This window comes from Roseofilum sp., from assembly GCF_982964205.1.
The window spans coordinates 29,068-69,638 of record NZ_CEZBFX010000004.1 but is presented as its reverse complement, the minus strand read 5'-3'; the positions used below and the strand labels follow the sequence as shown (position 1 = coordinate 69,638).

Below are 40,571 nucleotides of genomic sequence, written 5' to 3'. Positions count from 1 at the left end.
CTATTACCCATTACCTATTACCCATTACCTATTACCCATTACCTATTACCCATTACCTATTACCCATTATTAACGCCGTCTTCTGCGACCACTGCTAAATCCAGAAGAGCGACGGGACGTTCCGCTGCCAAAACTGGATGTACGCTGTTTGGACTGGGAATTGCCAGAAGAGCGCAAGTTAGAGCTACCATACCCGGAACCTGTCGAGCGATTGGCATTAGTCGAATTAGGTTTACTGTTGGTGGTGGTACTGGGAGAACGTAGATTGCCAGTTGTGCGGAGGGTTTGACGATTTTTAACTGCTGCTGGCGGTTGATTATAGCGACTTTGGTAGCTGTTTACCGCTTGGCTATAGGTGTTGCCATAGCCACCATAACCGGTCATTACTGTTCCGGGTTGATAAACAGGGGGTACATAATAGGTTGGACTAAAGAGCATATTGGCAACTGCCTGTCCTGCTAATGCTCCTGCAAACGGTGTCCAGAAATTAGATTCTCGGCGCACAATAAGCGTTTCTGTTTGTCCCGTTTGCGGGTTAGTGCGATCTTCGGTCACATTATGAACATATTGGATTTGAAAATCTGGAGTCATATAGAGAAGGGCGCGATCGCCTTCAATTTCGGCATAAGTGCTTTTTCCTGCTTGAATCTGTTCATCCGTGAGTCGTGCCATCTGTACATCACTCGTGCGAAATAGGGGGCCAGTTCCTGCCGGAGTATTCAGTAACATTAAGTTATATGCGCCCGTGCCATCATCATAGGTGGCTTGTTGTACGGGATATTCTCCACTAGAGACAGGATTACGCACAGGAGCGCTCACTGTTTGGGTTGAACTGACCGTTTGCTTCGATGAGCCACCACAAGCAGTTGTGGTCAGGAGTAGGGTAAAACACAGAAAGACAGTCAATAATTTACGCCACATAGAATTCAATCAGGTGATGTTATCGGGTTTCATTAAAGCTATTGTGCCATGAGCTAGAGAGGGATCAATTCAGAAAAATTGAGTAACAGTTGATCCTCTGTGAGGCGATCGCCCAATCGAGCGGGAGAAAAATGGACTTGCACTGCTCGCAGTCGGTCTTGATAATGGAGATTAATCATTGTTTTTAATCCCTTCTGTAGGGCACTGAAGCTGGCTAAATCCGTTTCTAGATCGGGCGATTCTCCTTCAAAGGCGATCGTCATCATCACCACAATATTCTCCGTAATTGGCAGGGAAAGCAAATCGTCATCATTATTATCACTTAAATCGGGCTGGCTCAAATAGCGCTGGGCTGAATCTGTAAACAACTCTTGCACATAATCGGCTGCTTCCGTTTCTTTCCATATCACATCCCCTTCATTCGCCGCCGATCGCCAATAGGATTCAGATTGCAGTAAAGATTCAGCAATATCGACCAACCCCTCACCCAAAACGCTGATATCCCCTTCTGCCTCAATCGCTGCTTGTGCCTTTTCATTCAATACCCCCAGCAAAGGTGCAATCCGATCTCCTGCTAAATGGAGCATCAGCCGACAAACGACAAATCGAGTTCTAGCCATAGCATATCAATCCGTTAACAATGGAGAAAATAGACCATTAGGATACTCTTATCATTATTCGCCATTACCCGGAAATAGTCCCATAAAGAGTATCTCGCTGTTGCGGATCTCGGCCGATGGAGCGAATCGCAGCTTGTAGGCTTCCCACTTCCATACAAGTCCCTCCCTGGGCCCCAGCCATGGTGCTAATATGTTCTTCCATCAGAGTTCCACCGATATCATTACATCCCCAATTTAAGGCTTCGGTTGCCCCGTCTAAGCCTAATTTTACCCAACTGGGTTGATGGTTAATAATCCACTTACCCAGAAAAATTCGAGCAACTGCGGTGAGCAATAAAGCATCAGATAATAGGGGTTGATCTCGCCCAACTCGATGACGAATAATGGGCGGTGCGTCTTGACCAACGAAGGGCAATAAAATGAATTCTGTAATGGCTGATGGATAGGATTCTAGGGACTTTTGCTGTAGAGTTCGCAGTTGACTTAAGTGGGTGATTTGCTGTTGGGGGGTTTCAATATGTCCAGATAATAGAGTGCTAGTAGTAGGCATTCCTAAACGGTGGGCGGCGCTGATAATTTCTACCCAGGTTTGGGTGTTGATTTTTTCGGGGCAAAGGATGGCTCTAACGCAATCGTCGAGAACTTCGGCGGCAGTTCCTGGCATAGATCCTAGCCCTGCTTCTTGTAGGCTAGAGATGACGCTTTCATAACTAATTTGATCTTCTCTGGCGATAAACTGGATTTCTTGAGGAGAGAAGGCATGAAGATGGAGTTGGGGATAGTGGCTTTTGATCTCTTGTACAAGTTTTCGATAATAGGTTAAGGTCCTTCCTTCGATTTTTGCTGCTGGATTTAAGCCCCCTTGCATACAAATCTCGGTAGCTCCTCGCTCTACTGCATTCGTCGTTTTCTGGAGCATCGTTTCTATGGTTAACCAATAGGATTCTGGAGCGTTGGCATCTCGACGAAAAGCACAAAAACTGCAATGCTGTTCGCAAATGTTGGTAAAATTAATGTTGCGATTGATGACATAGGTGACAGTGTTGCCGACTTGTTGTTTTCGCAGGCGATCGCTAGTTTCTCGAATCGCTTCAATTACTTCACGATCCCTTTGCTGCAATAAGAGAATGGCTTCATCCGTTGAGATATCTTGACCCGATAAGGCCCGATCTAGAATGGTGTCTATTAGATTAATGGTAATCACCTGATTTGCTCCTTAAGTGTCTATAGCATGAAGCGCTGGTCATGGGGAATTAGGTCATTAGCTATCTTCCCCATCTTCCCTCATTTCTCCTGTTCGCTAATTAACTGTCCCAAGGTTTCCATGGCTTGTTCGATTTGTGGTGACCACGGTAAACCGGAATTGAGCCGGAAACAATTGCCATAGCTTCCAGATGGTGAAAACATAATTCCTGGGGAAATACTGATCTTATGTTGACCCGCTCTGTAGAAGAGGTCCATGGCATCGAAGTGGGGAGGAAGTTCAATCCAAAGTACATGACCGCCTGTAGGACGCGTAACTTTTGTGTCTTCAGGGAAGTGATGACAAATGGCTTGAATCATTTGTAGCATTTGCTGTTCATAAGCGCGGCGCAGGTTTCGCACATGGCGATCGTATCCTCCATTGGCTAAAAAGGCACTGATCGCCAGTTGACTGGCCGGAGAAGTACTCATATTTACTGTTAGCTTAAGTCGTTCCACTGTAGATTGATAGCGTCCGGGAATGGCCCAACCGACACGCAATCCTGGAGATAAAACCTTACTATAGGAAGCACAGTATAAAACAAATCCATCTTTATCAAAGGCTTTGATGGCTTTAGGGCGATCGCCATCAAAGGACAAGTCACCATAAACATCATCTTCAATCAGGGGAATTTGATACCGGGCGAGTAATTCCACTAGGTCTTGTTTTTTCTCATTGCTCATGCAAGTTCCCAGGGGATTACTAAAATTAGAGACGAGGGCACAGGCGCTAATTTGTTTCCGTTTGAGAGCCGTTTCTAGGGCAGTGAGACAAATTCCTTCCCTGGGATGGGTGGGGAGTTCTAACGCTCGCAAATGAAGTATAGATAGGGTTTCGAGTAATCCATAATAGCACGGGGAGGCGATCGCCACGGTATCTCCGGGTTGGGTGGTTGCTCGTAAGGATAAATACACTGCTTCCGTGGCTCCATGGGTGGCCACAATTTGATCTGGGGTTACTGCACAGTCCGCATCCAATAACCGTCTGGCGATCGCCCGGCGAAATTCAAGACATCCTGGAGGCGGAGTATAACTATGGACTAAGGTTGGATCTTGGCGCATCACTTGACCCATGAGACGGTTTAAGGTGGACAGAGGAAATAAGTCCATTCCGGGTACAGCAGCTCCAAGTTGAATGATTTCTGGATCGCGGAGCATAGAATTCACTTGAAAGACGAGGGACGTATCCACTCGACAGGATTTTTGGGTTGGGGAAGAGCGATCCGGTTCCGGAGGCGATTTAAGCGAGCGTACAAAATAGCCAGATTGGGGTTTAGCCCCAATGAGTCCCCGGTCTTCTAAGAGACGATAGGCTTCTAAGGCAGTAGAAATACTCACTGACATTTGTTGATGGACTTTTCGCACCGAAGGCAGGCGATCGCCCGGTTGCAGGGTTCCTTCAGCAATTAAGGCCTGAATACGATTGGCCACCTGTTCATATAAGTTAGCGCCTTGGGTTTGCTCAATCGGTCGTAAGTGCATAACGCTCCAGTACAGTTATTGATCTTATCAACCATAACAGTTTCTAGAAGGAAAACTGTTATGGTTACAATTTAGCTCAATTGCATCTGTTTTTTTTTCTGGCTTTTGTCCAAACTAGAGATATAGCAAGTAGGGGCAACGAATTTTTCGATTATTGACAGATTTCTATCCCCTGTCTACCACCATTGATCAGCATTGAGGGCACGATCCATGAAAAACACCACTACTGTTCCAGAAATCACGAAAGGATCGCAGTTACATTTAACCGATCTAAAAAGCGTACCTCAGCTTCCCCATTCTATTTTTCCAGGAGATCGCCTCCAGAAGCTTTGGAACTATTTTGTTGCCATTTGGTGGTACAGCGATGAACCTCGCATTACCGAGAAAAAAGACCGAGATGGAAATTGGATTTATCACGTTTACGATCCCCTCAGCCACCAACACTTGATGTTTGACTCTGAGCAAGAGGTACGGGTTTGGCTAGAAGAGCGCTATTACGAGTAAGGAAACAATAGGGTTTTTCCCTTCCTTATTCTGAATTCCCTCCCCTCAGCGCTCTATTACATCAAAACTAAATCATCTCGATGAACCACCGTATCCGAACCTTCGTATCCTAAAAGGTCAGGAATGTCATCCGAACGATAGCCCTTAATTAAATCTAATTCATCACTGCCATAGTTGACGATTCCGCGAGCTACTTCCTTACCCTCAAGATCGCAAAGCGTCACGGCTTCTGAGACCTGAAATTGGCCGATTACCTCAGAGATTCCGACGGCTAATAGGGATTTTCCGCGATCGCAAATGGCCTTGACTGCACCTGGATCGAGAACCACAGTACCAGAGGGAACCAACCCATTGGCAATCCACCGTTTACGAGCATTTAGTGTTCGGGGAGCGGGATGAAATTGAGTGCCAATTTCATCCCCATCTAAAATCCGTGGAATTTGGTTGGGATAGCGTCCTTGCATAATCACCATCCGCACTCCTGCATTGGTGGCAATACGAGCAGCCGCGATTTTGGTACTCATGCCTCCGGTACCCCAGGTAGAAGCCTCTCCCGCTTCCACCTCGGTTAACTCCTCCAGGTTATGAACGTGGGCAATAGGTTGCGCATCGGGAACCAAGTGGGGATCGGCAGAATAGAGTTTATCCACATCTGTGAGTAAAAATAGCCAATCTGCTTCCACTAGACTGGCAACTAGGGCAGCTAGGGTATCGTTATCTCCAAATTTCCGTCTCAGTTCGTCTGTAGCAACGGTATCGTTTTCATTGACGATGGGGATCGCACCTAAATCGAGTAGTTCTTGAAAGGCATCGTAGGCGTTGACATAGGAGACTCTTGATTCTAGATCTCTGCGAGTCAGTAGTACTTGCGCGATCGCCTGATCGAGAGTGGTGAATAGGTCATCGTAAATCCGCATTAAGCGACCTTGGCCGACAGCGGCGATCGCCTGTTTGAGGGCAATATCACGGGGGCGCTTTTTCAAGCCTAACCGCGAACACCCGACTCCGATGGCTCCCGAAGAGACTAAAATCACGCGATGTCCTTGGTGGCGCAGTTGGCTTAAGACTTCAACTAATAGGGCTAAGGTGGATAGGGCCAAATTTCCGGTTTCCGGATCGGTCAGGCTGGACGTACCAATTTTAATGACAAGGGTTAGGGACATAGAATATGCAACCCAAAATACAGCAGTTTACTCTGTTATAGAGTACAGGGTTGAATTCTCAAAACCTAAGTAGGGGCGAAACATGTTTCGCTCCTACTTCTTTTTAGCGATAGCAGAGAAGGGAGAGTTAGCCGATTCTCTATTGCCTATTGCCTCTTCCCTAGCATGAAGTGCTATATCTCGGCGATCGCAGAAGCGATCCCCAGCCTTACAGCAGCTTCCTTTACGATGTGGAAAGCGCCGGCTTCTCTATAGTGAGGGCCAGCGCTTTACCAGGGTAAAATATTTACAGGGATTTATCTTTAGGGTCTTTATATTGGCTGACCCCATTTGAATTAATTCTAATAATTGCATCAATTTGTTGATGATCCCCGATTCGTAATCTTTTCTTTATATTTCGTTTTTTCAGGTTTTATCAAGATTTGTAAAGTTTTGTGCGGAAGGACTCAAGCGAGCGCCCAACATCTGAGATAACCACACTTCAAAGGATCGAACATCAAAAGGTCGATGACCGTGGTGGGGATCGACCATGGGTTCAACTAGAATTGTAAACATTCCCAAACGATTCCCAGCTAAGACATCTGTGAACAGGCGATCGCCAACCATTGCGATCTGCTCAATCGGTAAACCCATATTTTCGGCAGCCTGACGCAATTTTCGCCGGGAAGGTTTAGCCGCTCCCATCATAAACGGTAAGTCTAAACACTCAGCGATCGCCCGAATTCTAATCCAATTTAGGTTATTACTCACAAGCCAAATGGGAACCAAGGGTTTGATCTGTGCAATCCAATTTTTTAAGTCATCAGAAGCACCTGGTGAATTTATGGGTACAAGAGTATCATCAACATCTAGGATCAGACCTTTGAGATCGTGCAAGCGCAACAAATCTGGCGTTAAATCCAAAATTGGGCCACCAAGAACGAGATCCGGTTGCAGGAGAAGATTAGAAGACATAGGACAAAAAATGAGACCCATTTAGGGTTAACGTTGTTGGGCAACTTGGTTAATCGCTTGGTTATGTTCATTGAGAGTGCGACTAAAAATATGTGTGCCATCATAGCGAGCCACAAAATAAAGATACTCCGTTGTTTCCGGATAGAGGGTTGCTTCTAAGCTCGCTGTTCCGGGAGCAGCAATCGGCGTGGGCGGTAATCCTGGATTCAAATAGGTATTATAAGGATTTGGAGTATTCACATCCTTTAAGGTCAACGGTTGATCCGGCGTTTGCTTAATTCCCAAACCATACTCCACCGTGGGATCAGCGCCTAGAGTCATTCCTGTTTGCAGTCGATTATGAAATACCCCAGAAATCACCCCTCGTTCTTGAGCAACAACCGACTCTTTTTCTACAATACTCGCCAACGTTACCCACTCCAAAAGACTCAAATCCGTTTGCGCTTGAGCTTTTTGATACAGAGGCAGGGCCACCCGTTCAAATTGAGTTAACATCTGTTGAACAATGCGATCGGCTGTCAAATTATCCCCAGAAATCTGATAAGTATCTGGAAATAAAAACCCCTCCAATTTTGGCACAGAAGGTAACCAAGGATAATCTTGGGCAGAAACTCGATTAACTGCTTCTAAAAACTCTTGGGATGTAAAAAATCCTTGGTCTTCAAAATAATCCCCCATTTGGGTCAACGTCCAGCCTTCTGGAATGGTATAGGTGGTTTGTATTACGGTTCCCAATCGGATTTGAGCCGCAATTTCCGGTAAGGACTGGGTGGGAGACAACTGATACGTTCCCGCTTGGAAATAGCCTTCTAACTCCGGTTGAAGTTTGGCTTGTAATCTAAGCCATTTTGCCCAAATATTCCAAGCCTGTTCTGAGCGAATGAGATCGAGATCGGCTAAATCCGTACCAATTTGTTGTCCCGATGTTCCAAGGCCAATTTCAACTAACACTTGATGATCCCTGGCCTCAGCACTTGCAGACATAACCGGACTAATAGCCCAACTCCACCACCGCCATCCTTGCCATCCAGAGAAGGCAACAACGATGGGTAAAAGCATTAAATAAAAGAACCACTTCGTGATTCGTGAATTACGGGTTGTCATAACCAAGCAAGTTTTATCTGATTTTACGGATGCACCCTAAATATTTTGGCAATTTATGCCATGACTAAGGATTTTGTTCTCAGGCGTTAAGCCAAGAGTTCTTCTTCTAACGTCTGTTCAATCTCTGGTAGTAAATGTTCAATTTTCTTGAGTTCACTTTCAGACAGCTCGGTGGCTTTACCATGGTCTGCCATTTTCCCGAGCAAGAAAAGTGGGTCTAAAGGTGTAGAAATTTCATACTCATCTTCACCAAAATAGAAGCTGGCTAATAACTGGAATGATTCGAGATCGCCATCAATATCTTCATCATCCTCTTCTTCTAAATCAGGAATATCTCCTTCTACAGTGAGTGTAATTCCGGTACGTTTGAGTTGCAGATTTTGTTCGGATAAAACCGCTTTAGCTAAGTTAAACAGTTCATCAATCATAGAGGGATCTTCCACCGGAACTAGATCTTCTTCCTCTCCAGAAGTTTGCCAGACAAAAATTTCGACAGGGGTATCTTTGGGCAATAAAACGAAATAGTTTTCGTTTTCATGGGTAAAGGAATATTCAATTGTGCATTCTAATTCCTGTCCCCCAGAATCGGTTAAGAATACAGTCAGGGGATCGTTCTCCATTGCTTCTTGAGCCATGAGGGTTACTTCCTATTGACCGCAGCGATCGCGGATTCACTTCGACCTTTCATCATATCTTATATGCGCTTCGCACGGCACAAGGGTAATCGGTAATGGGTAAAAGGATTTGATCGGGTTTGCCTCTTTTAGTTTAATGGAGAGGTGAATGTCCTAGAGTATTGTTCAAGTTATGCGCGATCGTCGAGCCAACGTTGCAAAATTAAGGCGGCAGCTTGGGCATCAATTAATCCTTTATTGTGAGATGGGGAGCGTTTTCGGGAGACGAGGATTTCTTTGGCCTCTAGGGACGTGCAGCGCTCATCTACATACTCGACGGGTAATTGAAGAGCCTGTTGCAGGCGATCGCTATATTTTTGCACTTGTTGAGCTTGAGTGCCTAATTGTCCATCCATCAGATAGGGCAAACCGATGATTAGAATACTGACTTCCCGTTCAATAATGATCGGCTTGAGGAGCGCCACATCTGTCTCAAAAGATTCACGATAGATGGTGGTGAGGGGGGTTGCAAGTAATCCGAGGAGATCGCATCCTGCCACCCCAATTCGTTTCTGACCAATATCCAAACCCAAAGCTGAAATCATGCAATCTCCTGTAACTTCGATCTCGCTTATCTTAACTGAAACCTAGCGAGCATAATCTATTCCGTATTCCCTAGCAGGGAATGGGGAATAGGTTATAGTAGCTGGGTTTTCAGTGGCGATCGCACTGGCAACCAGAAGCCCGGTTTCTTCGACTAAAATCATTGCTCCACCGATGAACCGTTCTCCCCAGTGCCATCCCCTTCAACTCCACCATTACCCTCTTTGTCACCAGGGGAAAGGTCTTCCGCATTCTCCTCCAGACTCAAAGAATGGAGAATTGACATCCGTCCCGGAATGGGTTTTCCGGCTGGTTGTAAGCCTTGCAGCATATCCGAGAGTTGTAGACCTTCCAGAGAAACTAACTTCGACTCCCGCAATTTATGCCAAACCGATCGCGACATCATCAACGTATGACCGATCCGACTTGCACCAATTTGCTGCAAATGTTCCTCCCGTTCCGGTTGATAATCTGCCGAAGCTAAATATAAAGGTTGGGGGGAAAACTCTTGGGTAATGCGAGCCATTTGCGCCATTAATTCTGGGTAGAGCCAAGTATAAGCCGGATGAACTGTCAACTCCGCTTGATGGTAGCCCTCACCTTGACGCTGCAAGTGTAACTGAAAATAGCCGATCGCCGCTTGCCGTTGCGTTTCAAACACATAGCCACTCACCACCTCAGTTTTCGTCCACCATTGCTTAATCCCGTCAATCACCGATTGCAACAAGGGAGTCTTAAAATCCTCCACATGGCGGTCAAAGACCTGGCGTACAAAGGGCGGCATGGCGACGGTATCCAATTGATACAGCGGCCCCGCATCGGCATTACTGACAGGTAAGAGATTGGGCAGATCCGGCTCCCGTTGGGCTAACTTCGCGAGCTGTTCCGGGGCGATCGCCCAATAGGTCATGTGAGCTAAAGGCTGAAACCCATTTTGCCGATACAGGGCAATTTCATCCGCCTCATTCACATCCACTTCCAACAACCAAGTTCTGGCTTCTCGCACCGCTTGCATACAATAGCGCAGGAGTAGGGAACCAATCCCCGATCGCGAGACTCCTGGTTTCACTCCCACGCGATCGACCCGCCAGGTACTGCGAGTGCGGTTAAAAGGCGAAATTTCGATCACCCCCACCACTTGTTCATCCGTACTTTCGGAGCGCTGACGCTGCTCTGCCACATGGATCGACAGCTTATAGCGCCAGAGATTAGGAAATAAACTTAACAGTTTTAAGACTCCAAACCACTGGCGAATATCCTGTCCCGAATAGGGTTTATCCTTACCCAGCATCGGAGAAGAAGCCCCCGTATCGAGTAAAGCTTCCACCACATCGAGGTCTCGATGTTGCAAACTCCGGATTTCCGTCTGTTTTTCTAAATTTTGGGGAGACGCTGGTATCATAGGGTATTCTCTCAATCGACAGGGGGAACGGGGGATCGGTGAGGATAATTAACCCTGGGGTCGAATCAGAACAATGGGGGTTTGTTCATCAGCATTACCCGCTGGGTTACTTCTGAGGGCTTTAGTGAGCAACTCCGTTGATAAATCTGGGGTCGCTGCTAATATTTTAACGGCTTTCAAGTCATTGACATCCACGATCGCCGCTGATAATCCCGTTTTTTCTTTAATTTTAGCTACCACCTCTTCCGGTTTTTCTGGCCCCAGGACAATAAATTGATCGAAGGGGGGCAAGGTTCCCGTCACATCATCAATTAACCGCGCTTGCTCTCCAGCGAGTTGATAAAAGACACCCGGTTTACGCAACAGAGCTTTGGCTAAAGCCCCGACCACAAAGGCAAACGCCACCCGCACTGGCCCGACGATATCCACCAACGTCTGCATTCCGCAAGCGGTAGCCAAACTCGATGTTGGGAGAAAATAATAACAAATCCGTTTGGCAACCCATCCGGGTTTTACCGTAGTGGGATGGCGCAGCCGACCTTGCATGAGGGCGATCGGGGTTTCTCCAATAGTCACGATATCTCCGGGTTGAGCATGAGGCAAAACATACCTCTCTACTACCGCTGCTGGATCGTCCCGATCGGTTAAAATATGGGTCGGAATCGGAAACACCTGCGCCCCTTCTGCCTCTCGTCCTGAAGCCAATTGGGAGGTATCGGGATACTGGAGCGCATAGACCGAATGACCCGTTTTTGGAATCCGTCCTTCTGGACCATAGGTAACATAATCAACCTGAATCCAAGCCGTTTGCACCCGTTCCAAATTCGGCCCCGTAATATCAATGCTAACTTTGAACCGTGTCTGTTTACCTACCTTGACAATATAGGCAAACCAATAATCATCATCTCGACTCGGAACATCCGAGTGCAGGGGAATCACACGAGTTTTCCAGCTTACTCCCTCCAACGATCCCTTACTGAGCAGTTCCACCTCTACGGAAACCTCTGGAACCATAATTTCCAAGGTTGAGGTTTCATTGACTAAAACGGCTTCTCCCATCAACTGATAATGGTCAGCCGCCAAAAATTCTCCTTGCCACTGTTCAAACTTCAGGGCCAGTTCATTCCCAGGACGACCTCGATATTGATTCTCAATCGCCCATAGAAGCAGGAGAGCTGAACTTCCTAGACCAATTCCAATACTTTCTGCAATCACAACCGAACCTAACCCAACGCTGATCATTTGTCTCGATTCACTATACCTGAATGGCTTGCAATTGCCATCTCCTGTTAATCTATATTGGGAATCTCAGTGTCCGTAGTCCATCGGGTGGGCAGTGCCAGCCCATTGACTTTTTTAATCTCATTATTGAGGATGACAGGAGAGATTAAACCGAAGCAAACAGATCGGAAAAGCTTTTTTCTGCTGCTTGTTCCTGAGTGACGATTTCTACAATTTTATTCCGAGACTCGGGACAGAATAGGGCTTCTACACAGACTTGAGCGACTTTCTGACGAGGAATACTGCCTTCAAATAAGGTATCCGCTTTAGACATGACAATCGCCTGGCTATTCTCTTCATTTTTTAATCCTCCAGGCCGGACAATGGTGTAGGGTAAGCCACTTTTGATTAAATAGTCTTCACCCTGCTTTTTCCACCACAATACCAACCAAAATAGATTGAGAGGATGGAAAAATTGGGAAACACACAGAGAAGATACAAGGACTAACTGTTGAATCTGTTTTTCTTGGCACACGTTTACCAAGTTTTTGATCCCTTCATAGTCTACTTGATAGGGGCCAGTGGGGTCAAAGCTCGGTCTTGCTCCCAGAGCGCTTAAAACGACGGTACTATCACCCAATGCTTGTTTGAGACTGTCGCGATTGAGTAGATCGCCCGTGACTAATTCTACTTCATCTGGGAGAATTGATCGGGCTGGTTGGCGATCGCGCACAAAGGCGATCGTGGGAATCTCTCGCTTTACTAATTCGTGAACAATCCGTTTTCCAGTTTCTCCAGTTGCTCCGGCTACAAATGCTTTCATGGTTTTTCGGGGGATTACAATTTCTCTACAAATATTAACATTACAACCTCAACCTTGGTTTTCTAAGGGTTTTCAGACCTCTGCCGATCCAGATCTCTGCCTAGGTGTGATCTGGATTATAAAAAAATAAGGATAGATTTGTACACTAAGCATTAGGTCAAATGGATTGACCCAATTGAGCCAGAAATTGGGGATCAAATCATTTGCTCGATTGAGTAAATGTGCTGGTGATAGCTTCTATTCCAGTGGCCAATTGTCGAATTATGGGGATAGTTCAAAATCATGAAGCTTCAATCGAGTTTAAGTTTAGAGCAAGACCACAATCAATCGGATGTAATTTTGGGGGCAGTTCCAGAGTACACGTCATTGGAAACTGTGGCGCAGGAAGAAATTGTCAAGGAACCGTTCCAATTTTCCACATTAGCTGAAGGAAAACTTTTATTTAATGCTCATCCCCAAACCGTTGCGAAGTATCTTGACGATCATCAAGGATGGTTTTGCCGTTGTGCAGCTCCCATGAAAGTCCGCCCCATTAGTAAGAATGGCTATGCTTTAATTATTGGTCAATTCGGTGCATTTGGCTATAATGTGGAGCCAAAAGTCGGCTTGGAAATGCAACCCCAACTTCAAGGGATCTATACAATTAACTCTATTGCTGTCCCCGATGATGCAGATCTCGGATATGAAGTTGATTTTCGCTCTTCCATGGAGTTGGTAGAAGCCGTCGATCGGGTGAGTGAAGAGGGGAGGATGACTTATGCCCAATGGACGCTAGATTTAAAGGTAAAGGTACACTTTCCCCAATTTATTCATGCTCTGCCCCAAGGTTTAATTCAAAAAACAGGCGATCGCCTCTTAGCCCAAATTGTACGTCAGGTTTCTCATTGTCTCAATCATAAAGTTCTCAAGGACTTTCACCAGACCTACAACTGTCCTTTCCCTCGCCAACCGAGAAATTAGGGGTTGGATCTATTTCTTGTTCTCTAATGCTGCTTTGGACAAGGGGGTTTGAAGCCCCTTGCCTTTCGAGGATTGATTTAAGAGAACATATTCTCTAAAATACGGTTTACAATATCCAGACCTGTTACTGCTTGCCAGACAAACAAACCCACTAAAACGGTATTGAGCGTAATATGGCTATATCGAGCGATATCGTTTCCTTTTTGCATCCAAGGGGTCAGTGCTGCCGAAATAGAAATAACTCCAGTCATTGCCAAACCGACGATTAAATGAGGACCCACAAAGAGCTTGCCATTATTAATGTAAGTAACGGCCATTCCTCCAAGAGTTCCTGTCACCATCAAGGCTAGAATAATGGAACTTATTTTATGGTGTTTGGCGTTAAATTTTCCTTTGATTAATTCTTTTTTTGCGTCACCGGTAGCGCTGCGGGTTTCACGAATTTTGAAACCCAGATACATGCTATAGAGGATCAGGGCTAATAAAACCCACATTAAGAAGGGGTGGAAGAATTGACTCCATAGTTTAATGGATTCTGGAATCTCCATGGGTGTCTCCGTGAGAAGTTGTTTACAAAACTTAACTTATCACAAAAACAGTTCCTAGTATCGTGGTAGAGCTAATTTGAGGTATAGCAGTGAATGCGTGAGTTAGGACGGTTAGTTAGGTAAAGGGCCATTAATCTGAGCTTGGAAGCCATAGACCTGGCGATCGCCTACAAAGGGAACGAGATTCACTTCCCGTTCATCCCCTGGTTCAAAACGGACAGCCGTTCCAGCCGGAATATCTAAGCGCATTCCCAAGGCCCGATCGCGCTCAAAATGTAGGGCTGAATTGACTTCATAAAAGTGAAAATGGGAGCCGATTTGAATCGGACGATCGCCCCGATTCGCTACGGAAATCGTCACCGTGGGGCGATCGGCATTCAATTCAATTTCTCCAGGTTCAACCAACAGTTCTCCAGGAATCATAAACCTTACCTCATGCACGAATTGGATCGTGGACCGTAACTAATTTTGTCCCATCTGGAAATGTGGCTTCTACTTGCACTTCAGCTAACATTTCACGAATCCCATCCATCACCTCTTCTTGAGTTAACAAGGTTGTTCCCAATTGCATCAGTTCTGCTACTGTTTTCCCTTCCCTTGCTCCTTCGAGGATAGCAGATGAAATATAGGCCACAGCTTCCGGATAATTTAGCTTCAACCCTTTTTCTTTACGTCTTTCTGCTAATAGCGCCGCCGTAAAAATCAACAATTTGTCTTTTTCTTGGGGAGTGAGTTGCATAGTCCCTTAGCCGATTAATCTATCTTTTTTTATAGCATTTATTGACAATTTTCGATCAAAATGCCAAAATCAAGGCTTAATGCTATAATGTCCAAATTCTATTCATAATTTTTTTGTCTCGTCCACGATCTGGAGATAAAATCTGCCAAACCCCCATAAACAAACGCTTTCCCTCTTCCGTAGAATATCCTCGATAGCGACAGAGGAGGCCTTGAGGCAGTCGAGTAACCCCAACGGAGAACTTTTTTTCAGAACGGGGAAAAAAGGCTTGTATCTCTTCTAGGAGCGATCGCCCGATCTCCCTCCCCAAGCAACAGAACGATCCCACCACAGGATATCCTCCCAAGCCATAATCAACTTCTAAAGCACCTTTCTGGGTCAAGCTACTCTGGGCATCAATCCACAGGGGCATTCCCTGCTGGGTGACTTGAGTTCGAGAGCGCCATTGTCCGAGATCGAAACCCTCCCCTAAGGCCGTGCGCCCTAACCTTGTCCACTCCCAGCCACACCAAATCGCTCCAGGAGATAATTCCACCTGAAGATCCTGCTGATAAAGAGCGCCGTTAAACAAAATCGTCTCCAAAGGAAACCAAATTAAGCTTGCACCTGCTTCAATCCGAATCTGTACCTGAGTTCGAGCCATTTCTCCCGCAGAGCGATAAACTTTAGTTGCGGAGGGTGTAGTCCAGAATACAGACGTTTCTGGCCTTAAATTTAGGGACACAGAAAGGCGATCTCCGCCCACTAACCCCCCTGCCGTATGCAAAAGAACACTTTGGCAGTGACCCGATCCTAGGTTGTAAAATGGACGTTGCAGCTTCAGAGGTGCAACCATCTCCTCAACAACGGGATAGGTTCGGCCCGCAGACAACCGATACTGAACCGATAATTTGCCCTGCCATTGAGTAGACTGGAGGTTCAATCTTGCTTGTGTAGGATCGAGCATTTAGCCAATGTAACGAGAACTAAGTGGGATCTTCGAGTAAAATTTAGATCTAGCATCTATCCGAACCTCTCCGAAACTCGATCAATGGGGGATTTTGCTTTTAAGGTTAAAAACGGTTTACCGATTACCCATGACCTATTCCAGCGCTTCGTGCTGTAATTGCTGAGAGACTTAAGAGTATGGCACAATCTGAATTTACTAACCTGACCATGATACCCCAAACCTTCTTGCTCTCAGCAGTTTGGGGTCAAAGTTCAGTAGCCATGGGCATTCTTGACCCGGATGCAACTTTAATCTATCTCAATTGTGCTTATGCTAAACTCCACCATGCTGCCATAGACGATCTAGTCGGTAAACCTCTAACGTTCTTTTTCCCTTCGGATTTAGAGCAAGTGACTCTAGAAACCATTCTGCCGATGAGCGATCGCCAAGACTATACTTGGAGGCTCCAAAATACTCCCGGAAAGTTTCTTAATGTAGAGATTACCCCCTTATCCCAAACCCCTAAATTCTGGCTCATTGAACTCACGCCTAAAACTCTAAGCGATGGCAAACCAATCGAAGCTCAACTGCAAGAAAGTCAAGACTGCCATCGGATTATGACCGACAATACGCAAGACTTAATCGCTCGCTATAATCCCCAAGGAATTTGTTTATATGCCTCTGGCGCTTGTGAAAAGCTACTCGGTTATACCTCTCAAGAACTGCTAGGAACTCACGTCGAAGATTTATTCCATCCCCAAGATTTACAACGCTTACAAAAAGCAGGTCAACGTCTTCTCGATCCCGCAGATATTCGCATCCTAACCTATCGGATGGGCCATAAACAGGGGCATTATTTATGGTTTGAAACCACTATTGGCCGATTATACGATCCCCAAACCCACAAACTCCAAGAACTGATTACAGTTTCTCGTGATATTACCGAGCGCCAAGATACCCAAGCAAGCTTTGAACAACAGACAGAAAAAATCACTAAGATTTTAGACAGTATTAGTGATGCCCTCTTAACCGTCGATCAGCAAAGTCATATAACGTATGTTAATGCCCAAGCTCAATGTCTTTTGTTTTCAGAACAGCATAAAATCTTAGGACAACTCTTGTGGGATTTATTGCCCGAATTTTGGCAAAAAATCTTGAAACCGGAATGTGACCAAGCTACTCTGGAGCAGAAAGCAAGACATTTGGAAACGTTTAACCCTAGTTTAACTAGATGGTTGGAAGTGGCAATTTATCCCTACACTGAGGGTTTATCTATTTCTATCCATGATATTTCCGAGCGCAAACAAGCAGAAGCCGTTTTATTAGAACGATCGGAACTGTCTACTTTAGCGGCTGAAATCGGAAAAACTTTGGGACAAGGGGGAGATTTACCTGCACTTTTAGATCGCTGTACGCAAATTTTAATTGAGCAACTCGAAGCCATTGGTGCTAGAATTTGGACATTTGATGCCGAAAGTCAGATGTTGGAGTTACAAGCCTTGGCTGGGTCAATTACCTTAACCGATCCCCTACAGGCTAGAATTCCTTTAGGCATTTCCGTGATTGGATTTATCGCTACTCGCCAACAGGCTTACTGCACCAATCATACGGCTAATGATGTTTGTATTGGCGCTCCGGCTTGGATTTCTGACCAACAGATCCAAGCCTTTGCTGGATATCCCCTGATTCTGGAAGAGCGTTTATTGGGGGTGTTAGCAGTCTTCGGTCGAAATCCCTTCAGCGAAGACCTTTATCAGATGTTAGCGTGGATTTCTGATGCGATTGCCTTAGCTATTGACCGCTCTTGGGCAAGAACTGAATTAATTAGCCGTCGAGAAGGTTTATTATTTGGATTAGCCAGTCAAATTCGTAAGTCCTTAGATCTTAATACTATTCTAGATACCGCCGTCCATGAAATTCGCAATCTTTTGCAAATTGATAGCTGTCATTTTCTCTGGTGCATTTTACCCACGAAAGATAGTCTATCCATCCATCTACCTATTTTAACGATTACTCATGAAGCTCAAGAGCGAGATTTGCCCAGTTTATTAGGTGAATATCCCATTACTCAAGTCGAGGAAGTGGTGGAAAAATTCCAATCTTTGGATATTTTCCGCATTGATGATACCCGGATCAATAGTGATGAACATCCCTATCATCAAGAATTGTTAGAAAAATTTGGCATTATGTCAGAATTATTAGTTCCTTTGCGAACTCACACCGGTCAATTGGGGGCAATTGTCTGTAGTCAATGTCACAAATCGCGAGTCTGGACCGATAGTGAGGTGGAACTATTACGAGCAGCCTGTGACCAACTGGCGATCGCCATTGACCAATCTGAACTCTATACCCAAACTCGTGCCGCTGCCTTCCATGCCCAAGCCCAAGCTCAACAATTAGAACAGACCTTGAAAAAGCTCAAACAAACTCAAGCGCAATTAGTGCAAACGGAAAAAATGTCAGGCTTAGGACAGATGGTGGCGGGTATTGCCCATGAAATTAATAATCCTGTTAATTTTATTAATGGTAATCTTCTTCATGCCAGTAATTATATTGAAGACTTATTAAAACTTTTAGAACTGTATCAGAGACACTATCCAGAACCGAATGAAGATATTCTGGACGAATCGGAAGATATTGATATTGATTTTCTGCGCGAAGATTTACCTAAAATGCTCGATTCCATGAAAGTGGGAGCGGATCGGATTAGTCAAATTGTCCTGTCACTCCGGAATTTCTCCCGGTTAGATGAAGCGGAAATGAAACCGGTTCAAATTGATGAGGGCATCGATAACACATTACTTATTTTGCAGCATCGTCTGAAAGCTAAAGGCTCATTTAGTGGCATTGATGTTATTAAAAACTATGGTGATTTGCCCCAAGTTGAATGTCACGCCAGTCAACTCAATCAAGTGTTTATGAATATCATTAGTAATAGTATTGATGCTCTAGAAAATCGAGCAGAACCTCGGCAAATTACCATTGTGACAGACTGGGGAAAACCCAAGGATTGGAAAACTCCCCATGTGGCGATCCGAATTCAAGATAATGGTCAAGGGATGACAGAAGAAGTTAAACGCCGATTATTTGATCCGTTTTTTACTACTAAACCTGTCGGTAAAGGAACAGGATTAGGCCTGTCGATTAGTTATCAGATTGTCGTCGAAAAACATCGGGGAAAAATTGATTGTTTCTCGGAACCTGGAAAAGGAACGGAATTTGTGATTAGAATCCCCATTAAGCCGGTGGGGTGAGGAGGATACGGAAACACTCAGAGGTACAGAAGGGTATCGTTTTTTAGGTTTAACCTTTAACCTCAGTAGTGGTGACAATCTAAGGAGCGTGCTATAATGGAAGATGGTGTCTTTAGAACAGAGGTGAACCAGTTACCCATGGCTAAAAAGGGTATGATCGAGCGGGAAAAGAAACGCCAAAAGCTAGTACAGAAGTATGCTCAGAAGCGCCAAGAGTTACTTGAGCAGTTCCGGAAAGCTGATGATCCAGGGGAAAAATTTGAACTCCATCGTCAAATCCAACGTCTTCCCCGTAATAGCGCTCCCAGTCGTTTGCGCAATCGCTGTTGGGCGACAGGCCGTCCTAGAGGATATTACCGCGATTTTGGCCTATCTCGCCATGTGATTCGGGAAATGGCCCACGAGGGGCTATTACCAGGAGTGGTCAAATCCAGTTGGTAGATTAGAGATAGGGATTGGCTGACAATCCCTAGCCTTGACCACAACAAGTATCAATCCCTAGACTTTGAAGTAATAAATCACTTACTGCATTGGCGATCGCAAATTCGCCATAAAAGCTTTCGGAAAAATCAAACCCCTGCATTTCAGTGATAATCGCAATCACTAGGGAACCGAGATCTGTTTCCCCTTCCAATCGATGTCTTACATAGACTTGGGTTGCTCGTTGGGCAATCTGATGATTGACTGGTTCTGGTAGAAACTCTCGATCGAGCCACTGATGCAGGGTTTTTTGTAACCATTGGCCCTCCTGTTGTGCATCTCTAGCTAGAGGTAACGTAATCGGTTGAATCGGTTCAGTCATAGATATAGTGCTTTTTTCTGGTAAGGGGTAATCAGTAGTGGGGAATAGTTATAAATAATAAGTTAAGGTCTTTCGCCGTTTTGTCAATGGACAAGCCAAGAGGTAAACGGCACAACTCAATCGGGACAACCCAGTTTTCCCCTTTCCTTGAAGAGCAACCTTCAGATTGATGAATTATAGTAGAATACTATGGATTATGATATCCCCTTAATTATTGACGGGTATCGCCAAGGCTTTTTCTTGATGTCCGAAGACGAGGATGAAAAAAAGTCCTCAACGTTAAGCTGGTATTCAAGTAATGCTCGTACTCTGATCCCCCTCGACGATCGCTTCCGATATCCGAAATCCCTGCAACGCGTTCTGAACCAAAACCGGTTTTCGGTAGCCATTAATCGTGATTTTGAGGCAGTTGTAGAAGGATGTGCCGATCGCCCCTCAACCTGGATTTCCTCAGAACTGAAAGCTATTTATTTGGCTCTGTACCGCGCGGGATGGGCCTATAGTTTTGAAACCTGGCAGAATGATACCCTAGCTGGAGGGATTTTAGGTATCGTCATTGGTGGGGCTTTTATTGGGGAATCCATGTTTTTTCGGATTCCCGATGGCTCTAAGGTAGCCATGGTCAAATTAGTTGAATGGTTGCGCGATCGCCACTTTCTCCTCTTTGATGCACAAATGATGAACCCCCATTTAGCTCGGTTCGGCGCTTATATTATCAATAATTCAGAGTATCAGGCTCTCTTACCAATAGCTGTTAAACGACCTTGCTCGTTTTACCCTTAATTTAATCACTGAAAAGAGAACTACTATACTATAAGATTACGATTATCTAGCACTTGAGCTTCAACTAACCCGTTGCTCTAAGGAAGCATATTGCCGAATCAACTCCACAATCTTTTTATCTTCAAACTGTTCAGCTAACTCAAGAATGCAATTGGCAAATTTCAAATAGCTCTGGCTTAAAGCTTTCAAGCGTAAACTTTCCTGTTCAATCACCTCAATATCCCCAATTTGAGCTGCATTATATAGGGTCATCAGTTCGCCACTAGGAGGAATCTGAGAAGCCTCTAAGGAAACTTCTATAGAGGGTTGAGGAGCTAAAGTCTTATATTCCCTAAAATCGTCTTTGTCAGAGGGATTAAGCATCTGATGCATAGTTTGCAGAACCTGATGACTACAGATTTCAATCCTGTGTAAGTGAGACTTTTGTTGTGGAGTTAGATCCGACTCACGATAGAGCATTTGGATATGACCTAAAATGCCATGTAAGGGAGTGCGAATCTCATGATTGAGATGATCGATCGAGGTGAGTTCTAGAGGTTGGTAATCAGCGACAGGAGAAGGAGACTGATGTTCTTCTTGAGTGTGAAGGTCTTGAAATTCATGGGACACTTGGAAATGGGTTTCTAATCGTGATAATAATTCTTCTGCTTCAAAGGGATTGAGTAAGTAATCGATTTGATAATCGAGATAAAAAGGATAATGATCCATGAGATCTTCTAAGGTCGTCATCGCTACCATAGGAATCGATTTCATGACAGCTTGACCACATAAGGACGTAATCCATGCCAGATTTTCAGGGTGGGCCTCACGACGATCGATTAAGATTAAGTCAGGGCGATCTTTTAGAATTTTAGTAGATTGCCCTTCTCTATAGGATAGGGTTTGCACTTGATAACCACTCTCTTGCAAAAGGCCCAGGATGCTTTTTAAATCGCTTAAAGCGTTGTAGATGACTAAAATCTTTGGCTCAGGAGTTAGCATAGTTTTAAATTCCTTTATTAACTGGGATTATTTTTTGGACGAATTGGCTGCAACACGACTTTGAGGTTGATTCATGTTTTTGCTCAACTTTGAGATTTGTTCTTGTCCTTGGATCGCAAGCGTTTCTAAGGTAGCAACCCGTTGTTCTAGGGCTGCGTACTGTTCGGGGGTCGGCTGATCTGAGGGTAGTATTCCCTGTTCTACACAGCGCTCCATAAAGCTGATAAATGCTTCTGTAGCGGTGGTTTTGCCACAAACGGTTTTGAAATCTTTCCAAAGCTTCTCATCCGTTTTAAAGGTGACTAACTTACGTTTGGCAGTCATCAGCCTGTTTTTTATCTATACGTCATCTATATGATAACATAGGTAAATAAGTTATGGACAAGTTAAGAGTGGAAGGAAATCTAAAAAATATAGCACAAAGCGCTAGACAATAGGCGATCTCCATGTCCTCGTGTCCCCCTATCCCCTGATCGCACCCTCAATTTCGATCGCATGATAGCCTCGATCCAGCAGTTGGGGATTTTCGTACTCGTGGAGTGCCTGTTGCCAAATGCTGTAACCCTGGCGACTCAGATGAATGCCATCAGTGGTTAGATTCCGGTCTAGGTTTCCTTGGTCATCGGTAAATTGAGAATAGAGATCGAGATAGGTAGCTCCTTCTTGATGGGCGATCGCCGCTAAATGTCCATTAAGATAACGGATACGCTGATTGCCAATCGCCTCTAATCTTGTGGGTAACAGGGACTGGAGAATAATTTCTGAGTTGGGGTGCTTGTGGCGTAAGGTTTCCACCATGGTGCGCCAATTTTGGATAATGACCTGATTACTGACTCCCTGACGCAAGTCGTTAATTCCAGCTAAAACAAAAATGCGATCGGGTTGAGTGGAGTTGAAAAAATGTAAGCGTTGGAGAATATGTCGAGTTGCTTCTCCTGAGACACTTTGATTCAGCCATAATTTACCTGGGGGGAGCTGGTCATGGGGGAACCAAACACTGAGGGAGTCTCCCACCAATACATTTAAGCGATTTTTTCCTTGACCGCTGGCGATCGCCTTAGCTTCTAGCTCTAATAACCATTGCCATTGTTGATGAGTCGGTTGTTCTATTGCTTTGGTCCAGCGATCGGCAAAACTATTAACCGACAAACGAGTATAAATCTTCCCTTCCTTCAACGCCGCCAGTCTTTGTTGATACAATTGCTTTCCGGATACCGGCCGCCACTCAACGGCAGCGGCAGAAGTTGCTGGTTGGGGCATTACTGGCAGTAAATTCGCCGTTCGATCCAGACTCAACTGAGCTACCTGATTTGATTGACTAAACTGGGGTTGAAAGTCATCAACTGTGGGCAAAGTATCTAACACTTCCTCAACGATTCGTGCTAAAGACAGATCGGAGGAAGCATCAGATACGGGAGGAACGAACTCATCCATTGGCAGAACGGTGAGCAGTCCATCCCCCAGATCGGTAGCTGTGCCTTGGGCCAATAGACTAAGGGCCAATAAACTATAGTGACTCATATTAGCAGATACTAACAACACTTTTTTCTTTGACAGCCGTGAGTATCCGAGTCAGGATAAGTTGGAATGGCAATAGGTAATGGCAAAGGTAATAACGCTCAAAACATGACCGACTCCCACACTATACCGAAAGGCTAGTGTGGGCTTCTGGGCAGCCTAGCTAAAAAGATTTGACCTCCTGTCTAGCCTTTTCTGCTTCCTCCGGATGAATACCCAAGCGAGTCAGATTAATGCGTCCTTTATTATCAATATCACGCACTTTGACAATCACTTCATCGCCTACAGCCACCACATCTTCGACTTTACCCACTCGTCGATCTTCCAACTGGGAAATATGGATCATGCCTTCTTTACCTGGAAGGTACTCGACAAAAGCGCCAATGGGGATAATGCGAGTGACTTTGCCCAGATAAACATCCCCTTCTTCAGGCTTTTTGGTCATGTTTTGGATCAGGTATTGGGCTTGTCTGGCTTTTTCCGGATCGGAACTATAGACCATGACCGTGCCATCATCTTCGATATCGACTTTAGCTCCAGTTTGTTCCGTAATGCCCTTAATCGTTTTTCCACCCGGCCCAATTACTAAGCCAATCCGTTCGGGGTCAATTTTGAACGTGACGATCCGAGGGGCATAGGACGATAGGTTTTCGCGAGGGGTGCTGATGGTACCGGTCATCTTTTCTAGGATATGTAACCGGGCTGGTTTGGCTTGTTTAATCGCATCAGCAATCACGCTTACCGGTAATCCAGTAATTTTCATATCCAGTTGCAGGGCGGTAATCCCGGAGTCAGTGCCGGCAACCTTAAAGTCCATATCGCCAAGAAAGTCTTCGATGCCTTGGATATCGGTCAAGATACGCACTTCATCCCCTTCTTTAATCAGACCCATGGCTGCACCACTAACGGGTTGAGCAATGGGGACACCAGCATCCATGAGACTTAGGGTTGAGCCACAGACTGACCCCATGGAGGTGGAACCGTTGGAGGAGAGAACTTCAGAGACCACCCGGATCACATAGGGGAAGTCATCTTTAGGGGGCAGTACGGGGATAATAGCCCGTTCTGCTAGAGCGCCGTGGCCAATTTCCCGACGACCGGGCGATCGCATGGGTTTGGTTTCTCCCACAGAATAAGGAGGGAAGTTGTAGTGATGGATATAGCGTTTTTGGGCATCGGGATGCAGGTCATCGAGTTCTTGGGCATCTCCAGAGGTTCCCAGGGTGACGATGGACATTACTTGGGTTAACCCTCGGTTAAAGAGAGCGCTACCGTGAACCCTAGGTGGTAATAGGCCCACCATGCAGGAGATGGGGCGAACTTCATCGAGTTTGCGTCCATCGACACGCACTCCGTCGTCCACAATTTGTTTACGCATCAGCTTCTTCGTCAAGCTTTTGAAGGTTTTGGAGATTGCCTTATCATCAGCTTCTGCGGCTTGACGAATGGAGTCGTTTTCTGGGAGTTCGGCGATCGCAGAGGAGATTTCAGTTTCTCGAATATCGTCTAGGAGCTGATCGCGGGTGGGTTTATCCAGATCAAATTGGGAAAGAATGCCTTTAATTTTCTCCGTAGCGCGATCGCTAATAAATTGGGTGAGGGTTTCATCTTCTTGAGGCACTTCGGGAATGACTAATTCGATGCCCATTTCTGCCATTAATTCCCGTTGGGCAGTAATTAAATCACAAACCGCTTCGTAACCAAAATCGATCGCCTCGATGATATCTTGTTCTGGCAGTTTGTTGGCTCCCGATTCCACCATAATCACACCATTGGGCGATCCAGCCACCACTAGGTCGAGGTCACCATTCTCCACTTCTGTATAGGTGGGGTTAATCACAAAATCATCGCCAACTAATCCCACCCGTACAGCAGCCATGGGCCCGTAAAAGGGGATTTTCGCTAACATCACCGCTAGGGATGCACCCGTGACCGCTAAAATATCGGGGGGAACCCGATCGTCCATCGATAGAGTTGTGGCTACGACTTGAATATCATCCCGCAACCAGGAGGGAAACAGGGGACGTAAGGGGCGATCGATTAAGCGACTGGTTAATATGGCTTTTTCCGAGGGTTTTCCTTCTCGACGCAAAAATCCACCTGGGACTCGCCCCGCAGCATAGAGTCGCTCTTCATAGTCAACCAGTAGGGGTAGAAAATCGATTCCTTCCCGTGCTGAAGCACGAGTTGCCGTCACTAAAACTGCCGTATCTCCCGATTGGATCAGAACTGAACCACCAGCTTGAGGCGCAAGAATTCCCACTTTGAGCCGAATATCCCGTCCGTCAAAGGATATTGACTTGTCTATCTCTACCATGCAATTCGTTACCTTTTATTGACACATCTTTTCGTTTCTTCTCTGTGGCAATCCTAACATTGATGTTTACCTGATGGTGAGAACGATCAGGTTTTTGAGTGTTTTAGCAGGGAGGACAGGGAAGCAAAGACTTCATTTTATCAGGGTTTGGGACAGTTGAGAAGCGATCGATTTCCAGCCCACAGTGGAACTAATATTTGTCCAAGGGGATTTATACCCCGTGCAATATCTTGGATAGTGACAACACCTGAATCCCTACATCTAGGTTGCCTTATTCGCGTTCTAACTCAAAGTATCAATCTCTCGCTCTAGACAATCGATAAATTCTCAAATATTGAGGGATCGACCAGGGTAGACATTCGTTTCTTCCAGGATGTGAATATGGTGCGGAAAGTTGGGCAAACCTGGAAAATGCTCAACATTGTCCCATCGTTTGCGAAGTTTCTGCTTAGTCAAATCTATCCATTGATAACGATAGCTTTCCGTAATACAAGTTGGGTCGTTAGCGGTAAAAAACTCCACAGTCTCACAAAAGTCACCATTTTTTAAGGTCAAACGGGCACGAAAATATCCTTGGTCAAGAATCGCTCGTTCCTTTACAATGGTAAAAGAGTGAATCACTGCACGAGTTAACAATTTAACCTTGATAGAAATCAAATAATCCTCAATTAACATAAATTTCAACTCGATTGCAGTAATTCTATATGCTCCTGCAAACGCTGCCACATTTCATAGAACGCATTCCATTCTACAAAATCAATGTTATCTCCAAGTTTTTCCAAGTGAAATTTTTGATGAAATTCAGCAGAAGATATCTGATAGTGTTGCTCAATTTTTTGTAACTCTTCTTCTAATTACAGACTTTTCTGTTGAGCGGTATGCAACTCCTTTCTAATGATTTTGTCTAAGGTTTTTTCAAGAGTGACATTGGCTTCTCTATGAAGATAAAAAGTTTCTAATATTTTAAGCTGGGTGAGTATTTTGGAAGTCATAGTTATAGCGCTTCGCGCTAGGTAATAGGTAATCGGGAATAGGGTCAGAGAATGCGCGAAACGCCTTCCTATCCCCTCTTCCCGATCTGATTCTAATTCTAATTCTAATTCTAATGCACTATTTTAATGCGATCGCGGTACTAGGTTGGGTCGAGAAAAATCATAGACATCTTGCAGCACTTTCGCCCAACTTTGAGCCAGGGAGTCGAGGAGGCGATCGCCAATTTCAGAGGTTGCACCTGTCGGATCGCCAAATACCCCACTTTGACTCAGTTCATGGGTTGCCCAAGCAAAGGGGAGTTTTCCTTCCATAGACAGTAGGCTATCTTCTGGGGGTAATCCTTGAGGATATTCTTTCACGGCTCGCTCCATATGCACTCGATCGGGGAGTAGGGAGAGCAAAAGGCTGGTTTCTCCCAGATCGGCGTGAATACTTAATTCTGGATGGGGTTGTGATTTGAGCAGTTCACCCGATGCATTGGGAACGCGCCAAACAAAGAGGGGAAAGACCATCAGATCCGCGTATTGGATATGCAAATCACGGGCGATAATGCTAATAATTTCAGGTTGTCCTCCATGGGCATTGAGAAAAACGAGTTTGCGAAAACCAGCGCGATAGATGCTCTCTCCCAGTTCTTTGAGTACCGCAAGCAAGGTTTGGGCACTGAGGGTAATGGTTCCTGGAAAGTTAATGTGTTCGTTAGATTTGCCGTAATATTGGGTGGGTAAGGCGTAGACTGGGATATCTTCAGGGAGCTTTTCTAGTGCTTTTCCTAAGACTCCAGTGGCGATCGCCGAATCGACAATTAAGGGTAAATGGGGTCCATGTTGCTCAATTGCCCCTATGGGTTGCACAATCACCACATTTTCTTTATTGGGCATATCCCGAATCTCGGTCCAAGTTAAATAAGGGAAAAAGCGATGGGGAGGAATAAAGCTATGCATCATTTTAATGGGAGCCGTCCACTAGGCACATTCTAAGCGATTGCGTCCTTTTTGTTTGGCTTGGTATAAAGCACGATCGGCTTGAGCAATGAGTAACTCCGGAGATTGAATATCCCCAGGAACCACCGCACTGACTCCTAAACTTAACGTTACCCAGGAACACACCTGAGAATGGGCATGATCGAGCCTGAGTGTATGAATGGCTTGGCGAAGGATCTCTCCCACTTGAGCCGCTTGCTCCAAGGACGTTTGGGGAAGAATAATCCCAAATTCTTCCCCCCCATAGCGAGCGGCCAAACTTTCGGCTGTTGGTAAATGATGGGAAAGGGTTTGAGCCACCTTAATTAAACAGCGATCGCCCCCTTGATGGCCATAATTATCGTTATAGAGCTTAAAATAATCCACATCCGCCAAAATTAACGCCAAAGGCCGTTGTTCTAGCTTCAACTGTTGCCATTGCTCGGCCAAATACTGATCGAAATAGCGACGATTGGCAATTTGAGTCAGACCATCCAGATTCGCTTGATTGGTTAATTCTAAATTCGCTTTTTCCAGGGCTAACTCAATCTGTTTACGCTTAGTAATATCCCGAAACGTCACCGTTAACCCATCTCCAAGCTTCACTAACAAAATCTCAAACCAGCATTCAATGTCATCATGAGCATAATAAAGTTCTTTTTGGATCGCATGTGAGGTTTCTACCACCGAGATAAACTCATTGAATAGCCCATCGAGTTTTAAACCCGGCAAAGCTTGCAATAACGATTTACTCGATAATTGAGATTGGCCTAATAATTGATAGGCCATAGGGTTAAGCAATAAGCAGCGAAAATCGATTATCTTTTCTTGATGATCTCGGATAGATTCTAAGGCGGCTATACCATCTAGGGAACTATTCAAGATTCCCGATAGTAGGGAACGAGATTGAGCTAAAGAGGCTTCGATAGACTTGCGCTTTTCGATTTCTGCGTATAAATGTTGATTTTGGGTTTGCAGTTGCAGTTGTAGAGAGCGCAACCGGAGTTGATTTTCAATTCTGGCTAAAACTTCTATCCCTTCAAAAGGCTTAGTAATATAATCAACCCCTCCCACCCCAAACGCCGTCACTTTATCCAAAATTTCATCAGAAGCACTCAAAAAAATAATCGGGATATCCTGGGTTTTAGGGTTGGATTTTAGATATTCACAAACTTGATAGCCATTCATTTCTGGCATCATAATATCCAATAAAATCAGACTCGGAGGAGAAGACAATGCAGAGCGTAAGGCAAACTCACCATTACGAGCGACTCGGACTTTATAGCCTTCTTTAGATAACAGTTGGGTGAGTACACTTAAGTTCGCTGAAGTGTCATCAACCACCAAGATATCGATTTGATCTGTATGGTTCTGATTGCGATCCATAGCCAGTGAATAGTCGATAGTGGACATTGACTTCTTACAGAAGTCAGGCAAAAGGCAAAAGGCAAGAGGCAAGAGTCATAAGAATATATGATGACTGCATTACTATTCCCTATTCCCTATTCCCTAGCGCGAAGCGCTATAAGATCTTATGTTTAGACTTCCTGAAGGCATTCCCAATTTACCCGATCTTACCCATGCCGACGAATTAATGCAGTTTGGCAGTCATATTTTTAAGGCTTTTCTCATTTTTATTCTGGTGGTGGCAGGATTTGGTTTCGTCTTAGCGGCTTTGGGTTTTGCCTTGCCACGGGATCGAGATCCTTCGGCTTGGACGCATAAATGGTTACAACGCTACGATCTACTTTTGGAACTTCTGCAACATGGTGTGGTACTGTTGGTGGCGATCGCCCTTGGCTTTTTCTTCTGTACAACCCTAGCCAACCGCTATCATCATTGGGAACAAGCCAAAGTCGTTGAATCTGCCCAGATCCTCTCTAGGGAGAGATTGGAACAGGCTGCTCCTCAAGTGCGCTACACTATCCCTGAAACCTATCGCTATAACCAATATGTAGAGGGTGAGTATGTGGAGGTGGAGGAAGTCCGAGAGGTCAACCGCTATTTGACTTTAGAAGTTTCTGAGATTGACGTATTACTCAATCAGGTGATGGATGTGCAAACGAATCTCCCGGTTTATCAGGTTTCCTTTGATGCTCAGTATCAGGTGACGAATCTCTTGGGAGAGAAGGAGGATTTTTTCTTTGAAATCCAGCCTCCCTACAGTTATACGATCCTCCAGAATTTTCGTATCGATCGCGATGGACAACGTTTAGAACCCATTAATCCTGGAGATTACGGTTTTCCGTTTAGCTTAGAGTCTAAAGAAACCGCCCAATTTCGGGTTACCTATCAAGTTCAAGGGTCTCCGCGATGGGTCTATAATGCCAATGGACAATTATTATCCAATTTTCAGTTAACGGCGATCGCCAATTTTCCTAAAGCTGATTTTGCCAGTGGTATCGTTCCCACTCAAACCTTGGAAGAAGGACAAGGTAAACGGTTTATCTGGGTATTTGAAGATAACGTTTCTGTCCGTAATCCCTTCGGTGTATTTACCGCTACGAGTCCTGTGGGCAGAACAGGAGTCTTGCCCCGTCTACTGCTACTCACTCCTGGTTTATTGCTCTGGTGGATTGGCTTGCTGTACTTATCGTTACCTCTGCAACTGCGGGATGTGGCGATCGCCTGTGGCGTGTTTTTCGCCTGTATTTTCGCCCTCACCTACGCTAGTCGCGTCCTTAGCCCAGAGCTATCCTGGATTCTCCTCTCTTTTGTATTACTCCCCCTAGCTTGGGGATTAGGTGACAACCATCGCGAATCCTCTGCTGCACTCATTGCCACTATCTCCGGAGCCGTTTTACCCGTTTTAGGGCTATTGGTTCCCTATAGTGGGTTAACCTTAAGTTTAGCCGCCCTCTTATCTGTTACTTGGTTAGCCGTTCATCACTGGTATGGGTGGTATTCCATTCCGCCGAGACTTTAGAAGGGATAGGGGAATGGGGAGATCGGGGGATAAGACAAAAATTAGAATCAAATAACCTTTAGCTGGCTAACTGAATTATTTATGTTTTCTCACATTGCCTTAGTCTCGATTATGACTCTGTTCTCGATTGAGTCCTTACCCACCATCGCGTCTACGACTGACGTATTCAATCCACGCCATGAGCAAAATTCATCTCAGACTAAAGAAGTTGAAGAGAGAGCCAAAATCCAAGCCTTACTCGACGAAAACTTAAACGCTATCAATGCGGAAAATGTTGAGAGATATATGAACACGATGCACCCGGATTCTCCCCAATGGGAAATCACACGACAAACGGTTCTCTCTTCCATTGATTTAGTGGATTTAAGATATGAATTTAACGATTGGGAAATTGTTGAACTCACGGGTGATAAAGCTCAAATTATGGCCACTCAAACGACTACCAAAATTGGAGGTGATGCTCAATTTAGGGATAACCGACTGATCATACTTCATACCTTAAAAAAATCTAAGGGTGAATGGAAATTTTGGACATCGGAGATTCAAAGTATAGAATTTCTGAATTAAGAGACTTCCCCGATCGTAAGATAACGATCAACTGTTCACTATCAACTCTACACTGTTCATCCAATGAGTAGCCAAACATCAGCAGTCGCAGTTCAAACCATTAAAGTTACCCTGCTCTTAGCCGGGGGTCATCAGTATACCCTATCTCTGCCCTCCAATTCCCCTATCCTGGTAGCAGTGATGAAAGTCTTGGCTGCCCAAATAGGAAACCAGGGAAGCTCTGGCTCTCAATTATTTCAAATTCCCTTAAATGACGATCGCCAGGCGCTGTGTTTTCCCAGTCATCAACTCATTGGAGTCCTCACAGAACCACCATTATATGTGCAACAGAAAACACAGCAGATGGCTACTCCTGCACCTCAACCCCCGGCTCCCATATCGAATACCATTACCTCCCGCTTTGTCCATTTAGATAGCTTCCTGAGTGACGAAGAGTGCGATCGCTTGCTCAAATATGTCAAAAAACGTCAAAAAGATTTCACGAGTACCACTACATCCACTGGAGAAGCAGACTATCGCTATTCCACCGTTCTCTATCACTTCCCCGAATTCTCCGAGATAATGATTGAACGGATAAAAGGGATGATACCAGAAGTTTTACCCCAACTCGATCGTCCCCTGTTTGAACCCCACGATGTGGAAGCCCAATTAACCGCCCATAATGATGGTCATTATTTTAGGCTCCATAATGATAATGGTTCTCCAGATACTGCCACTCGAGAGCTAACCTATGTTTACTATTTCCATAATCAACCCAAAAACTTTAGTGGGGGAGAGCTGCTCCTTTACGACAGTACCATCAAAAATGGATATTATGCTAAAGCAGATACCTACCAAACGGTTGAACCCCGACATAACAGCATTGTCTTTTTCCTCAGTCGTTATTTACATGAAGTCCTACCCGTGCGTTGTCCCTCGAAAAAGTTTACCGATAGTCGGTTTACAATTAACGGTTGGGTAAGGCGATCGTAGTAATATCGTCGTAACATAGTGCTTCGCGCGGTTACTGGGTAATGGAAAAACTGTTTTTCATCTTATAGTCCCGATTTCATCCCCATTCAATTAAGTCGGACTATCTGAATCGAGACCTAATTGTGCCAGGCGTTCTCTTAACTGTTGAATGGTTTGTTCTTTCTCCTCAACCACCGCTTCCGCGCGATTGGCTCTTTCTTGTTGGTTCTCCTTTTCCTGACGTTCGCGATCGCGCTCTAGTTCAGCCCTCTCTGCCCTTTCCTCTGGAGTCAGATAGCGATTTGTGTTTTCATCATACCAATAGAGCCATTCTCTGGTAATCCCTTGATAAGTTCCATGCTCTCTACCGATACCTAAATTGAGTTCGGATAACCATACCGGTTCCCCAGATAATAATTGATATTCACCTCCCTTGAGTTGATGAACTTCTAACTTCTGTTTGTGTTTCCGTAGGGGATTATAAATGACATAATAGAGAACTCCCAATTGAGCATATTGTTCTTTTTTCTCACTATATTCTCCTCTTCTCGTTTTCGAGACTACCTCTAACACTAAAGTCGGATTTTTTTGCTCTACCCAGAGAACATAAGATAAGCGTAACCCTTCATCAATAATTCTGGGGACACCAATACTCAAAAAACCATCGGGGACAATAGCCGGTTCGTTGGGGTCAGTGTAAATTCCCATATCTACACCAAAAAACCAATCCATTCGCTCTGACCAAATCAAGGCCAGCACCGCTTCAAGAAGTCCAGGAATTAGATGTTGCAGTTGATTATCCACAGGAGTTTCATCCGAGTCTGGTAAATCTTGAGCTGAGGGTAAGTCAGGTTTGGGATGGTATTGGAGGTGCATAAGTTCACAAGGAATTTCTCTTTATTCCCTAATTTTGATGGGCAGCATAATGAACCAGTTGACCGAGTTTGTGACGCAGGGTTTCTAAACCCAGACGCGCACTAGCGGAGATAAACAGAGCTTGGGGATAGTTTTCTTGAGCTAGAGCCAGGGTATCGCCATCAACTCGATCGATTTTATTAAACACCATCAAACTGGGACAAGGTTCGATCGCCAGATCCGATAACAGGGTAGTTACCGACTCCACTTGTTGTTCCCACGCAGGATGGGAGAGATCGACCAAATGTAACAGGGCATCCGCTTCAGTGACTTCCTCTAAAGTTGCCCGGAATGCATCCACCAAGGGAGGAGGCAACTCGTGAATAAATCCCACCGTATCCGTCATCAGAATGGTTTGCGCGACTCCAGTCACTGCATGGGGAACCACTAACCGACGGGTGGTGGCATCCAGGGTGGCGAACAACCGATCGGCAGTATAAACTTCGGCATTGGTGAGAGTATTGAGCAGGGTGGATTTACCGGCATTCGTATAGCCGACAATGGCGATCGCCGGAATTTCCCGATGTTGCCGCTGATGACGCAAACGACCTCGGTGAGCTTGCAATTGGTTCACTTCCCGTTGCAAACGAGACAAGTGTCGTGAAATGACCCGCCGCTCGGTCTCTAACTTGGTTTCCCCCGGGCCTCTAGTTCCAATACCTCCACCCAACCGAGACATCATTTGACCGCGTCCCGTCAACCGAGGCAACATATACTCAAGTTGCGCTAACTCCACCTGGAGTTTCCCGGCACGGGACTGGGCCCGTTGGGCAAAGATATCTAAAATTACTTCAGTACGGTCTAAGACTCGAATACCAATTTGGGTTTCCAAATTCCGCACTTGAGCGGGGGATAAATCTCGGTCAAACACCACCAAAGTTGCACCTAGGGTTTGGGCGGTTAAAGCAATATCTGAGACCTTACCCTTGCCGACAACGGTTTGGGGATGGGGTTGCGATCTCTTCTGCTGCATGGTCTCTAAGACTATACCGCCAGCCGTTTCCACCAACCGAGCTAACTCTTGCAACCCTTCTGAGAACCGTTCAGGACTGGCTCGATCCACCTGTAGACCCACCAATAATACCCGGTCTTGCTCCGTATCAACGGCTTGAGCAACCGCTTCTGTGCGAAATTCATTTTCCAGTTCTTCTACCAAGTCCAGAAAATCTGAATCGGTCAATTTCTCCAAACTCACGGGAGGAGAAAGAATCCAATTCAGTTGCGGATCGGCGATTAAATGGGCGAGATAGACTGATTTAACATAGCCCGTTGCTCCTTTACCCCTACGATAGGAACCCTCACCACTCAGGGTTAAAACCGCTAGAGCATCCAAGCGTTGCAAAGCCATGGCAGTGAGGGTTGACTTATTGGGCGGAGTCTGCTTCAGTTGAGTCGCAATACAGCGAATACCGCTCAGTCGCTCCATGCCATATCGGGGCAGTTCCAGAGGGGGGATCTGGGTTTGGTGGGGACTACCGACTCCTACGCGAATGACTTGCCCGCGACGGTTAATGTAGCTACAGACGGGTTGATTAATTTCTGAACTGATGGCAGCAACACGCTGGGCAAATTCAGATGTCGTTAGGCGATCGCCCGGTAGCCGTTGATGATACAACCGTTGCAATTGTTTGAGTTGACTCGGCTTTAATCCTTGAATGTTGCCGTAGATAGTATCGATAGGCTCTCTCTCCCTGAGCAGTTGCACAAGATAAAACAGATGTTACCCCCATAGGGATAACACGATTGTAGTATATCGATTCGGTCCGATTGTCTTTAGCGATAAATTTTAATGGAAATCTGGCCGCCATCATAAGCGAATCTCGATGATCTGTCCGGGTTGAATAATTACCGGCAGATTGGGATTGACAGAAGTCAGACGATCCGATCTTCCTTGAATGGGAAAAGTACGGTCAGACCCCAGAATAATCGCAGTAGCTCGGAAGCGACTCTGTTGGCCTTGGGTTTCAAATTGCCCAATTACCCGTGTTCCTACGGGGATCAGTAAACTCCCCTGCCGATCTATGATGGCTTCATGAACAATTAACACTTCTTGTAAGGGAATACCAGGAGTGAGGTAAATGCTCTCCTGGCCTGGATAGCGCAATCTTAAACGAGTTCCGCGAGGCAGAGAATCTCTAGGATTCTGAGCAATTCTGGTTCCTGAATTAGACGAGGGCAAATCTTGCCCAAACTCGATGGTAGGAATCACTGTGGAGCGGATAGGGGGCACATCCAAACTGGGAGCAGGAGCTTGAGGGAGCGATCGCCTTCTGATTCCGACTAAATCCGGTGTTGTTTCTACGGATGCCGGTTGCGTCACCAGGGAAGCGGCTGATGCTCCAGGGGTGGGTTCTTCCGCATTGCCAGTTGGCGCTTGGGACTGACGGGGAAATAGGGGAGGAACCGAGACGAGGGGCTGATTCGCTGAGGGTTCAAACGTGGCTGGAGGGAGGGTTAGGGCTGATGTTGACCGATCTTGAGTAATCAAGGGACGAATTACGGTTCTATAGAATCCAGCAGATGTGGGAGAGGATTCGATCTCCACTGATTCTGGGGCTAATGTCACCCCAGGAGACAAATATAAAATCAACTGTGTTTCATCGGATTCCAAAGTTTCTAAGGAAATTTCCTGAACGAATCCAGAGTAAAAATTGCGATCCGTAGGTACTTGAATTTCTGTATCCGGTAATTCTAAAATAATTCTCAGGGGATTCTCGACAACGAAGTAGCGAGGTGTTATTTTTCCTTGGAAGATTAACTCCAATTGAGTCTTCAGTGGGTCATATTGCCATTGTCTGAGTTCGGCAGCTAGAGCGGGAAAAGCCAGGAAGGATAAGGCGATCGCTCCAATCCACCCTAAGTAATTCAGGACAATGTTGAGTGGAGACCTCCAAAGTCTCCGATTTAATGCTTGAATTTGTCTGTAATTCATATCACACCTTTTTGAGCGAATAATCACAAGTTGATTAGGGTATTGTCACATCAAGATTTCATGAATTTTTAGATACTAATAGATAGAGTTGCGTAAACCTAGGGGGGAAACGATGCTATGTACTTGTATGAACACTATTCAAAACCTGAGACCCATATTCGACGGATGAATTTTTCTGAGGGCATTGACCCCCGCTCAACCCCCAATATCCATCAAAGATTGGTAAAACGAACCCAACAAATGGCCCAAGCTAACTTAGAGTTAGCGGATGAGGTTGCCAAACGGAGGCAGGCAGAAGAAAAATATCGCTCCATGTTTGAGAATGCCATGGAGGGAATGTTTCAAAGCACTCCAGAGGGTGAGTTAATCAGTGCGAACCCGGCTCTGGCTGGGATTTATGGTTATTCTACTGTAGAAGCTCTGAAGAATGAGGGAATTCGGGTAGGAGATCTGTCTGTCGATAGAGACCGTCGCCAGGAGTTTGTAGAGCAATTAACGAAATACGGACAGGTGTGGGATTTTGAATCCCAAATTCGCCAACCGGATGGCCAAGTGATTTGGATTTCAGAAACGGCTAGGGAAGTGCGGAATCCGGCAGGAATCCTTCTATATTATGAAGGGATGGTTCAGAATATCACCGATCGCAAACAAGCAGAATTGGCACTTAAAGAGTCAGAGGCTTCTTATCGTCAACAGTCCGAAGCGCTGCAACAAGCTTTAGAGCAAGTAAAACTAGCCCAAAGTCAATTAGTACAACAGGACAAAATGTCTTCCTTGGGACAGTTGGTTGCGGGGGTGGCCCATGAAATTAATAATCCAGTGAGTTTTGTCTGTGGGAATTTGACCCACGCGATCGCCTATACTCAAGACTTGTTAGAGTTAGTGACACTCTACCAAAACCAATATCCAGAACCTGGGGCCGAAATTCAACAGGCCCAAGAGAATCTGGATGTAGAGTTTCTGGTGGCAGATTTACCCCAAGTTCTTGCTTCTATGGAAGTGGGAGCCAACCGCATTAATCAACTGGTTCGGAGTTTGCGTCATTTTTCCCGTGCAGACGATCAAACTCTGCAACCGGTTGATTTGCATGAAGGTTTGGATAGCACCTTGATGATTTTACATAATCGCTTGAAAGCGAAAGGCAGTCAACCGGAGATTGTAGTACAGAAACACTATGGTGAAATTCCGCAGGTTGTGGGATATGGGGGACAACTCAATCAAGTTTTCATGAACTTGTTAAGTAATGCGATCGATGCGATCGAAGAAAGACTCGAACAAGGGGGGTATAAGACGGAAGATCCCCAGATTCAGATTACGACTTCCTTATCTTCTAGCGATCGCGTAGAGATTCGCATTGCTGATAATGGTACAGGTATGACTCCAGAGGTTCAAGAGAAAGTGTTTAAAACCTACTTTACCACCAAGCCCCTGGGCAAAGGAACAGGATTGGGACTATCTCTAAGTCAACAAATTATCACTGAACGCCATAATGGACAGTTGCGATGTGAATCTCAACCGGGTAAAGGAACAGCATTCATTATTGCGTTAGCGCTTAGATAAGCAATTATCAATTGCCGTTACTATATCGCTCTTGTGCCCAGGGTTCCCCGCGACGATGATAGCCATTACTCTCCCAAAAGCCCAACTCTTCGCGATCGAGAAATTCTAAACCATGAATCCACTTGGTGCTTTTCCAAGCATATAAATGGGGGATGACGAGGCGAACGGGGCCCCCATGGTCTGCGGATAGAGGTTCACCAAACAGAGTGTGTGCAAAGAAGTTATCTTCTTTTAAGAAATCCTCCAGAGTCAGATTAGTGGTATATCCTCCATAGGCATGTTGCATCAGATGGGTCGTTTTAGGGTCAAGGTCTACCTGTTTCATGAAATCCATGACCCGAACCCCACGCCATTGCACATCTAGCTTCGACCAGTGGGTAACACAGTGAAAATCCTTGGTGAAGTCATGTTGGGGCATCGCCATTAAGTCGGAGAAGGTGAAGCTGACTTCTTTGGCTAATCCCCATACCTTCAATTGCCAGGCATCGGCCGTAACTTCGGGCGTTTCCCCATACGTGAGGACGGGAAACCCTTTACTTAGGTGTTGCCCAGGTGGAGTGCGATCTTGCAAGGACGGATCGGGTTTGCTGAAAAATTTACCAATTGCCATACCACAAAGCGTTGAGGGTTTTCCTCTCCATCATAATCAAGATCGCATCCCGAACCCATCAGAATGCAATCTTTTTCTTCACTTTGCAGGTGCGATCTCGTTTCTGGAAAGGGAGCGAGTGCGATCTCGCTGCACTCCTGAGTTGCTACATCAGCAAATCTGTTCGCTCTGGATATCGTCGAATCGAACCATCAATTGTAGCTAATTGTGCTTGGTATTCTATCGCTGTGGCTATAATCATGCGGTCAAACGGATCTCGATGAATTGCTGATAGCTGTACTGCACGAGAAGCAATCTCTGGAGTCAGAGGAAAAAGAGAAATTCCGGAGGGATCTAAAGCTTCTTGGAACCAGAGATCGAGAGTACAGGGCAATGATAACCGTCCGCGTTGCTCTGCCAAAGCCACTTCGTAGCAAGATACGGAAGCAACAGCGACTAACTCTGCTGTTGAAATCGTTTCTACCCAAGTAGCAGGAAACTGTTCCCATTGAAGATTCACAAACCAGATCCAGATGTGGGTATCTAAGAGAATTATTTCAGGCATTCCCAATCGTTTTCATTAACAATAGGACTGACCAAATCTCCTGTAATTTTAGCTTTGCCTGCAATCAAGGGTGAAGGTTGGCGGCGTTTTCCAGTGGAGCTAGGAAACTCTTCCAGAATAGAAATGGCAATGCGAGCTGAATGAATGGGAGGCTTTTGAGTCAACCACACAATTTTACCATTTTGATATAAAGCTTCGTATTGCATAAGTTTCTCTCTCAATGGGGTGAACTCGCTAGAGATATCATAACTCCCAGAAACGACACCTCAAGATTAGACTGCCACATCCTTCCACTTCCAGCCTACGCTAAAGCCAATCTTCCAAGATCAAATCTTCTTAATTGGACATAGTTAGGATGTCGCAATAATAAGGGATCGAGTCACTACAATCGAATTTCTCTTCACCAGTGCAGTAATAATATTCGTATCGAGCAAATAACCCAATCCTCGGTTTAGTGTGTCTAAAATTAGACACACAATGGATACCGTTTACTCTTCTTCTTCATCCTCATCAGAAGGATAGACAAAATTGGATCGTCCCGTAAGGATGGACTTACCCAGAGACATAGCTTTCTGGGCTTCTAGTGCTGCCTTGCGTTTCCAGACAGCGCGACGCTGATTGCGTTTTGTTTTAGAGGTTTTCTTCTTTGGAACAGCCATAGGATGTCAGAGTCTCTCTTAAGAGGGCAATTTTTCCACAACCTTCCAATTATACAGAAGGCAATAGGCAATAGGCAATAGGCAATAGGCAAAATGAGTAAAGGTTTCTCTCTCCCATTCTCCTCCATCTCTGGGTATCGAGTGTGCCCACGTCCCCTCTCCAATCCCCTCTTGTGACCAAGGACAATACCCGATACATTAAAGACAAATTCAAAGACACTAACCATCAAGGCACTAGGTATATTAGGAGTGGGTCATGGGAAAAACTAGGGCGATCGCCATCGGCATTAATCAGTATCAGTATTTCCAGCCGTTAAGCTATGCCCAACAAGATGCCCAAGCATTTTGTGATTTTTGGACGTATCAAGCTGGGTTATCTCTCGATCAATGCTTACTCTTGAGTGAGGTTTCTCAACCCATTCAGGGTGAATCAACTTACCCCGATCGCCCCACAATAGAAGGATGGATTGAGAAAATTTCTAGTGGCAATCATCCACAATTCCAGTTCGATCCAGAAGATCGCCTCTGGCTGTTCTTTAGTGGTTATGGTTCCAGTGTCGATGGCATAGACTATCTGATGCCCATTGACAGCGATCCCAATCAAGTCAGCACCACAGGAATCTCTATGGCTTGGTTATTCAACTCTCTAGCCAACTTACCGACTCAAAATCTGTTGGTGGTGTTAGATATGAATCGGCCATCGAGTTTGCAAATTGGGGGACTTTTAGGGAATCAGACCGCTAATTTAGCGCGAGAACTAGAAATTGCCACTCTTCTTTCATGTCAACCCGGTCAATTTTCCCAAGAGACCTTAGAATTACGACAAGGGTTATTTACGGCTGCTTTGCTGGAAGGATTGCGATCGGGTCAATGCAGTACATTAGCGAGTTTAGATCATTATCTGCACCGTCGGCTAATGGAATTGAGCGATCAACACAATCGACCCAACCAACAAGCCTTGATGGTGGTGAATCCTCCCGGCCGAGTTCATCGGGTGATTTTACCGATTGAGGAGACCGAAACAGAGGAAGCCCTTTCTCAAAGTTCCAGTACCGCTGAACCATTAAGTGTTCCGTCCGGTTCTGGGGTTATTCCTCAGCCAAGCCCTGTTGTCCAGAAAACCTCAACAGATATTCATAAGCCTATGGAACCTGACAAAAAACCCCAATCTCAAGACCCCAAATCCAATGAAGAAGATGCACAATTTTGGCGATTACTGATTCTGGCTTGGGGGGGTATTGCCCTAATTTTGATTGGAGGAGTCTTTTTACGCAATCGTAATGCGTTAACTACGGTCGAAACACCACCTAGTCCAGCAGTGACTGAGCCAGTTGCGGGTTCTCCGGCTCCAACTCCTGCCGCAAGTCCTTCGGAAGTGGTGGTGATTCCTGCCCCGGCTAATTCTCCAGTAGCGGCGACTCCAGCGCCTTCTCCAGCGGTTCCTCAAGCTCCAGCGACTGTAGCTACAC

The 40,571-nt window shown here is 45.4% G+C and carries 42 protein-coding genes; 10 read left to right on the top strand and 32 right to left on the bottom strand.

Features of this window, described 5'->3' with window-relative positions; translation table 11 throughout:
- Positions 1-69: 69 nt before the first annotated feature.
- The 4 genes from AC3A14_RS02105 to AC3A14_RS02090 all read right to left on the bottom strand — a co-directional run bounded on the left by AC3A14_RS02105 (position 70) and on the right by AC3A14_RS02090 (position 4,265).
- Positions 70-921 (bottom strand): hypothetical protein, encoded by an 852-nt coding sequence (locus tag AC3A14_RS02105; protein WP_318731498.1) that lies wholly within the window; start codon positions 919-921, stop codon positions 70-72.
- A gap of 53 nt (positions 922-974) precedes the next feature.
- Positions 975-1,541, bottom strand: coding sequence for a DUF1517 domain-containing protein (locus tag AC3A14_RS02100; protein ID WP_318731497.1), 567 nt, complete (start codon positions 1,539-1,541; stop codon positions 975-977).
- Positions 1,542-1,605: 64 nt separating this feature from the next.
- Entirely contained in the window at positions 1,606-2,742 is a 1,137-nt protein-coding gene (cofH, locus tag AC3A14_RS02095; RefSeq protein WP_413039030.1) for a 7,8-didemethyl-8-hydroxy-5-deazariboflavin synthase subunit CofH, read from the bottom strand.
- Between the two features lie 83 nt (positions 2,743-2,825).
- Positions 2,826-4,265 (bottom strand): aminotransferase-like domain-containing protein, encoded by a 1,440-nt coding sequence (locus AC3A14_RS02090; protein WP_318731495.1) that lies wholly within the window; start codon positions 4,263-4,265, stop codon positions 2,826-2,828.
- Between the two features lie 210 nt (positions 4,266-4,475).
- Between AC3A14_RS02090 and AC3A14_RS02085 the strand changes: the two genes are divergently transcribed.
- The gene (locus AC3A14_RS02085) at positions 4,476-4,769 is read left to right on the top strand and encodes a hypothetical protein (protein ID WP_271940042.1); all 294 of its coding nucleotides are present in this window, start codon (positions 4,476-4,478) and stop codon (positions 4,767-4,769) included.
- 56 nt (positions 4,770-4,825) lie between these two features.
- Here AC3A14_RS02085 and proB read toward each other — a convergent pair whose 3' ends face one another.
- From proB to AC3A14_RS02045, 8 genes are all read right to left on the bottom strand, one after another.
- On the bottom strand, positions 4,826-5,932 hold the full coding sequence (proB, locus tag AC3A14_RS02080; RefSeq protein WP_318731494.1) for a glutamate 5-kinase: 1,107 nt from the start codon (positions 5,930-5,932) through the stop codon (positions 4,826-4,828).
- Between the two features lie 405 nt (positions 5,933-6,337).
- Complete coding sequence (locus AC3A14_RS02075; RefSeq protein WP_318731493.1) at positions 6,338-6,886, bottom strand: YqeG family HAD IIIA-type phosphatase; 549 nt, start codon at positions 6,884-6,886, stop codon at positions 6,338-6,340.
- Between the two features lie 27 nt (positions 6,887-6,913).
- Positions 6,914-7,990 (bottom strand): endolytic transglycosylase MltG, encoded by a 1,077-nt coding sequence (mltG, locus tag AC3A14_RS02070; RefSeq protein ID WP_318731492.1) that lies wholly within the window; start codon positions 7,988-7,990, stop codon positions 6,914-6,916.
- 86 nt (positions 7,991-8,076) lie between these two features.
- Entirely contained in the window at positions 8,077-8,625 is a 549-nt protein-coding gene (locus AC3A14_RS02065; RefSeq protein ID WP_318731491.1) for a DUF3727 domain-containing protein, read from the bottom strand.
- A 170-nt stretch (positions 8,626-8,795) separates the two neighbouring features.
- Complete coding sequence (gene ruvX, locus AC3A14_RS02060) at positions 8,796-9,209, bottom strand: Holliday junction resolvase RuvX (RefSeq protein ID WP_318731490.1); 414 nt, start codon at positions 9,207-9,209, stop codon at positions 8,796-8,798.
- A 158-nt stretch (positions 9,210-9,367) separates the two neighbouring features.
- Positions 9,368-10,609 carry a GNAT family N-acetyltransferase gene (locus AC3A14_RS02055; RefSeq protein ID WP_318731489.1) on the bottom strand — a complete coding sequence of 414 codons (1,242 nt, stop codon included), beginning with the start codon at positions 10,607-10,609 and terminating at the stop codon, positions 9,368-9,370.
- 48 nt (positions 10,610-10,657) lie between these two features.
- A complete protein-coding gene (locus AC3A14_RS02050; protein WP_318731488.1) occupies positions 10,658-11,851 on the bottom strand; it encodes a hypothetical protein in 1,194 nt (397 codons plus the stop codon).
- A 145-nt stretch (positions 11,852-11,996) separates the two neighbouring features.
- The gene (locus AC3A14_RS02045) at positions 11,997-12,653 is read right to left on the bottom strand and encodes an NAD(P)H-binding protein (protein ID WP_318731487.1); all 657 of its coding nucleotides are present in this window, start codon (positions 12,651-12,653) and stop codon (positions 11,997-11,999) included.
- A 282-nt stretch (positions 12,654-12,935) separates the two neighbouring features.
- Here AC3A14_RS02045 and AC3A14_RS02040 point away from each other — a divergent pair, with 282 nt between their 5' ends.
- Positions 12,936-13,613 carry a DUF1997 domain-containing protein gene (locus AC3A14_RS02040; RefSeq protein ID WP_487778903.1) on the top strand — a complete coding sequence of 226 codons (678 nt, stop codon included), beginning with the start codon at positions 12,936-12,938 and terminating at the stop codon, positions 13,611-13,613.
- A 77-nt stretch (positions 13,614-13,690) separates the two neighbouring features.
- Here AC3A14_RS02040 and AC3A14_RS02035 read toward each other — a convergent pair whose 3' ends face one another.
- The 4 genes from AC3A14_RS02035 to AC3A14_RS02020 form a co-directional block, all read right to left on the bottom strand.
- Positions 13,691-14,161 (bottom strand): DUF4079 domain-containing protein, encoded by a 471-nt coding sequence (locus tag AC3A14_RS02035; RefSeq protein WP_318731846.1) that lies wholly within the window; start codon positions 14,159-14,161, stop codon positions 13,691-13,693.
- Between the two features lie 111 nt (positions 14,162-14,272).
- Positions 14,273-14,584 carry an urease subunit beta gene (locus tag AC3A14_RS02030; protein ID WP_318700197.1) on the bottom strand — a complete coding sequence of 104 codons (312 nt, stop codon included), beginning with the start codon at positions 14,582-14,584 and terminating at the stop codon, positions 14,273-14,275.
- Positions 14,585-14,594: 10 nt separating this feature from the next.
- Positions 14,595-14,900 carry an urease subunit gamma gene (gene ureA / locus AC3A14_RS02025; RefSeq protein WP_318700198.1) on the bottom strand — a complete coding sequence of 102 codons (306 nt, stop codon included), beginning with the start codon at positions 14,898-14,900 and terminating at the stop codon, positions 14,595-14,597.
- Positions 14,901-14,982: 82 nt separating this feature from the next.
- A complete protein-coding gene (locus AC3A14_RS02020) occupies positions 14,983-15,822 on the bottom strand; it encodes an urease accessory protein UreD (protein ID WP_487778902.1) in 840 nt (279 codons plus the stop codon).
- Positions 15,823-16,025: 203 nt separating this feature from the next.
- On the opposite strand from AC3A14_RS02020, the gene AC3A14_RS02015 reads away from it, so the two are divergent.
- Positions 16,026-19,082, top strand: a complete 3,057-nt coding sequence (locus AC3A14_RS02015) for a PAS domain S-box protein (RefSeq protein WP_318731844.1) — start codon at positions 16,026-16,028, stop codon at positions 19,080-19,082.
- Positions 19,083-19,220: 138 nt separating this feature from the next.
- Complete coding sequence (gene rpsN, locus AC3A14_RS02010; RefSeq protein WP_271940139.1) at positions 19,221-19,523, top strand: 30S ribosomal protein S14; 303 nt, start codon at positions 19,221-19,223, stop codon at positions 19,521-19,523.
- Between the two features lie 28 nt (positions 19,524-19,551).
- On the opposite strand, the gene AC3A14_RS02005 is transcribed toward rpsN, so the two are convergent.
- Positions 19,552-19,884, bottom strand: a complete 333-nt coding sequence (locus tag AC3A14_RS02005; protein WP_318731843.1) for a hypothetical protein — start codon at positions 19,882-19,884, stop codon at positions 19,552-19,554.
- Between the two features lie 189 nt (positions 19,885-20,073).
- Between AC3A14_RS02005 and aat the strand changes: the two genes are divergently transcribed.
- Positions 20,074-20,667 carry a leucyl/phenylalanyl-tRNA--protein transferase gene (gene aat / locus AC3A14_RS02000; RefSeq protein ID WP_318731842.1) on the top strand — a complete coding sequence of 198 codons (594 nt, stop codon included), beginning with the start codon at positions 20,074-20,076 and terminating at the stop codon, positions 20,665-20,667.
- Positions 20,668-20,727: 60 nt separating this feature from the next.
- Here aat and AC3A14_RS01995 read toward each other — a convergent pair whose 3' ends face one another.
- From AC3A14_RS01995 to AC3A14_RS01960, 8 genes are all read right to left on the bottom strand, one after another.
- The gene (locus tag AC3A14_RS01995; RefSeq protein ID WP_318731841.1) at positions 20,728-21,648 is read right to left on the bottom strand and encodes a histidine kinase dimerization/phospho-acceptor domain-containing protein; all 921 of its coding nucleotides are present in this window, start codon (positions 21,646-21,648) and stop codon (positions 20,728-20,730) included.
- A 27-nt stretch (positions 21,649-21,675) separates the two neighbouring features.
- Positions 21,676-21,972 carry a hypothetical protein gene (locus tag AC3A14_RS01990; RefSeq protein WP_318731840.1) on the bottom strand — a complete coding sequence of 99 codons (297 nt, stop codon included), beginning with the start codon at positions 21,970-21,972 and terminating at the stop codon, positions 21,676-21,678.
- Between the two features lie 138 nt (positions 21,973-22,110).
- Entirely contained in the window at positions 22,111-23,190 is a 1,080-nt protein-coding gene (locus tag AC3A14_RS01985; RefSeq protein WP_487778901.1) for a GDSL-type esterase/lipase family protein, read from the bottom strand.
- Between the two features lie 139 nt (positions 23,191-23,329).
- Positions 23,330-25,483 carry a polyribonucleotide nucleotidyltransferase gene (locus AC3A14_RS01980; RefSeq protein ID WP_318731838.1) on the bottom strand — a complete coding sequence of 718 codons (2,154 nt, stop codon included), beginning with the start codon at positions 25,481-25,483 and terminating at the stop codon, positions 23,330-23,332.
- 327 nt (positions 25,484-25,810) lie between these two features.
- Positions 25,811-26,158: a toxin-antitoxin system TumE family protein gene (locus tag AC3A14_RS01975; RefSeq protein ID WP_413039029.1), complete on the bottom strand. Its 348-nt coding sequence runs from the start codon at positions 26,156-26,158 to the stop codon at positions 25,811-25,813.
- Between the two features lie 179 nt (positions 26,159-26,337).
- Positions 26,338-26,475 (bottom strand): hypothetical protein, encoded by a 138-nt coding sequence (locus tag AC3A14_RS01970; RefSeq protein ID WP_318731836.1) that lies wholly within the window; start codon positions 26,473-26,475, stop codon positions 26,338-26,340.
- A gap of 123 nt (positions 26,476-26,598) precedes the next feature.
- Positions 26,599-27,420: a creatininase family protein gene (locus tag AC3A14_RS01965; protein WP_413038607.1), complete on the bottom strand. Its 822-nt coding sequence runs from the start codon at positions 27,418-27,420 to the stop codon at positions 26,599-26,601.
- Between the two features lie 21 nt (positions 27,421-27,441).
- A complete protein-coding gene (locus AC3A14_RS01960; RefSeq protein WP_318734274.1) occupies positions 27,442-28,851 on the bottom strand; it encodes a diguanylate cyclase domain-containing protein in 1,410 nt (469 codons plus the stop codon).
- Between the two features lie 121 nt (positions 28,852-28,972).
- Here AC3A14_RS01960 and AC3A14_RS01955 point away from each other — a divergent pair, with 121 nt between their 5' ends.
- The 3 genes from AC3A14_RS01955 (at position 28,973) to AC3A14_RS01945 (ending at position 31,903) form a co-directional block, all read left to right on the top strand.
- Positions 28,973-30,364 carry a hypothetical protein gene (locus tag AC3A14_RS01955; protein ID WP_318731834.1) on the top strand — a complete coding sequence of 464 codons (1,392 nt, stop codon included), beginning with the start codon at positions 28,973-28,975 and terminating at the stop codon, positions 30,362-30,364.
- A gap of 81 nt (positions 30,365-30,445) precedes the next feature.
- Positions 30,446-30,931 (top strand): Cif family virulence factor, encoded by a 486-nt coding sequence (locus tag AC3A14_RS01950; RefSeq protein ID WP_318731833.1) that lies wholly within the window; start codon positions 30,446-30,448, stop codon positions 30,929-30,931.
- A gap of 63 nt (positions 30,932-30,994) precedes the next feature.
- Positions 30,995-31,903 carry a 2OG-Fe(II) oxygenase gene (locus AC3A14_RS01945; RefSeq protein WP_318731832.1) on the top strand — a complete coding sequence of 303 codons (909 nt, stop codon included), beginning with the start codon at positions 30,995-30,997 and terminating at the stop codon, positions 31,901-31,903.
- 90 nt (positions 31,904-31,993) lie between these two features.
- Here AC3A14_RS01945 and AC3A14_RS01940 read toward each other — a convergent pair whose 3' ends face one another.
- The 3 genes from AC3A14_RS01940 to AC3A14_RS01930 form a co-directional block, all read right to left on the bottom strand.
- The gene (locus tag AC3A14_RS01940; RefSeq protein WP_318731831.1) at positions 31,994-32,758 is read right to left on the bottom strand and encodes a Uma2 family endonuclease; all 765 of its coding nucleotides are present in this window, start codon (positions 32,756-32,758) and stop codon (positions 31,994-31,996) included.
- A 28-nt stretch (positions 32,759-32,786) separates the two neighbouring features.
- Complete coding sequence (gene hflX / locus AC3A14_RS01935; RefSeq protein ID WP_413039028.1) at positions 32,787-34,475, bottom strand: GTPase HflX; 1,689 nt, start codon at positions 34,473-34,475, stop codon at positions 32,787-32,789.
- Between the two features lie 129 nt (positions 34,476-34,604).
- On the bottom strand, positions 34,605-35,729 hold the full coding sequence (locus tag AC3A14_RS01930; protein ID WP_318731829.1) for an AMIN domain-containing protein: 1,125 nt from the start codon (positions 35,727-35,729) through the stop codon (positions 34,605-34,607).
- Between the two features lie 165 nt (positions 35,730-35,894).
- On the opposite strand from AC3A14_RS01930, the gene AC3A14_RS01925 reads away from it, so the two are divergent.
- Positions 35,895-37,289, top strand: coding sequence for a sensor histidine kinase (locus tag AC3A14_RS01925; RefSeq protein ID WP_318731828.1), 1,395 nt, complete (start codon positions 35,895-35,897; stop codon positions 37,287-37,289).
- Between the two features lie 7 nt (positions 37,290-37,296).
- Here AC3A14_RS01925 and AC3A14_RS01920 read toward each other — a convergent pair whose 3' ends face one another.
- The 4 genes from AC3A14_RS01920 to rpmF form a co-directional block, all read right to left on the bottom strand.
- Positions 37,297-37,899, bottom strand: a complete 603-nt coding sequence (locus AC3A14_RS01920; protein ID WP_318700572.1) for a sulfite oxidase-like oxidoreductase — start codon at positions 37,897-37,899, stop codon at positions 37,297-37,299.
- A gap of 145 nt (positions 37,900-38,044) precedes the next feature.
- On the bottom strand, positions 38,045-38,443 hold the full coding sequence (locus AC3A14_RS01915) for a type II toxin-antitoxin system VapC family toxin (RefSeq protein WP_318731827.1): 399 nt from the start codon (positions 38,441-38,443) through the stop codon (positions 38,045-38,047).
- Positions 38,431-38,649 carry a hypothetical protein gene (locus AC3A14_RS01910; protein ID WP_318700574.1) on the bottom strand — a complete coding sequence of 73 codons (219 nt, stop codon included), beginning with the start codon at positions 38,647-38,649 and terminating at the stop codon, positions 38,431-38,433. Before AC3A14_RS01910 ends, AC3A14_RS01915 begins: the two co-directional genes overlap by 13 nt.
- Positions 38,650-38,931: 282 nt before the next feature.
- A complete protein-coding gene (gene rpmF, locus AC3A14_RS01905; RefSeq protein ID WP_271940070.1) occupies positions 38,932-39,102 on the bottom strand; it encodes a 50S ribosomal protein L32 in 171 nt (56 codons plus the stop codon).
- A gap of 256 nt (positions 39,103-39,358) precedes the next feature.
- On the opposite strand from rpmF, the gene AC3A14_RS01900 reads away from it, so the two are divergent.
- A partial coding sequence (locus AC3A14_RS01900) for a caspase family protein (protein ID WP_487778900.1) occupies positions 39,359-40,571 on the top strand: 1,213 nt, incomplete at its 3' end.

Coding starts and splice junctions, on each gene's coding strand:
- AC3A14_RS02105 (WP_318731498.1), bottom strand. CDS start 921: ATGTGGCGTAAATTATTGACTGTCTTTCTGTGTTTTACCCTACTCCTG.
- AC3A14_RS02100 (WP_318731497.1), bottom strand. CDS start 1,541: ATGGCTAGAACTCGATTTGTCGTTTGTCGGCTGATGCTCCATTTAGCA.
- AC3A14_RS02090 (WP_318731495.1), bottom strand. CDS start 4,265: ATGCACTTACGACCGATTGAGCAAACCCAAGGCGCTAACTTATATGAA.
- AC3A14_RS02085 (WP_271940042.1), top strand. CDS start 4,476: ATGAAAAACACCACTACTGTTCCAGAAATCACGAAAGGATCGCAGTTA.
- proB (WP_318731494.1), bottom strand. CDS start 5,932: ATGTCCCTAACCCTTGTCATTAAAATTGGTACGTCCAGCCTGACCGAT.
- AC3A14_RS02075 (WP_318731493.1), bottom strand. CDS start 6,886: ATGTCTTCTAATCTTCTCCTGCAACCGGATCTCGTTCTTGGTGGCCCA.
- mltG (WP_318731492.1), bottom strand. CDS start 7,990: ATGACAACCCGTAATTCACGAATCACGAAGTGGTTCTTTTATTTAATG.
- AC3A14_RS02065 (WP_318731491.1), bottom strand. CDS start 8,625: ATGGCTCAAGAAGCAATGGAGAACGATCCCCTGACTGTATTCTTAACC.
- ruvX (WP_318731490.1), bottom strand. CDS start 9,209: ATGATTTCAGCTTTGGGTTTGGATATTGGTCAGAAACGAATTGGGGTG.
- AC3A14_RS02055 (WP_318731489.1), bottom strand. CDS start 10,609: ATGATACCAGCGTCTCCCCAAAATTTAGAAAAACAGACGGAAATCCGG.
- AC3A14_RS02050 (WP_318731488.1), bottom strand. CDS start 11,851: ATGATCAGCGTTGGGTTAGGTTCGGTTGTGATTGCAGAAAGTATTGGA.
- AC3A14_RS02045 (WP_318731487.1), bottom strand. CDS start 12,653: ATGAAAGCATTTGTAGCCGGAGCAACTGGAGAAACTGGAAAACGGATT.
- AC3A14_RS02040 (WP_487778903.1), top strand. CDS start 12,936: ATGAAGCTTCAATCGAGTTTAAGTTTAGAGCAAGACCACAATCAATCG.
- AC3A14_RS02035 (WP_318731846.1), bottom strand. CDS start 14,161: ATGGAGATTCCAGAATCCATTAAACTATGGAGTCAATTCTTCCACCCC.
- AC3A14_RS02030 (WP_318700197.1), bottom strand. CDS start 14,584: ATGATTCCTGGAGAACTGTTGGTTGAACCTGGAGAAATTGAATTGAAT.
- ureA (WP_318700198.1), bottom strand. CDS start 14,900: ATGCAACTCACTCCCCAAGAAAAAGACAAATTGTTGATTTTTACGGCG.
- AC3A14_RS02015 (WP_318731844.1), top strand. CDS start 16,026: ATGGCACAATCTGAATTTACTAACCTGACCATGATACCCCAAACCTTC.
- rpsN (WP_271940139.1), top strand. CDS start 19,221: ATGGCTAAAAAGGGTATGATCGAGCGGGAAAAGAAACGCCAAAAGCTA.
- AC3A14_RS02005 (WP_318731843.1), bottom strand. CDS start 19,884: ATGACTGAACCGATTCAACCGATTACGTTACCTCTAGCTAGAGATGCA.
- aat (WP_318731842.1), top strand. CDS start 20,074: ATGGATTATGATATCCCCTTAATTATTGACGGGTATCGCCAAGGCTTT.
- AC3A14_RS01995 (WP_318731841.1), bottom strand. CDS start 21,648: ATGCTAACTCCTGAGCCAAAGATTTTAGTCATCTACAACGCTTTAAGC.
- AC3A14_RS01990 (WP_318731840.1), bottom strand. CDS start 21,972: ATGACTGCCAAACGTAAGTTAGTCACCTTTAAAACGGATGAGAAGCTT.
- AC3A14_RS01980 (WP_318731838.1), bottom strand. CDS start 25,483: ATGGTAGAGATAGACAAGTCAATATCCTTTGACGGACGGGATATTCGG.
- AC3A14_RS01975 (WP_413039029.1), bottom strand. CDS start 26,158: ATGTTAATTGAGGATTATTTGATTTCTATCAAGGTTAAATTGTTAACT.
- AC3A14_RS01970 (WP_318731836.1), bottom strand. CDS start 26,475: ATGACTTCCAAAATACTCACCCAGCTTAAAATATTAGAAACTTTTTAT.
- AC3A14_RS01965 (WP_413038607.1), bottom strand. CDS start 27,420: ATGCATAGCTTTATTCCTCCCCATCGCTTTTTCCCTTATTTAACTTGG.
- AC3A14_RS01960 (WP_318734274.1), bottom strand. CDS start 28,851: ATGTCCACTATCGACTATTCACTGGCTATGGATCGCAATCAGAACCAT.
- AC3A14_RS01955 (WP_318731834.1), top strand. CDS start 28,973: ATGTTTAGACTTCCTGAAGGCATTCCCAATTTACCCGATCTTACCCAT.
- AC3A14_RS01950 (WP_318731833.1), top strand. CDS start 30,446: ATGTTTTCTCACATTGCCTTAGTCTCGATTATGACTCTGTTCTCGATT.
- AC3A14_RS01945 (WP_318731832.1), top strand. CDS start 30,995: ATGAGTAGCCAAACATCAGCAGTCGCAGTTCAAACCATTAAAGTTACC.
- AC3A14_RS01940 (WP_318731831.1), bottom strand. CDS start 32,758: ATGCACCTCCAATACCATCCCAAACCTGACTTACCCTCAGCTCAAGAT.
- AC3A14_RS01930 (WP_318731829.1), bottom strand. CDS start 35,729: ATGAATTACAGACAAATTCAAGCATTAAATCGGAGACTTTGGAGGTCT.
- AC3A14_RS01925 (WP_318731828.1), top strand. CDS start 35,895: ATGAATTTTTCTGAGGGCATTGACCCCCGCTCAACCCCCAATATCCAT.
- AC3A14_RS01920 (WP_318700572.1), bottom strand. CDS start 37,899: ATGGCAATTGGTAAATTTTTCAGCAAACCCGATCCGTCCTTGCAAGAT.
- AC3A14_RS01915 (WP_318731827.1), bottom strand. CDS start 38,443: ATGCCTGAAATAATTCTCTTAGATACCCACATCTGGATCTGGTTTGTG.
- AC3A14_RS01910 (WP_318700574.1), bottom strand. CDS start 38,649: ATGCAATACGAAGCTTTATATCAAAATGGTAAAATTGTGTGGTTGACT.
- rpmF (WP_271940070.1), bottom strand. CDS start 39,102: ATGGCTGTTCCAAAGAAGAAAACCTCTAAAACAAAACGCAATCAGCGT.